Here is a 57,671-nt window from a genome sequence, read left to right as displayed (position 1 = left end):
ATCATTATTTTCGGGAAACACCGCCCGGAGAACATACGATACGTATTTGTCGAGCCGAATCATGTCAAGCCATGAACGGAAAATCCCTAGAAAGCCATGCCAAACAACAACTTGGCATCGATTTTCACGAAACAACAGCCGACGGAATTTTTTCACTAGAACCGGTTTATTGCTTGGGTAACTGCGCTTGTTCACCGTCGATTACCGTAGACAACGAGGTAATTGGCCGCGTCACAAACGAAAAATTTGATCGATTGCTAGCCACTTATAAAGGTGCCAAACAATGACCCGCGTATTTATCTCCCGCGATTCCACCGCGCTTTCCTTAGGTGCAGAGCAAGTTGCCAAGACCTTAGAACAGCAAGCCTCCAGCAAAGGCCTATCAGCAGAAATCGTCCGAAATGGCTCTCGCGGATTGTTCTGGCTAGAACCCCTCGTGGAAGTGGAAACCAGCCAAGGCAGAATAGCCTATGGCCCCGTTCAAGTAGAAGATGTGGCGTCTTTACTCGATGCAAACCTGTTGGAAGGTAAGCAACACCCACTTTATTTAGGCAACATTGAAGAAATAGCTTATTTCAAAAATCAAAACCGTCTTACCTTTGCTCGCGTTGGCTTAACCGACCCAGTCAACATCGACGATTATTTAGCTAACGATGGATATCGGGGGTTGAAAAATGCGTTGGCATTGCAAGCAACCGAGATCGTCAAGCAAGTTACTGATTCAGGCCTGCGCGGCCGTGGCGGCGCTGCGTTTCCGACCGGTATCAAATGGAATACGGTGTTAAACGCCCCAGCTGATCAAAAATACATAGTCTGCAACGCCGACGAAGGTGACTCCGGCACATTTTCTGATCGCATGATCATGGAAGGCGACCCCTTCGTATTGATCGAAGGTATGACTATCGCCGGCTTGGCCGTAGGCGCAACGCAAGGCTATATCTATCTGCGTGTCGAATACCCGCATGCTAAGATTGCCCTGAACCAAGCCATAGAAGCCGCTTACCAAAACGGTTATTTAGGCGAAAACATCCAGAACAGCGGTAAAACCTTTCACCTTGAAGTACGTAGCGGCGCTGGCGCCTATATCTGCGGCGAAGAAACCTCGCTATTGGAAAGCCTGGAAGGTAAACGCGGCTTGGTTCGTTTCAAACCACCACTCCCAGCAATTGTCGGCTTATTCGGCAAGCCCACTATAGTCAACAACGTGATTTCGCTGGCATCGATTCCAGTAATTCTGGATAAGGGCGGCGAATACTACAAAAATTATGGCATGGGCCGTTCTCGCGGTACGCTACCTCTGCAATTGGCTGGAAATATCAAGCACCCCGGTCTGTTCGAGGTAGCTTTTGGCATGACCTTGCGCGAGTTACTTTATGATTACGGCGGCGGTTCCGCCAGTGGCCGGCCAATACGCGCGGTACAGGTTGGCGGACCACTCGGCGCTTATTTGCACGACGGCCAATTCGATACACCGTTGGATTACGAAGCCTTCGCAGCCATTTCAGCAGTATTAGGACATGGCGGCATTGTGGTTCATGACGACACCGTCAACATGGCCGACATGGCGCGATACGCAATGGAGTTTTGTGTGGAAGAATCCTGCGGTAAATGCACACCTTGCCGAATTGGATCGACGCGTGGCGTCGAAGTGATCGACCGCATCGTCGATGGCGTGCAAAAGGATAAAAACACCGTGTTGTTGCGCGATTTGTGTGACACCATGACTTATGGATCTTTGTGTGCAATGGGCGGCATGACACCTTTCCCGGTGTTAAGTGCGCTGAATCATTTCCCTGAAGACTTTGGCCTACCATCCGCCAAAGCCTGATCGCGATTACCAGGAGATAATTATGTCTGCCAATAACGAAATAGATTACGGAACTCCCGAAAGTTCGTCTGCAAATCAAGTCACTCTGGAAATCGACGGTCATACCGTCACGGTCAATGCCGGCAGCTCCGTGATGCGCGCCGCCGCCGAAGCGGGGATCAGCATCCCCAAGCTCTGCGCGACCGATAGCCTCGATCCGTTCGGCTCTTGTCGGATGTGCCTGGTACAAGTCGAAGGCGCGCGCGGCTATCCTGCTTCCTGCACCACCCCGGTCGCCGAAGGCATGAAGGTCTGTACCCAGAACGATAAGTTGGCCAGCATCAGACGCGGCATCGCCGAACTGTATATCTCCGATCATCCCTTGGATTGTCTGACTTGCGCCGCCAACGGCGACTGCGAATTGCAGGACACCGTCGGCCAAGTGGGCTTGCGCGAAGTCCGTTACGGCTTCGACGGCGAGAATCATCTGGATTCCGAAAAAGACACCAGCAATCCGTATTTCAGCTTCGACCCGGCAAAATGCATCGTTTGTTCACGCTGCGTCCGCGCCTGCGAAGAAGTACAAGGCACTTTTGCACTGACCATCGACGGCCGCGGTTTCGATTCTAAAGTCTCTCCTGGGCAAAATCAGCCGTTCATGGAATCAGAATGCGTATCCTGCGGTGCTTGCGTACAAGCCTGCCCGACCGCGACGCTGATGGAAAAGTCGGTAATCGACAATGGTGTGCCCGAACACAGCACCATCACCACCTGCGCCTATTGCGGGGTAGGTTGTTCCTTCAAAGCCGAAATGAAAGGCGAACAATTAGTTCGCATGGTGCCGGATAAAAACGGCCAAGCCAACCACGGCCACTCTTGCGTCAAAGGCCGTTTCGCATTTGGTTATGCTACGCACAAAGACCGCATCACCACACCGATGGTCCGGGAAAAAATTTCCGATCCTTGGCGCGAAGTCAGCTGGGAAGAAGCAATTGGCTTTGCAGCAAACAAATTGAAAGGTATCCAAGCCAAATACGGCAAAGACTCGATCGGCGGCATTACCTCGTCTCGTTGCACTAACGAAGAAACCTATCTGGTGCAAAAATTGATCCGTGCCGGCTTTGGAAATAACAATGTCGATACCTGCGCCCGCGTTTGCCATTCGCCTACCGGTTACGGTTTGAAAAGCACATTCGGTGAATCATCAGGTACGCAAACCTTCGATTCCGTGCAAAAATCTGACGTCATTATGGTAATAGGTGCCAATCCGACCGACGGCCACCCGGTATTCGGGTCAATGATGAAACGCCGCTTACGCCAAGGTGCGAAACTGATTGTTATAGATCCGCGCAGTATCGATTTGGTTAGCAATAGCCCACACGTGAAAGCCGACTATCATCTGAAACTGCGCCCCGGCACTAACGTGGCCGTAGTAACAGCTTTAGCGCATGTCATCGTCACCGAAGGCCTGGCCGATGAGAAGTTCGCATTGGAACGTTGCGACGTCGAGTCGTTTGGCAAATGGAAAACCTTCGTTGCCCTACCCCAAAATTCACCCGAAGCAGTCGCCGAATTGACCGGTGTGCCCGCCGAAACCATGCGCGCAGCGGCTCGCTTATTCGCAACGGGCGGCAATGGTGCAATCTATTACGGCTTGGGCGTGACCGAACATAGCCAAGGCTCCACAACCGTCATCGGTATCGCAAATCTAGCAATGGCAACCGGCAATATCGGCCGCGACGGTGTTGGTGTTAATCCGCTACGTGGACAAAACAACGTACAGGGCTCTTGCGACATGGGTTCGTTCCCGCACGAGTTCGTCGGCTATCGTCATGTTTCCGACACGCAAACTCGCATTCAGTTCGAGACTGCCTGGGGCGTAGCACTGTCATCGGAACCTGGCCTGCGTATTCCCAATATGTTTGCAGCGGCAGTAGACGGCAGCTTCAAAGGCTTATACGTACAAGGCGAGGACATTGCGCAATCAGACCCGGACATCACACACGTACATCACGCACTGCGCGAACTGGAATGCTTGGTAGTACAAGACATTTTCTTGAACGAGACGGCTAAATTTGCCCACGTATTTTTACCTGGCTCCTCGTTCCTGGAAAAGAACGGCACATTTACCAATGCCGAACGGCGGATATCGCCGGTTCGTAAAGTAATGACTGCACTGGGTGGCAAGGAAGACTGGGAAGTAACCCAGGACTTGTCGAACGCGCTAGGTTATCCGATGAATTACAGCCATCCTTCGGAAATCATGGCTGAAATCGCAGCACTGACCCCACAATTCGCCGGTGTCAGTTACGAAAAAATCGACGAAATGGGCAGTATTCAATGGCCTTGCAACGACGAAACACCGGACGGCACACCGATCATGCATGCCGATCACTTCGTCCGCGGCAAAGGTCGTTTCATGCTTACCGAATACGTTGCAACCGAAGAGCGTACCAGCAGCAAATATCCGCTGATTCTGACCACCGGCAGAATTTTGTCGCAATACAACGTTGGCGCCCAAACCCGCCGCACGGAAAACGTTGCCTGGCATGAAGAAGACCGTCTGGAATTACACCCACACGACGCCGAAGTCTTGGGCATCAGCGATGGCGATTGGTGCGGTGTGAAAAGCCGCTCCGGCGAAACGGTATTGCGCGCTAAGGTCACGGACCGCATGCAGCCTGGCGTGGTTTATACCACTTTCCATTTCCCGCATTCCGGCGCCAACGTCATCACCACCGATAACTCGGACTGGGCAACCAACTGTCCGGAATACAAAGTTACAGCGGTGCATGTCGCCAAAGTCGCACAACCGTCGGCATGGCAACAGCAATACCAAGACTTTTCCGACAATCAGTTGTCTTTGCTGGAAAATCGCATCGCGGTTAACGAATAAGCCGCAAGCCTACTTATGGATGCAGTCTCAAGCGAATTGGGCTGGACCAGCTATCGAACCGGCACGTTCGATAGCTGGCGCGGGCCTGTTCATACCGCAAAGGAAGATTATGTCGCCGAAGAAGTGCCGGTGGTGTTGGTCTACAACACCAATCCGCATGTTGTGATGCTAACAACCCCCCTAAATCTGGAAGATTTCGCGCTAGGTTTCAGTCTGACCGAGGAAATCATCGGTCATTCGACCGAATTGCAATCAGTACGCGTCGTACAACGTTCCAAAGGCGTGGAAGTTAGAATGACTATTCCGGAAGCACGCTTCGAGAAACTACATGGCAAAGGAAAAAACATGACCGGCAGAACCGGTTGCGGTTTGTGCGGCGCCAGTACTTTGGAACAAGCCATCCGCCATCCGCGTGGCGTCGGTCAAGGCTTAGCGCTTAGCGCGGGACTATTGAGCAGCGGCTTCGCTGATATGGCGCAAAAACAATCCTTGAATTTACTGACCGGCGCGGTTCATGCGGCTGCGTGGCTACATCCGGAGCGCGGTATCGTTGCGGTTCGAGAGGATGTCGGCCGCCATAATGCACTGGACAAACTGATAGGCTCATTAGCCAAGGCTAACTGTGATTTTGAAAATGGTTGGCTACTGGTAACCAGTCGCGCCAGTTATGAAATGGTACAAAAAGCCGCGAGCGTAGGCATTACCTTGCTGGCAGCAATATCGGCGCCTACGGCCCTAGCGATTCAATTAGCGGAAGAGTGCGGACTGACCCTGGTCGGTTTCGCCCGCCACGAAAATCACATGATCTACACTCACCCTCATCGTTTACAACATTACCAAGAATCAGCCGCATAAATCATGGATACCCATAATCTCATTAAAATGGCCAACAACATTGGCGCTTTTTTTAAATCAGAGCCCGACCGGGAACTTGCCGTTAAAGGCGTTGAACAACATATCAGAAACTTTTGGGAACCACGCATGCGCAAAGCCATTGTTGAATATGTGCAACAAGGCGGTACGGAATTAATGGATATCGTGTCGGAAGCCGTATTGCATATTGCCAAATAATCCTGAGCTTAGTGTGCTTGATTACTCACCTTACTTGAATCAACGGCATTAACTCACCGCGCTAAACAAAGCGATCAAGCTAACCAGAGCCTTCCCCAAATAGGGCTTATTTGGGGAAGTCTACTCAAAAGTCTTAACTGTTAACGAGTGTACGCCTTAATCGGCGGAGCTGAGAGGTTGAACTTCAGTTGGCAAAGTCGTACCCAAATGTTTATTCAGTTGGCCTTTGCTCGCCAAAATCCGAAATTGCGAAAATAGCTCGTCGTATTTGGCATTGATATACGAGCTTTTGGCGATATACGCCTCGTTAAACGTATCCAATAAGTCCAACAAAGTACGCTGACCGATATTGAATTGCTGCTGATAAGCACTGATGGTCTTCTCGCTGGAATCCACATGTTGCTTAAAGAACTCCAACTGGCTCTTCACGGTTTGATGAGCGACCCAGGACAAACGCATGCTCTCAATCACCTGCCTATGCGTATTATCGCGAATATCCTTGGCCTGGTTGATTAACTGAGCGGTTTGCTCACGGCGAGCAATATCCTTGCCACCGTTAAAAATGTTGTACCGCATGCGCAGCATCGCCGTCATATCCGAGTTGGTACCCTGAATCCCATCCAGATTGTAGTTATGACTAACGCCGGTTTCGATATCGAAACGCGGAAAATATGGCGCTTTCGCGGTAGCGTGCTGGGAAAAAGCCGAATCGATATCGGAATTGGCGGATTTCAAAATCGGATGGTCGGCCAAAGCTTCTTCGATCGCTTGATCCAAGGACTGCGGTAACGCAGAACCGGGCTCGTTGATAGGTTGAATAGCCTCCGGTAAGGTACCGATGACACGCAGGAAGCTAGTCTCGGCATCTTTCAAATTACCTACTTCGGACAGCACGTTTTTTTCCGCCAACGCTACCCGCCCCATTGACTGGTCAACATCCGCCCGTTTACCCACACCACGTTCGCTACGCAGTTTGATTTGATCGTTGGTACCTTGATGCCGTTGCAGATTTTCCTTGGCTAAACTCAACAGTTCCTGGCGGCGTAACACCTTGATATAGGCTTCAACGCCATCAAGCGCGGTAATTTCCGATTGTCCAAATACTGTGTACGCCCTCGAGTCGGTGCGAGCTTCCTGTCTATCGACTTCATTCGGAGTGGCTAGGCCATCAAATAACATTTGCCTGGCCAGAATTGCCCCTTCCTCTCGATGATAAAAAACCGATCCGTCCCCACGACCACGGGTAGTAGGATTATTGGATTCCTCCCAGCCGATGCCGGCGGTCACATCCACTGTCGGGAAATAGCCTGCTTTGGCTTGGCCTATTTCCTCTTCAACGGCACGACGTTCTGATTTGGCAGCTTGGATTTTGGGATTTTCATCTAGCACTTTCTGAATAGACTCTTGCAAACTCAGCGCCTGACTCGTTGATACACAGGCCAAATGCATGGCTATTCCTATACTCAATCTCCTGCTGATTCTCATGACATTCCTCTCTGATATTGATCGATTTCTTTTAACAATATGGCTAGTCTTAATCGGTCATCGACGTTCAACTTCCTAAAAATCGACGATAAATGCGCTTTTACAGTGCGCTCGGATATACTCATGGCGAAGGCGATACGCTTATTACTTTCGCCCTGCCGTATCATGTCGGCCACCTCCACTTCCCGAGCAGATAAACTGGCAAGCTGCTTTAGCTTTAGCTCGGTATCGACAGTGCTGGGCGTAAGTTGTATTCGCCTGGTACTGGTCAATACACCAATTACTTTGGGCACCAAGGCCCGACGGATCCAAATATCGCCAGACAAAATACAGGCCACCGCTCGGGTTAAAAACTCCGACGCTTCGGATTGTTCGCAATAGCCGGCAGCGCCGTTAATTAACACATCGATTTGCTTATTCTCCGGCCAATCGGCGCCCATGACCAGGAAACGGGTTTTTTTGTTGGCAAAAACCGATAATAAACTGGCATCGTCGTCCAGTTTCTTTGCATCGAAAATCACCGCATCGGCCGTATATTCACTGCGAATACTATGCAGCATACTCACGCTATATTCCGCGATCAGCGCATGGGTCCACTGCGCGGTCAGCTGGGGATTATTGGAATAAATCAGTATGTTAGCCACAAATATAAAATATTGTCCGGGGTTATCGTTCTCTTAAAGCCCGATCCCTGGCTTTCAATATCGGCTTCAAGAGGTAATCGAGCACTGTTTTTTTTCCGGTTAAAATATCAACTTCCGCTGTCATCCCGGCAATAATCTCCAAGCGTTCGCCACCTTTTTCCAGATAATTTTTAGCGGTGCGCAAACGAATCAAATAGTAATTATCCTCGTCTTTCTTCTCGCCGGGTATACTGTCGGCGCTGATATGTTCCAAAGAGGCGTCAAGGCCTCCGTATATCGAAAAATCGTAAGCGCTTAGTTTTACCACAGCTTTCTGTCCAGGGCGAAGAAAAGCAATGTCTGCCGGCCGAATTTTAGCTTCAATCAATAGCTGATCTTCCAGTGGCACAATTTCCAACAAATCCATGCCGGGTTGAATTACGCCGCCAACCGTAGCCACTTTGATGCGTTTTACCGTTCCCTTTACCGGCGACAACACTCTGGTACAGCTAACCCTATCTTCCAAAGCTACCGCAGTCTCGGAAGTACGATCCAATTCGGCTTTAACTTCATTCAACTCTTTCAAGGCTTCGGTTTTAAAACGAATTTTGACCTCCGCCAGTTTGTTGCGCGCTTCGTCCAGCGAAGAACGCAGGCGCGGCATCGCCAGGTTCGCGGAATTCAAGTCGCCTTTCAAATCGTTAGCAGCCCGTTGCAAGCGCAGTAATTCAACCTGTGACATCGCACCGTCAGCCACCAACGGTTCGGACATTTTCACTTCGTCCTGCAATAATTTGTAACTACGCGCCAACTGATCGCTCTTAGACTGAATTTCAATTATTTCCTGCTCTTTCTGCCGCACTTGCTCAGCAAAAATATCGCTATTCGACCTTATTTCGTTCTGCTTGGAAACCAGTAATTGTCTAACATTCTCGGCGATTTGCGGGGCGTTTTTCAAAACCTCTTCCGGAATCGTCAAGGGCGTACCGTTGACTTCGGCATTCAAGCGCGCGGTATTTGCCAATAACTCGAAATACTTTAACTTGGCTTCCTTAAACGACGAAGCAAAACGAACTTGATCCAGTTGCAGCAACATCTGATCCTTGTCCACCAACTGGCCTTCCTGAACCAATATTTCCGAAACGATGCCACCCTCCAGGTTCTGTACCACCTGTACTTGACTGGACGGGATGATCTTGCCTTCGCCGCGCGTGACTTCGTCAAGGCTAGCAAAACCGGCCCAAATCAGGGACACCGCAACAAATGCCGCAGAAAACCACAGGATCAAATGGCTTTGCAAGGGTAACTCGTAAAGATTCGCAGCGTTTACGTCGCTTAAAAAGCGCTGATCCTCGGCTCGATAGCGGTGCTCGGCTCGCCACTGCGCTATTTTTTTCAACATCATTAAATAGCCACCTTGATCTGGCCTTGGCGCAAGGCTTCCAGAACATGCTCCTTAGGACCATCGGCGACCATATGTCCGCCGTCCATCACGATTAGCCTGTCCACCAAACTGAGCAGCGACATCCGGTGCGTGACCAGTATCAGCGTCTGTTCGTGCAATTGCGCAGCAAAACGCTGTTTAAATGCCTCTTCGCTGCTGTTGTCCATTGCATTGGTCGGCTCGTCCATAATAAAAATCGGCGGCGACAACAGCAAGGCCCTGGCCAGCGCGATACTTTGCCGCTGTCCGCCCGACAACGACGCGCCACGCTCGCCGACCTGCAAATCAAAACCTGCAGGATGCTTGCTGACAAATTGATCAACCCCGGCAATCTGAGCCGCCTTTAACACCGCACTGTCATCGGCGTAGCGCGAACCCAATAAAATATTATCCTTCACGCTACCGAACATCAACGAAATGTCTTGCGGTACATAGCCGATTTGCCGACGTAAATCGGCGGGATCGATTTGGCGAATATCGGTACCGTCTATCAATATCGAACCTTCTTGAGCCTGATATAAACCAAGCATCAATTTTTCCAGCGTACTCTTACCGGAACCGATTCGACCGATAAAACCCACGCGTTCACCGGCCTTGATTTTAAACGATATGCCATCCAAGGCCTTAACCGGCTGTTGCGGATAGCTGAAGCGAACATGCTTGAACTCAATCTCGCCATTGAAACCCGGCCGATGCAAATATTCTTTGCCGCTCTCGCGCTCCACCGGTAACGCCATCATCCGGCTAAACGATCCCAAGGCTGTTACAGCCTGGTGGTAACGGGTCAATAGCGCCGCCACCTGCCCAACCGGGGCTAGCGCCCGCGAGGTCAACATGGTGCAAGCCACCAAACCGCCGGTCGTCAGTTCGCCATCGGTAATCCGATAGACGCCGGCAAGCACCACGAGTACTGCGGCCAATTGCTGCAGGAATGCGGTCAAGTTTACAGTCAAGCCGGCATAAAATCGCGACTTTAAGCCCAGCCGGGCAATTTCGCCAATATTCTGTTCCCACCGCCGCTGCAATTGGCCTTCCGCTCCAGCCGTTTTAATGCTTTCCAGATTGGACAGTGCTTCCACCAGTGTCGCATTTTTCTCGCCGCCGAATTTGAACATGGCGTTGATCGTGTTTTTCAATGGTGCCTGCAAGGCAATGCCAATTAACAATGCCAACGGTAAAATCGCCAAAGGAATTAAGGCCAAATTGCCGCCGACACTATAAATAATCAGTAAAAACAAAAACAAAAACGGCAAATCGATCAATGTCACCAGTGTTGCCGAAGTTAAGAACTCCCGAAAGGACTCAAATTCGCTTAGGTTATTTGCGAAAGCCCCCACCGATGGCGGCCGGGCTTCCATGCGGATATTCATCAGTTTTTCAAAAATATTCGCCGACAAAATAATATCGGCACGCTTGCCGGCCGCATCGATAAAATAGCTCCGCAGCAGTTTCATCGCCAATTCGAAGCCAAACACGATTAATACGCCTAGCGTCAATATCCACAAAGTTTCCAACGCGTGATTCGGCACCACACGGTCGTAAACATTCATGAAAAACAATGGCGCCGCCAACGCGAACAGATTGATTAATACCGAGGCTGCCAGCACTTCCGCATAAATCGGCCAGGACTTATAAATCACATCCCAAAACCAATGTTTGACCTTCGGCACTGCGGATTCCGCAGTTCGCCCGTCAAAGCTATGTTGCAGTTGCACGAAAAAAGCCGAACCGCTGTAACTGGCTTCCAGTTCCGCTACGCTGACAATCTTTTCGCCGTTCTCGGTTTCCGGTAACACCAAGGTATAGCGTTCGCCTTGCTTGGCGACTAATACACAAGCATTGCCATCTTTGAGCAGCAACACGGCCGGCAACACTAAATTGGAAATTTTTTGTAAGGGCCTGCGTAGTAAGCGGCTGGTCAAACCAGCACGTTCAGCGGCGCGCACGAACAATGCAGGCGTCAATTTATTATCGACTAAGGGCAGCCCAGCCACTAGGGCTGTTGCGGTTTGCGAGATATGCAACAATTTGCAGACCGACAACAAAGCCAACAATAAAGGATCGTCAAACGTGGGATCTGCTGGTCCGGATATCTGGCCGCTATCAGGCATGTAGGATGTGAGTGGAAGTTATAGTTCTTATAATGCTAACGCGCGCTACTGTACTTTAGTATTATAAATCGCGGCCATTACAACTTAAAAAGCATTTTTATCAAAGCAAATTCAATCACCAGCGCCAGGTGCATCGCCAATAATTTCCCGTAGCAAAGCGGTGGCATAGCTACCGGCGGGCAAATTGAAGCTCAACTGTAGTTGATTATCCAGCCACTGCCACTCCATATCTTGCGGCAAAGCGCGCAAGGCGCGGCGATCCGCTTCCAGATCAAACGCCGTCAAGCCGTCGGCCAAAGATGCGTTAGCGGCAACCACAGCGTTTTCTATAGCACCAGCCTCAGCCTTGGCAATAGTGCCGCCACGGCCCCACATGATCCCCGTGGGATGAATATCGCCCTGCTCGACACGAGCCGACAGACTGGTATCGTTGCTGTCGCCAGTAAAACAACTATTGTTGCCGGCCAGCTTGAACACATCGCCATTTAACGCGCGATGCCAATTGGCTTGCTCGACACGCTGCGCCAAAATCATATTGAACAAATACGAGCGCGCCGCGGATAAATACATGGAACGTTGTTCGCGCTTGACCTTGGTGCCGGCAAACATGGCCAGCGCACGCTGGATATTTTGGCCGTGATGCCCGAAACGCTGTGGACCGAAGTAATTGGGAAAACCTTGGACTTTAATCTGTTGCAGCTGCTTTTCGGCGAGTTCTTGGTCGCCTGTCCAATTGCGGATCAGCAGGGTAAAGCGATTGCCGGCCAGTACCCCGCGTTTCAGTTTCCGGGCGTGACGAACTGCTAGCAAAATCTTCAACTGCTCGGTTTCGAAGCCGGACCAGTCAGGATCGTCCTTACCCGGTAGCCACACGCTAAACCATTGCCGGGTACGGCCGTGTCTATCCTTCAGACCGGCGTAGCTGACATCCCGTTGACGGACGCCGGCATGGCGGGCCAACTGCCGCGCGACAAATTCGGTGTTTTCGCCGATTTTTTCGATATGCAGGAATATATGCTCACCGCTGCCTTCCGGCTGGAAAGACAGGATTTCTTCGACGACGAAATCCTCAGGCTCGGTTTTGATATATCCTGTACCACTGGGACCACCAAAAGCATACGGCCAGTCAGGCAAAGCGACGTCCATGATAGGCGCATTCATTTAAGTTCCCACCCTAGCTCACTCCCGCTCGGAAATTTAATCGTCAATTATTTCTCAATCAACACCACCGCCTGCACCGCGATACCTTCCTTGCGACCTTCGAAGCCCAGCTTCTCGGTGGTGGTAGCTTTGACGTTGATGAAATCAATATCGACAACCAAGTCGGCGGCGATGTTGGCGCGCATGGCCGGCACGTAAGGCAGCATTTTCGGGGCTTGGGCGATAATGGTGACGTCGGCGTTGACTAATTTATAGCCTTTTTCTTGGACGATTTTGTAGACTTGGTGCAGCAACACGCGGCTGTCGGCGCCCTTGAATTCGGGATCGGTGTCCGGAAAATGCTTGCCGATGTCGCCTAAAGCCGCCGCGCCAAGGATGGCGTCAGCCAATGCATGCAGCACTACATCGCCGTCGGAATGCGCTTCCAGACCTTTTTCGTAAGGAATTTTCACGCCACCCAAAATGATGTGGTCGCCGTCGTTGAAACGGTGGACGTCGTAGCCTTGGCCAACTCGAATCATGTTTGTTGCTCCATATAAAATTGCGCCAGCGCCAGATCTTCCGGCCGGGTGATTTTGATGTTATCGGGACGGCCTTCGACGATCTTCGGTTGAAAACCCAACAATTCCAGCGCGCTGGCTTCGTCGGTAATAGCCGGATTGCCTTCGGTTTGCTGCAAGGCGTCGCGCAACATGCCGTATTTGAACATTTGCGGGGTCAGCGCGCGCCAGATGTGCTTTCGGTCAACCGTGGCGGTGATAGTGTCGCCATCTACATGCTTTAGCGTATCGTGCGACGACAGCGCCAGAATACCGCCGACGGCATCGTCTTTTAGCGTGTCAATTTGCAGATGAATGTCAGAAGCCGTCAGACAAGGCCGAGCGGCGTCATGCACCAGCACCCAGTCGTCTTCGGCAGCCTGACCTCGCAAGGATTTCAACGCGGACAACACCGAGTCGGCGCGTTCCTTGCCACCCGCCGCGGTAATCAAGTGCCGATGTTTGGACACCGCCAATTCAGGCCAATACGGATCTTCAATCGAAATGGCGACAGCCACCGCTTGAAACGCACCGGATTGTAATAGACGGTTTAAGGTATGTTCGATGACGGTTTTGCCGGCCAGCGGCAGATATTGTTTGGGGCGGTCGGCTTGCATGCGTTTGCCGACGCCGGCTGCCGGGACAACAGCCCAGCACTTAGGAATTTGATTCATGCCCTACTCAAGCACTTGAAAGAAAGTTTCGTTTTCCTTGATCATGCCCAACTCGTAGCGGGCGCGTTCTTCGATGGTTTCCAAACCGCGGCGCAAATCCAGCACCTCCGCATACAAAGAATCGTTGCGTTCCTTTTTTTCCTGGGCTTCCTTGGTCAAGGTTTCCAGGCGTTCCCGATAATCGCTAATCTGCGAGACGCTGGCATCACCCAGCCACAACCGATATTGGAAGTGAACAATCAACAGAATGATGATGGCGATCAGGGTTTTAATGGCTACTCTCGATCTGTGGGATGGGTTGCGCGGAGCGCGCAACCCAACTTTAGGCCAACGTGTTGGGTTGCGCTCTATCGAGCTAACCCAAGCTACGCTTTTTATTTCAGCATTTTAAAGGCGCTACGACCGGCGTATTTAGCTTTGTCGCCCAACTCGTCTTCGATTTTCATCAAACGGTTGTATTTGGCAACACGGTCGGAACGGCTCAGTGAACCGGTTTTGATTTGGCCGGTGCCGGTAGCAACCACCAAATCGGCAATAGTGGTATCTTCGGTTTCGCCGGAACGATGAGAAACCACGGCGCTGTAACCCGCAGCAGCAGCCATATCGATAGCCGCCAGGGTTTCGGTCAAGGTACCGATTTGGTTAACTTTGATCAGGATGGAGTTGGCGATGCCTTTGTCGATACCTTCTTTCAGGATGGCAGGGTTGGTCACGAACAAGTCGTCGCCAACCAATTGAATTTTGCCGCCCAATTTTTCGGTTTCATATTTCCAGCCGTCCCAGTCGTTTTCGTCCAGACCGTCTTCGATGGAGATAATGGGGTATTTATCCACCCAAGCTGCTAGGAAATCGACCATTTCGGTGGAGTTAAAGCTACGATTTTCCGCAGACAACACATATTTGCCGTCTTCGAAGTACTCGGAAGCCGCTGCATCCATACCCAGGTAGATGTCTTCACCCGCTTTGTAGCCGGCTTTTTCGATCGCTTCCAGGATGACTTCAATGGCTTCTTCATTAGAAGACAAGTTAGGCGCAAAGCCGCCTTCATCGCCGACAGTAGTCGCCAAACCGCGGCTTTTTAATACTTTAGCCAGGTTATGGAATACTTCAGCGCCGTAACGGATCGCTTCGCGGAAGGTTGGAGCGCCGACAGGCAGAATCATGAATTCTTGCAAATCCACGCTATTGTCAGCGTGCGAACCGCCATTGATGATGTTCATCATTGGTACAGGCAGGATGAATTCGCCGGATTTGTTCAGAAATTTGTACAAGGGTACGCCGGCTTCTTGCGCAGCAGCGCGGGCAGCAGCCATGGAAACACCCAAAATGGCATTCGCACCGATGCGGCTTTTGCTTGGGGTGCCGTCCAGGGCAATCATTTTTTCGTCCAGTGCCGCTTGATTGTTGGCGTCCATACCTACAACGGCTTCACGAATTTCGGTGTTGACGAAATTAACCGCTTTCAACACACCTTTGCCCAGATAACGGGCTTTATCGCCATCGCGCAACTCAATCGCTTCGCGTTCGCCGGTTGATGCGCCGGAGGGCACCATCGCGGTACCGACAATGCCGGATGCCAAATATACTTCCGCTTCCACAGTCGGGTTACCACGTGAATCCAGAACTTCTCTTGCCTTTACGTCTACTATTCTTGCCATTATTTTGCCCTATAGTGTGGTTTCAATCAGGCTGGTGGATTTAACAGCCCGGTCTATCGTTACTAACATTTCCAATAATTCTTTCATGCGGTGCAAGGGCCAGGAATTAGGACCATCGCTCAACGCTTCTTCGGGTTTGGGGTGCGATTCCATGAACAGCCCCGCGATACCCACAGCGACTGCGGCGCGCGCCAATACGGGTACATGCTCGCGCTGACCGCCGGACACATTGCCTTGCCCGCCCGGTAACTGCACGGAATGGGTGGCGTCGAATACTACCGGACAACCGGTGTCGCGCATCACAGCCAGGGAGCGCATGTCCGAAACCAAATTATTATAGCCAAACGACACGCCACGCTCGCAAACCATGATTTGCCGATTGCCGGTGGCTTTGGCTTTGGCGGCGACGTTAGCCATATCCCAAGGCGCTAAAAACTGGCCTTTTTTGATATTCACAGGCTTGCCCAACTCCGCGACGCTTTGGATGAAATTGGTCTGGCGGCACAGAAATGCCGGCGTTTGCAGCACATCGACCACCGCCGCGACTTCCGCCAGCGGCGTGTCTTCATGCACGTCGGTCAAAACCGGTACGTTTAATTGTTGTTTCACTTTTTCCAGAATCTGCAAACCTTTTTCAAGACCCGGACCGCGAAAACTGCCCAATGACGAACGGTTAGCCTTGTCGAACGAGGATTTGTAGATAAACGGAATATTCAACTCGTCGGCTATTTCTTTCAATTTACCGGCGGTGTCCATGGTCATTTGTTCGCTTTCGATCACACAAGTACCGGCGATCAGGAAAAACGGCTGATCCAGGCCGACTTCGAAATTACATAATTGCATGTTTAACCTTGTTTATGCCCCTAAAGGGTATTTCTTGTGTTTGGCGGCCGCTTCGACAAAGCCTGAGAACAACGGATGACCGTTGCGCGGTGTCGAGGTGAATTCGGGATGGAATTGGCAGGCCAAAAACCAGGGATGATCGGGGAGTTCGATAATTTCTACCAAGCGGCCATCCAGCGATTTACCGGAGAAGCGCATGCCGGCCGCTTCCAACTGCTTCAAATACTGATTATTAAATTCGTAACGGTGCCGATGGCGCTCAGTGATGACATCTTTTTGATACAACTCGAACGCCAATGAATCGGATTTTAAGCGGCACTTTTGCGCACCTAAACGCATGGTACCGCCTATGTCGCAATCTTCGTCCCGCACATTCAATTGACCGGCTTCATCCATCCACTCGGTGATCAAACCGATGATGGGGTGCGGACTCGTCGGCAGAAATTCGGTGCTATGCGCGCCTTCCAAACCAACCACATCGCGGGCAAACTCGATCACCGCCGACTGCATACCCAAGCAAATACCCAGATAGGGAATCTTGTTTTCGCGGGCGAACCGGACTGTAGAAATTTTGCCTTCCACGCCGCGCTCGCCAAAGCCACCCGGCACCAGAATCGCGTCGACATCTTTCAGTTTTGCCGTACCTTCCGCTTCGATGGTTTCCGAATCGATATAGGTAATTTGTACTTTGTGGCGGGTATGGATGCCGGCGTGAATCAGAGCCTCATTCAGCGACTTGTAAGCATCGGTGTGGTCGACATATTTGCCGACGATGGCAATATTGACCTCATCGGTTGGATGCGTCAGGCCATCGACCACTTTCTCCCATGCCGACAAATCAGCCGGCGGCACATCCAGACGCAACTGAGCCACGACGATGTCATCCAGGCCTTGTTCGCGCAACAATAGCGGTATCCGATAAATGGTGTCGGCGTCGATAGCGGAGATGACTGCTTTCTCGTTGACGTTGGTAAACAAAGCAATTTTTTTGCGCTCGCTGGCCGGAATCGGCTGCTCGGAACGACAAATTAGAATATCCGGCTGGATGCCGATGGTGCGCAGCTCTTTTACGGAATGCTGCGTCGGCTTGGTTTTAATCTCGCCGGCGGACTTGATATAAGGCACCAAAGTCAGGTGAATGAACACCGCCCGGTCCCGGCCCAATTCCACACCCATTTGCCGAATGGATTCCAAAAACGGCAAAGACTCGATGTCGCCGACCGTGCCGCCGACCTCAATCAGCGCCACATCTTTACCCTCAGCACTGGCGTAGACGCGGCGTTTGATTTCGTCGGTGATATGCGGAATAACCTGCACCGTCGCGCCCAGATACTCGCCTTTGCGCTCGTTGCGCAACACTTGCTCGTAGACTTGGCCGGTAGTGAAGTTGTTTTTCTTGGCCATCGTGGTTTTTAAAAACCGCTCGTAATGGCCTAAATCCAGATCGGTTTCCGCACCGTCCTCGGTCACGAACACCTCGCCGTGTTGAAACGGACTCATGGTGCCGGGGTCGACGTTGATATAGGGATCTAGCTTGGTGAGAGTAACTTTCAGGCCGCGATCTTCCAAGATGGCTGCCAACGATGAAGCGGCTATCCCTTTTCCTAAGGATGAAACCACTCCGCCGGTGATGAATATGAATTTTGTCATGAAGGTTTGGCGCCCTGTTTAGCGAATAGCAAGGGGTCGAAAAGGCGCAAATTCTAACAGTTTTATACCGAAATTGCCTTATTAATTGACGAAGCGACCATAGCCTAGCGCTGGATAACTGAAAAATATCAATGACATTCGCTCGTGAATACCAATTGATTTTTGCCACGCTGCTTAGCCAGATACATCGCATCATCAGCACATTTAATCAATAATTCGACTTCAAAATGATCGGTGGGATACATGGCGATACCAATACTGGCGCCGATTTTGACGGTCTCGCTATGAATTAAAAATGTTTGATTGATGGCTTTTAATACATTTTGTGCCACTTGCTTGGCCGCCAAAACCGAGTGCAATGACGTCAAAACAAATACGAACTCATCGCCACCCAAGCGCGCGACCGTATCGACTTCACGACAACATTGCTCGAACCGCCTGGCAACCGCTTGTAGTAACTCGTCGCCGGCATCGTGCCCCATTTCATCGTTAACATCCTTGAAACCGTCCAAATCCAAAAACAGTACCGCCAAAAATGTAGAATCGCGCTTGGCGCGCAGCAAGTCTTGCCGTAATCGCTCTACCAATAAGCCGCGATTGGGCAAACCGGTGAGCTGATCATGAAAGGCCAAGTACATTAACTGTTTTTCCTTACGCTCTTGTTCGCTGACATCGGTAATGGTGCATAAACTGATCTGATCGTTAAATTCAAATAAGGTTTGAATGTTGATTTTGGCGACAAACGTGGAATTATCGCGCCGCAGACCCAGCATTCGGTTATTGTCCGCGAAAATCAATTGCTTTAAAGGCTTGCCGACTAAAGCCTGGTCGCTGTATCCGAACAACTGAATGGCAGTCTTGTTGGCGGAACGAACGCATTCGTCACGGCCATACAAAACGATACCGGTCTCAATGGTATCGATGATATTGCGCAAGGCCTGAACATTACCCTGCGATTGCTTGATTTGCGCCAGCAAACGCTTGCAAACCACGGCAAAATTCAGCAGTGCCAGTAACAGCAAGCTTGCTTGCAAGGTTCGCAGGTAGAATACTTCCTCGGTCGCGTTTCGCTCCAGCGCGGTGGTCAGATCGTTCATCAAACCCAACAATTGCGTGTTGTGCGCTAACAAAGTATCCAATGCCGGCCGCAAAACATCCAAACCCACCCCGGCACCGCCCTTCTCAACCGGCAATAACCGTTGGTGGATCAGTGTCCAAAGCTGGAACGCCGAGCTGGTAATAACTTGGGTATTGGCTGCCTGTGCAGCGGATAGATAAACCGGCTTGCCATCACCGCTACTTGTCATCCCACCCTGTAAAAAGCCACTTAAAGTTTTATCGAATAGGCTGACAGCACTGGAAAACTCGGTAAAAGCACTAAGCTTTTGCTCATCGGTTTGCGCGACTCGAAGCATCAGCAAGGATTTGGTCATGCTTTGAGACAACATGCGTTGGCGCCCGGACAAATTAATGGCCTCCGCACTCTTTTCCAGTTTTGCGGAAATCCAGAAATTCAGCCCCAGCGCTACAACATCGAATAGGATAAACAACAGCACCGGAATCAAAATCGCCGGAAATTTACCGTGCGTTTTTTCTGTCATATGCAAAGCATTGCTTATAAATCCTGATCCACACCAGGCCGTAGATTGGGCCAAGTGCTAAAGGCGAACACCCAAATCATGATAATGTTCAGCACCGGCACCAATAAAACCAGGGTCCAACGCCCGTCGAATCCGGCTTTTTCTAGAATCCGATAACCTAACCATAAGCAAAACAGCACGAATGCCGGCAACAACACAAAAAATAGCTCCATGACTAGCGCTCCTTTTTAACATTCGGCCAATCTTGGAAGGCCAGTTGTAGAAACACCATCAACAATCCAAAAATCGGCAAAAACACTAGCGCCGCCCACGCCGGATTTAGACCGGCTTTTTTATAGATCAAGAGCGCCGGAATCGCGATCATCATGCCCACAATCATGGCCTGAAGCATCTCGGGAAACATCAACATGACACCTCCTAACGGATTTGGTTACCTATCATTACATGGTTTCGGGTAGTCGCCAATCCAATTGGTAACAAGCGTCCATCGCGTCAAGCCAAGCCCATTCCGCCACCCATAAACCGGCGACTGTTGCCAAACGATCATCCAGATAAATCAACGGGCGAATATCTCTTTCCCAAGGCGGAACCCCCGCTTCCTGGTAAAGTTTTTTTAGACAATGATGACCGACTCGGCCCGGTAATTTTAGCTTTTCGCCACCGCGCCGAGGCTCTATAGTGACTTTGGCCGTATTCCACAAGTTTTTCGATAGTCCGGCCGATGCAGAGTTTCTAGTCAGCACATAGCTGTTGTTTAAAACTATCCGCTCCTGTTCTTGCATCCACTGTTTTGACCGAGTTTCCTTTTGCAAACGTTTCTCAGAAATACAATACAGTTTTTGCCGATATTTTCTGACGACACTGCCCTGGATATAAATTTGCGCAGCCGTATCCACTCGCCCGCCAACCAATTGATCGACCAGCGTTTGCAGTACCGCTTGACTCGGCGGCTTCAAACCCATGCGGCCCAACCATTGCCGTAACAGACAGTTCAGTTGCGTCGACGTGATGACGGGTAAACCGGCAACATTGAAACTGCCATCGGTCGGATCAAACACGGTCGGCAAGGTGTGTTCGGCCCAAGACTCAATCATCTGGGCCGCATCGCCGCAAAGCTTGGCCGAACGCGCCACTGTTTTATCCAGCGACGGCCAACGCTGTTTTAATAGAGGCAGAATTTCGTTACGCAGATAGTTGCGGTCGAAATCACTGCTCTGATTACTAGGATCTTCCACCCACTGCAAACCGCGCGTTTGCGCATACCGCTGTATCTCGACCTTGGCCACATCCAATAGCGGCCGCACCATTTGTCCTTTGCCAAAAACGCTGATCATAGGCATGCCGGCCAAGCCTGACACCCCGGCACCTCTGAACAACTGCAACAACAATGTTTCCATCTGATCCTCGCGGTGCTGAGCCAGCAGAACAATGTCGTCGGTATCCAATAATTGCCGCAGCACCCGATAACGCGCGTCGCGTGCCGCTGCTTCCGGGCTTTCACCGCCACTTGCATGCGCATCGACTTGCAACAATTGAAAATCCACGCCCAAGCATTCTGCTCGCCGACGGCAATGCTCACCCCATTCCGCTGACGCCGTTTGCAAACCATGATCGACATAAACGGCAACAATTTTGCCTGTAAGCGCCGGCAGCGCCACGCACAAATCCAACAGCACACATGAGTCCAAGCCGCCGCTATAAGCAATGAAAACTTTGCGGCATGAGCCAGGCAACAGAGAAGCAATGATCTGAGAATTGAGATCGGGCATGGTTTACTCACAAAAAAGGCCGATTCGACTCGGCCTTTTATTGAACAACTAAATTAACCGACGGTTTTATTTGACCGGCTCTTCGATGTACGAACCAAAACGCATAATGCGCTGATAGCGTCTTTCGAGCAGCAAATCCAAATTTTCCGCTTGTTGATTTAGATCGTTAAGATGTCTGGACAACGCGTCTTGCAGATTTGCGGCAATTTTTTCGAAATTGCGATGACCGCCACCGACAGGTTCGCGAATTACTTCGTCCAGAAAACCTTGTTCACGCACGCGGTCCGAGGTAATGCCCATCGCTTCAGCCGCCAATTGGGCTTTGTCGGCACTTTTCCATAAAATCGAAGCGCAACCCTCCGGAGAAATAACGGCATACGTGCTGTATTCCAGCATCAATAACCTATCGCCCACACCGATAGCCAAGGCCCCGCCGGAGCCGCCCTCGCCAATCACGGTGCAGATAATAGGCGTACGTAGTTTAGACATTTCGAACAGATTGCGGGCGATCGCCTCGCTTTGACCGCGTTCTTCCGCACCGATACCCGGATACGCGCCCGGTGTGTCGATCAAACAGATGATAGGCAGCTTGAAACGCTCAGCCAATTTCATCACCCGCAAAGCCTTACGATAACCTTCCGGACGCGGCATACCGAAATTGCGATAAATTTTTTCCTTGGTATCCCGGCCTTTTTGATGACCAATGACCACTACAGGCTGGCCTTCCAGGCGCGCCATACCACAGACTATTGCCGGATCATCGGCATAGGAGCGGTCGCCGTGCAACTCGTGAAATTCGGTAAAAATCAGATCGATATAATCTAATGTGTACGGGCGACCGGGATGCCGGGATAATTGCGATATTTGCCAATCCGACAAATCCGCGAAAATGCTTTCGGTCAAACTCTCGCATTTCTGCTCGAGTAGCTTCAATGTTTCGGAAATATCAAAATTATTGTCCAGCTCTACCTTGCGCAGCTCTTCTATCTTCGCTTGCAGTTCGGCAATAGGCTGTTCGAAATCTAAGAATTTTAAATCCATGTCAATCCGGCATTAGAATCAATAAAATGGCCGGCAATTCTAATGAAAAATGCCGCCATTGCCTATTTGTTTTACCGAGCCTCAGCAAATGAATAACAACACAGCCTTTGAAACCACCGCCTATGCGCCACTTGCTGCCAGGATGCGACCGACCACCCTGGACGATTTCATCGGCCAACAACACTTGTTGGGCAAGGGCAAATCACTACGTGTGGCTATCGAACAAGGCATGCCACATTCTTTGGTATTTTGGGGGCCGCCCGGCGTCGGCAAAACCACCTTGGCCAAAATCATTGCCGCCAGCGCGCATTGCCATTTCATAGAGTTGTCGGCGGTGATGGCAGGCGTGAAGGAAATCAGGGCGGCAGTGGCCGAGGCGGAAGGCATCAAACACAGCCGCAATCTAAATACAGTGGTGTTTATCGACGAGATTCACCGCTTTTCGAAAAGCCAGCAGGATTCATTGCTGGCACCTATCGAAAGCGGTGCGATTATTCTATTCGGCGCCACCACGGAAAATCCCTCCTTTGAATTGAATAACGCCTTACTGTCCAGACTGCGCGTCTACGTGATGCGCAGTATCGAAACCGAGGACTTGCAAGCTTTGCTGCACAATGCCCTGACCGACAAAGTGCGCGGACTGGGTAACCGCAATTTGCTGATTGAAGCGGATGTGTTGACCATGATCGCCAAAGCCGCCGACGGCGATGCCCGCCGCTGTCTAAACATTCTGCAAATCGCCGCCGATCTGGCGGAAAACATTGACGACCAGGAAACCGTCAGTCGCGAAGTGCTTGACGAAGTGCTGTTGGGCCATGCCAATCGCTTCGATAAGGGCGGCGATATTTTCTACGACCAGATTTCGGCCTTGCATAAATCGGTACGCGGCACTGACCCAGACGCCGCGCTGTATTGGTTTGCCAGAATGCTGGATGGGGGCTGCGATCCTTTGTATATCGCCCGTCGGGTTATTCGAATGGCCTCCGAAGACATAGGCAACGCCGACCCAAGAGGCCTGGAATTAGCGTTGAACGCCACAAACGCTTACGAACGACTAGGCAGCCCCGAAGGCGAACTATCGCTGGCGCAAGCCATCGTTTACTTGGCTTGCGCGCCGAAAAGTAATGCGGTCTACGTAGCCTACAAAGCGGCAATGGCGGACGCCCGCAACAGCGGTTCCCTGGAAGTGCCTGTCCACTTGCGCAATGCGCCAACCAAACTGATGAAAGAACTGGGGCATGGCGCGGAGTATCGCTACGCCCATGACGAGAAAAATGCCTATGCCGCCGGCGAAAACTACTTCCCAGAATCGTTAAAAACCCGGCAGTACTATTTTCCAGTGGAACGCGGTTTGGAAAAAAAAATAAAAGATAAACTCGATTTTTTGCGGAAATTATAAGAGGTTATATCAAGCAATTGCTGCCGACTGCTACCACGGCAAAAACTGTTAACAACCCGATTACAACTTGAATATATCGATAGCGAAATTAGCTGACGCTTATCCTTAGTGCGGTAGCGGGCAAAAAAAACTCCCGTAACCAAAAAAGCTACGGGAGCATGGAAACAAACGAATGATGGAAATTTCGTTTGCAAATCTCCGCCAATAGGAGAAAGCCTTTAACTCTTAACCGTTTGCGTACGATTACTTAACAAAATAGTACTCCACACCGCAGCGACGCCAAACATCATTGTCGACAATATAAATTGCCCTGATACGAAAGCAACTATACCTAAAAAAGATACTGAACCGATAAACATGTCTTTTTTTAATTCGTTCATTTGCGCCACCTAAAAATAATAGTTTAATTATTGATAATTTTTTTAAATCTAAATTAAAAATCATCCTGAAAACTTTTAAAACCCTGTTCAAAAACACGGCTTAAGTAAAACCCAAAATCAAACTGCCCGCCACCAGCAATAGATAAATTTTGAATAGAGAGCACATTATTTGACTTTAAAAATCGGCGACATCCGCTGCAACTCTTATTAAACCTGGATTTAGCTTATCCGTGTTTATTGCGTTTTGAAACTCAAAGTCGAATATGTGAAGTTATTCACACTCGAATATTCACAGTCTGCCTGCTAAACGCTCAGCAAGCCACTCAAGTTGATCCGCCCCCACTCCAGCTTATAATGCACAGACCAACCCAAGGAGCTTTTATGAAATTTAGTTCGCGTTTTATGTTGTTTTTGTTGACGTTTGGCTTAGCCGCCTGTTCCAGCGCGTATTACAGCGGCCTGGAGAAAATCGGCATACCCAAACGTGAAGTGATGGTGCATCGCGTTGAAAAAGCCCGCGACACTCAAGAGGAAACCAAGCAACAATTTAAATCGGCGCTTGAACAATTCACCGTGATGACCAATTTCAAAGGTGGCGATTTGGAAGCCACCTATAACAAACTCAATGGTGAGTATGAAGCCAGCGTGAAAAAGGCCGAGGAAGTCGACAAACGTATTGCCGATATAGAAGACGTTTCAAGTGCCCTGTTCAACGAATGGGAAACCGAACTAGGCCAGTACAGCAACGCCGCGCTAAAACGAAATAGCCAGCAAAAACTGACTGCCACTAAAGCGCACTACCAACAACTGATCGCGGCAATGCGCAAAGCCGAAACCAAAATCGAACCTGTGCTCAGCGTCTTTCGCGATCAGGTGCTGTACCTGAAACACAACCTAAACGCCCAAGCTATCGCATCGCTAAAAGGCCAGCTGGACTCGGTCAAATCGGATGTATCGGCTTTGGTAATAGAAATGGAAAAATCGATTAACGAGGCCGATGCATTTATCAAGACCATGGAAAAGCAATAGCTTTTTAGTCAGAACGACCAACAAGGATGGCCGAAAAATAGAACCTTTTTGAAGTGGAGCAGGGTTTTACTTCCTCGCTCAAGGGAGTAAAACCCAAAAGTGCCAGATATTATTCCTGATGACTAAAGCGTTTCCGCTCCTCGGCACTTTTACCGAGGGCTTTCGCCATCCAAGGCGGGGCGGCATCAAACACCTGCTGAAACTCGGTAAGTTTTTCCACCGCATCAACCACGTCGGCTTCCTTGATTGGATAAATATCGGCACGGATCACCTTGGCTGCCGCCGGCCCACCAATGGATTGCACGAACAATACGTGGCAATCCTTGATCATATTGGCCCGGAACAGATTTCTGTCGTCGGCGCTGTCAGCTTCTACAGTCGAGCGAATATCGATCAGGCGCATGTCCGATCTGGACAATTGATAGACCAGAAAGCGAATGCAGGAACCGAAATGCCCGTTCAATAGCCGACCACTATTGGAGGCAATCGCCACCCGGATCGATTCCGGAATATCGCCATCCTTGTAAGGCATGATTTCCGGCAGTCCTTCATCGCCATCTTCCTCGCCCCAAAGATACCGTACAGCCAGCTTGATGTTTTCCAGGCCAATACCAATATCTTCGCCGTCTTCCTCGCCATCCAGACTACCTATGCCGGTCTTCAGATTAGTGACGGTAATCGATTTCAGTTTGTCGTCGTCCAACGGCGAGCCGACTTTTTCATGCAGCACCCCGATCAACTTCGGTACATCTACTCCCGGCAAAATCCGCGAAGCCAATGCGATACGCAAAGCCAGATCTCGTGATAATTGTTCCATAGCGTCACCCTTAAAGTTTGTGCTGTTCTTTCCAGTCGGCATAGCCGCCGGCCAAGCTGTAGACCTGTTGAAAACCAAAGTCGCCAAACATTTCAGCCAAATGCTCGCTAGCATGGCCGTAATAACAATAAATCAGCAAAGGCTTGGCTTTATCGGCTTTTTTTAACAGCGAATCGCGCAATTGCTCATGAACATGCATGGCATTTTCGATATGCCCAGCCCGATAATCCTTAAGATCGCGACAATCCAAAATCATCGGTTGCTGTTCGCTCATCAGTTGTTCGGATTCGGCGACGGAGATGGCTTTAAAATTCTTCATGCGATTTCAACCTCGTAAGGTGCACAAGTTCCAATCTAAACCGGACCAACAGCAGCGTCTTTTTTGACTTCGACTGTTTTCGTCAATCCCTCTTCAAAACTGAAAGTTTCGCCTTTGAACTTATAAGTTTTAGCCTCGTTATAGACGGTAACCACCTTGTCTTCGCCCGATTGACCTTTCAAATCGGCTTTTTCAATGTAAAGCAGTTCCAGCATTTCATTCCAGACCATACCTTCTTTGTAAGGGAACAACTTGAAAGTAATACCTTCAAGCACAATCAACATCGGTATCGAGATGTCTTCCACATAAAACATGGCAATGGTATCGACAGTCAGCGCTTCTTTGTATTTCTCGATGAAGATCGGCAGATGCTCCAATCTATACATCAAGCCATTAATAAACAGCATCTTCTCGCTATCCGCCAGTACCGCTACCTCATGAATAACCAGCTCCGGCGTTTTTCTATCACGGATATTATTGGAACCTTCCCGCAACTCTCCCTCTATTAAAATCAGATCACCCCGAAACGCCGAAAGACCAGCCGTGCTGGTTTTGCCAACTAAAGTGGTAATCCATAAAAGCGCTTGGCTGTCGTATTTTTCAAGTAGCATCTGCAAAATCCCCTGTAAAGGTAATGAATAAAAGTCTTTAATAGCGACTAAGCAAAACACTTGCCAGTACATTTAAAACCTTATCCAGACCATGGTTGATAAGGATTTTGAACAAATTTTACGCTGAAAGTGATGCGTGGAAATGCCCGGTTTGGCGGCGACGCGATCCGACAATGTCGCAAACACGACAATTGCCGACCGGCTATTATTTGAGTTTTGTAAGATTTAGTACGAAAGACCGACAGCGCCCTGTTTAAGGCACACCGGTGGCGGTGAGTGCCGCCAGAATCACCGCACTACTTTTAAACACTGCACTGGCTTTACAGCCTGGTTTCAAGCCCAGGGCCTCAGCGCTGGTTTGAGTAAGCGTGGCGGCTATGCTTTCGCCACTCAGCAATTGGATAATCACTTCCGAATCAACACCATCGTATTGCACTCGAATAACATGACCATCCAGACGATTACGCGCCGACAACAAGACATTATCACCGCCGGTGTCCACGAGAATATCAGAAGGATTTATCAGCAATACCGCATCGCCTCCAACTTTAACGCCAAGATAATCGAGTGAAGGCAGCGTAATGCTGATCACCACCCGCTCGTCCCCCTTCAGCGTCACATAAACTTCAGCATTCACCGCACCAAGCTCTATGGCAGTAATATTGCCGAACAGCTGGTTTCTGGCGCTATTTTTAATCACCTGCCGCCTCAGTAATAACACGACATCGGGATCGTCCAGCAAACTTTGATTGAGCTCCCGTAAAAACCGGCGATGCTGCTCTTCCAGACGCGTAAACAATTCCAGCAAACCGCGACCAGCCGCTGTCAAACAGCTACCACCGCCCTTGCTGCCGCCAATGGCGGTGGAAATCAACGCTCTAGGCGCCAGGTTATTCGCCCGCTCTATCATCTGCCAGGCTCCCTTGTAACTCAAACCTACTTGTTTGGCAGCCCGATTGATAGAACCCGTTTCGTCTATAGCCCGTAATAAACCGATCATCCGGGTATCCAAGGAGCCTATCAAACGCAATTCGCCCTCGAGCCAATCCCTGGAAAACACGCTATTCATCCATGGGGCTCTCATCCACCTGCTTGGACATCAGCCCGGAAAACAAGGGCAGATAGGCCTGAGCAGTATGATTCACCGCTTCCGCCATCTTCAGATATTGATCCAATACGTGCAGTCCCAACGGCGTCAACGTAGTCCCGCCGCCATGCCGCCCACCTTTGGCCGCATGCACCACGGGGCCGGCAAAACTGCGATTCATCACGTCCACCAGCAACCAGGCACGCCGGTAACTCATATTCATGCTTTTCCCCGCTGCCGCAATCGAGCCGGTGGACTGAATAGCCGCCAACAGCTCCGCCTTACCCGGCCCCATGGCAATTTCATCGTTATGCAGTAAACGAACCGTAAGCTTAAGGCGTGGAAGCCGGGTATCTGTTTCTTTGTCTGTCACTTTCATACCAATTTGACGAATGAACATAATTACCAAGGAGAGTCGTAATAGCTGGCTGACGAAAATTGCGCAACCGCCGCCTAACTCTAATTACCCTTTATAACAACTTAAGTTCATTCGATCAAAACTGTATTATCTGAACACGATGGCTCCAGCCAATTGCTTTCAGGCTTGGATTTACAGTGGGTAGACCGGCACTCAGCAACTGTTTCCGGTCCACACCACGGCTTAGCGTTGGATTTTTAGTTACGGTAAGGTTGCGGAAAACGCCGAAACCGGCGTATCCACACCGCCGGCACCGACAGCTGGAATCACCAAATGCTGATCGTTCGCCAAATTGGCATTCAGCGGATTACCCGTTGTAACCTGCAATTCGTCGCCGACTTGCCCATCGGTTATCGTCAACTGCGGATGATCGAATGGTGCGCGCTGATACCTGACCCGCTGGTCGGTCAACGAAAGCAGAAAATTGGTCATATCGGTAATGTTTTGCTCCGAATTCAGCAAGGTAGAAAAACTAGCCAGGTGGAAATGCTGAGTATCGCTGCTGAAATTACCGTGCCGCCCGTAAAACTCAATAACCTGCCGTAAAGTCGCCATGCCGCCGTTATGCATATACGGACCGGTCAGCTCGACATTCCGTAGGGTCGGCACCTTAAAAGCACCTTTGGTCGCTATCGCCATTTTTGAGCCGGCCAAATTGGCCTGCGCCACGGCCTCTGTCGGCATATAAGCCGTCACCGCATTAAGACAATTTTGATTGCGCAACACACCCTCGCGGCTGCCGTCGGCGATCAAGCCATCGCTAGGTAAAAAATAATTGGCGAGATTGAGCGGCAAGTTATAGGCCAAGGGGCTAATGAAATCGCAGGCCCGGATCCTGTCCACACCAGGATCGACAATACCGGCGGCGTTGCCCAACAAATAATCGACATACTGCTCGGTAAACGATAACGGATTGCCGAAATCGTCAACACCACCAACACCCGGATCATCATCGACCTGTACCGCGCCAACATTGGTAAAACCTAAATCCATCAATTTTGGCAATTGTTTAATATTGGTATCACGGGTGACCGTGTTGCCATATTGATTCAAACCAGCTTTGGAAGCTGCATTGAATGGACCGAAGGCATTCGGCCCAAAGCTGATGGGCGTGGCCGGCGGACCAAAGCTGGCTCCGGGCGTTGGTGTCAGTAAAGCTGCGTTGGTCGAAACTGCCGCCAAACTTAGCGAGGGTCCCGCGTGGCAAAGATTACAATGGTTATTGATAAATAATTCCACGCCGTTTTTAAGCGAAACGGCCAAGTCTGCCGTATTGGCCGGGGTATCAGCCACAACATTGCTCCAGGTCGGTTTCATATTGGCATCTATCGGGCTCAAATCGAACGGTGCCTGATCGGATATCAAAGTCGACTCGTAAAGCTGGATGGCAATCCCGAAAAACAAGGCAAAATTCGCTTCCATCTGATTGTAAGGCACCCCGCCAACCGGCGCTCCAAACGGGCCAATGCCAGTGTAAGCCCAATATTGCGGGTTAAACGCCTGCGTAATCAGGTTTTTGTAAGTGGTCTTCAAGCCCGATTTCAGGCTGCTTCCGCTGCTCAAACTGAGCGCTCCCAACACACTGTCTTCTGGATGGACTTGCTGATTCCGCAAGGCTTGCCGCAACAACAACTTGCGGCCTATATCCGCCCAACCGCGCCCCTGGCATCCCATTTCGGTATCGCTGAAAACCGGCGGCGCCACTGCTTGAGAGGCTAGCGACGAATTGATCAGATGCAATTTCTGTTTTGCCACGGTTTGGGCATCGATTTTCACCCAAACTCCGGCGTTCGGATCGCGCTCGCCCCACGGGCTGCTGCCGTTAAAAATATTATTAGCGCGACCATCCCAAAAATTGCGGTGATTGAACACCGCATTGATGACAGTTGGCGTGTTTCTGGGCGTCACCTTGCGCACACCGATTTGACCGACCCGAAACAGTGGATCGGCGCTACGCAGACACTGATCGTTCTCGCCCGCAAACGGTGAAGTGGTTTTATATTGGCCGCCGAAACTGCCGGCGGAACCCACCACGTCGTCAGAACTGAAAACCACCTGACTGGTATTGTCGGCCGGATTGCTGAACTGATGTAACGGAAAATCGTCCAGGCTCAAGGTGTGGTTCGGGCCACCACCTCCGGCAGGCAAGCGGTCAAAAGTCTGGCCGTTATTGTGGCCTGGATGAATCTGGTTCTTGATGCGACCGTCGGCACCAGCCTTGAAATGACAAGAGGCACAGGCTTGGCCATCGCTGCCGACACTCTGATCCCAAAACAAGGCCTTGCCCAGGGCAATGGCGACATTTTTATTCACGACAATAGGATTGGCACCTTCCCAAAGCCCCGGCACCGGCGGAATAGGCACATTGCGCAACGACACGGGAACCGGGCCGATTGCTAGCGCCACTTGCGCCAACAATAAGCTCCCAACCAACATAATTTTATAGATAACTCGCATGACAACCTCGTTAACAAAACTTGTTTGTGGTCGACGTGAGCGAACCGTAAGCGGCAGACTGTTTTCTCAATCCAGCTAACATCGGCAAGCAGCCGCTTAAGAATAACCAAATACCGCCCGGAGTCGGCACGGCCGCAACCCCGGCCGCCGCGCTCACAAAAATCTGCGGATGCCCGCCCGGCTTGGTCAGTTGATTGACCAGATAAGTAACGTTGGCATCCGCCGCCGTACCGAATAGCGACACCACTCCACCATCCGCAACGCGCGCCAGTAAATCGGCGTTATCACCCAAATCCCAGAACCGCGGCGCACAGACATCGTTGCTGCAATTGTTGGTACCGTTGAAATCGCCGCCGGTATAGCTATCGCTGGTCAGGTTTTGGATACCGTTCAGCAACGTGCCGTACTTACCGCCAGCGCCGAATACCGAATTCCAGTTCAGATCGTTATTGGCCAGACCCAGCGGGCCGGCCGTCGCGGCATTGAACCAGTTGTTATCGTTCAACAACGAGATATTGAAATCACCGGCGGCCGGCACATTGAATTGCGGGTTATGCGCCGGCACGCCCAGAATGTCGAAATTGGTATACCACTTGACTTGCACATCGGTCACATGCCAATTCCCCGCCCCATATTGGCTGTCGAATCCGGCCTTAATCGTCGCCGTGTCGTAAGCCACCAGTAAATCCAGGGTACGCGGAGACATGATGCCCTGGATGTAATCCGGCAAATCGGCGGAAATTTGCATCGCCCCGAACGCCGACATATCCCGATTGGCGTAGTCCGGGTCGCTGGAAATAAAGGTGTCGGCGACCGCATCGATATTCAAAGTAGTATCGGCCAAGGCCATACCGGTTTGGCCAAACCCGGCCAAGGCGATCAGCGCGGTCAGGCGGAAATGTTTGTTTTGCCATGTATTCATAAAAAATCCCACTAAACGATTAAAAGTCGAGTTTGCCGGCTCGGAACCCGCTATTCCGAGCAGATTGGTAAATGCCTGCGGCCGGAGACTCCCAATAGAGTTAGCCAGCCACTAAAAAACAGCCAGACACCAGCCGGCAGCGGTACGGCGGCAACACCCACTGCCGCGCTGACGAATAACTGCGGATGAGCGCCGTTGGCGCTGCGTTGGCTGACGATGTAGCTCACGCTGCTATCCGCCGCCGAGCCGAACAACGACAGCACTCCGCCATTGCCGATAATGTTGAATAGACTGGCGTTATCGCCCAAATCCCAGAAGCGCGGTGCACACACCTCGTTGACGCAATTATTGCCGCCGTTGTATTCACCGCCGGTGTAGCTGTAGGTGCCCAGAACTTGCACGCCGTCCAACAAATGGCTGTAAGCCCCGTCAGTGCCGAATACCGAATTCCAATTCAAATCGGTATTGGCAAACCCCTTGTCGCCAGCCGTTGCGGCATCGAACCAATTGCTATGAGCCAACAGGGAAATATTGAATAATCCGGCGGCCGGTACGTTCAGCTGCGGATTCTGAGCCGGAATACCGAGGATGTCGTAATTGGAATACCATTTCACCTGTACATCGGTGACATGCCAGTTGCCGGCGCCGAATTCCGCATCGAAGCCGGACTTGACCGCCGCAGTGTCATAAGCCATCAACGCGTCCATGGTTCTGGGCGTGTTCATGCCTTTTTCCGGATTGGCTAGATTCGCCGAAATCTGCATCGAGCCGAAGTTAGACCAATCGCGATTGGACAGCAGCGGATCACTGTTCAGATAAGTATCGGCAATCGAGTCGACACTCAGTAGCGTATCAGCGAGGACCGATTGGTTCGGACCAAACAGTAGCAGCGCAACGGCAGTGGCGTGGAAAGAACGATTGGGTAATCTGTAATTCATATAGGCTTTATCCTTAATCAAAAAGCTGTTTCTGCGCTAAGGCGATCTGTAAACATCAAAAAATCACCTTCTCCCTTCCCCGGTCTTCAATGTAAATTGCGTGGTCCTAAAGTCGCATCCGGAGCACTGTTAAATTTGATGCGATCAAAGACCCGACCCATTTCCTGCAAACTGATCTCCTTTATCCGGGCTTCGGCAAAAGGCTCGGCGCCAGTCGCCCAAAGCTGCTGGCAACGAGTGTCGGCGAGCGCCAGACTCAAGGCTTGATTGAGTTCGTACAGACCCCATGCATAGCCGGCATCGCGTAAAGCCGACTGCATGGCGTTCTGGATCAGACTGCGGAAGGTTTGATGAAGCTTGGAAATAGGGATTTGCGCAACCCGGCCGGCGGCCGCATCCACACAAGCTTGCTTGTCGTAACAGGCATGTCCTCGGCAGGCCAAGGGCCGTACCGGATAAATCAAACACGCACCTTGATGAATGAAAGGACAACGCCGCTTCAATTTCACCCGCTGCGCTTCGTTCAGGCTACAAGTTTGCTGATTGGCTTTCGCCACCCGCTTAGCCAGATTCATTTCGCCATCGGGAAACTTGGCCCAAGCCATATACCGGGCAATTAACAGTACTTCCGGCGCTGTCGCCGTTACCCGCAAAGTACAGCAGGTAGCGCAGCCCTTGTGGCAGGCAATGGCGGGATAATCCCGGGCCTGTATCGCCACATTGCCTTCAAAGCTGCTGAAAGCCTGCGACAACAAGCCGTCGATCAAGTCTTCCCGGCCCCGGCGGCCCGCCAAGGTCTCAGTGAAAGCCTGAGCCTGCGCGGCAAAAAAACCTAAGGTATCGGTTTCATTCATAATCGAATCCTGCCGATCTACGTCGACTCACTGCTCCCAAACCCGCCAACGCACTGCCGAACAGCCAGGCGGCAGCGGGTACAGGTACAGCGGTAATATTACCGGGGCTGATTGCCCATATATGAGCCACGTATGACTTAAAGTCGCTGACCTGATAGCCACCAGAAATATTGAAATCCCATGCATAGATACCACTCGACACATACTCCGTATCCGTCCAGTACACAGAGTTTTGTCTTATTTCGTTGGTGAAATAGTTCGTGTCCGGAATATTGAAGCCGGCTCCGCCACCCAGTTCGCTATAAAACAGATCGCCGAATGGTGTACCAATTTGGATGTGGCCAGAATGCGGTTCACCCCCTGCCGATGGTAACGCCCACTGATTGGATCCAGCGTAATTGATGCTATTCAAATAGGAGACGAAGGCCTGGGCGCCGTACCAAGTTGCGTTGCCATCTGAGGAGAAAAAATCCGCGCTGGATACATGATGTTGACCATCACTACTACCGAACGGCGTGTCGTATGGTGTGCTGTAGATGGTAGGGCTGGCGCCGATAATGGCGTTCACCACAGCGTTGTAACCTTGACTAGCCATCAGCGTGCCCAACAGGTTGGCATCGCCGGTCCAAGTAAGGTTGCTGACACTGCTATACACCACGCTTTTGCCGTCGGCAATACCGGCAGTTAATGACGCTTCGGCTTGCAGAGCGGTTAGGCTCAGCATCAGGCCAATGGCCAATATCAGTTTGTTAAATCCATTGTTAGATTGAAATAAAAATTTCATAAAATCCCTTCGTCCACAGGTGTACCTTTCAAAAATAATCAGCCCGCGTAGCTCCGATTAGCGCAGCGCAATCGGGCGCTAATCGCACTTAAAGCCCTAAGCCAAGCTACGCGTTCTAAACCGTCATTCCGCCAAAGCCGCCTTACGCCGGCCAATCAATCCGAATCCCGCTAAGGCACTGCCAAACAGCCATATCGCCGCCGGCACCGGCACGGGCGCTACCGCCGTGGTATTGATGGAATAACCGCTTTGGCCCGCATCGGCCAAATTGCTGGACACCCGGTTGGTCCAATCGATGGAGTTGGCGCCGGTGTTTGAGGTATAGGCAAAGGCGTAAGCGTTAAACGCCAGCGTGGAGCTGTACAGGCCGGAGACGCTGAATTCCACCTTCGCGCTACCGGCATCGGTTTGCGTCCGGGTTGAGGTATTTCCCACCCAAAGATCGATGAACATCAGGTATTCCGCAGTGGTCGGATCGTTGACATTCTGGCCGGAATAAAACGGTAAAATCCCGGTACCCGGTCCTGGCTTAGTGGTTTGCGGACCATACAGGAAATCGCTTTTACCGAAAGTTTCATTGACAGCGCCCGACACATAATGAATATCGCTGCCAATAACGTTGGCCGCCGCGGTCCATTGGTAACCGCTGGATTTGATGTTTAAACTAAAGTCGTTGGAAATAGGCCCTTTGACTGAGGCCAGCAAAATGATGCTGTCGTTGTAGCCGCGACCACCGGTGGTGCTGACCCAGAAGGTTCCGGACGTCGACGAGGCATTGATGTCTTGCGTGGTCACCTGGCCGCTAAGACCGGCCGTGCTGCTATCCGTCGTGATATGCAGTTGATTAAGTCCGCCCCCATCCGCTTTGATATAGTAAGAGTCGGTAGGCCCCGAACCATTCTGCGCGCCATTGTCATTGGACACGTTGATATTAATGTGATGAAAATCCGGCAAGGGCGCGATATCCGCGAACGCCGGAATTGCGGCACCGAATAATAACGAGCCGATACACACTGTCAGAACTGTTTGCTTTTTCATGGTCTTTCCTTTTTATCAAGTTACACGGTTAAAAATTAAATGCCTATGGCTTGCCAGCCCTATCGGCTTTACACCGAGTTAAAACCGGCAACCGGTGATACTGGCGCCGACTGAAGGATGAGCAGGTACAGCCGTCGGCGCCGGTAGAGTGCCGACCTGCAGTTGGGGATGCAGCACTGGACACGGGACCTGGTTTCTTGCTAATCAACCCAGACGGCATATTTTTCGGCACCTGTTTTGCATGGCCCCAAGCCCAAACAAACCGCTAGCCAACAACAAAATAGAAGGCGGGACCGGTACCGGAGCGGGCGCGACTCCGGCGCCGGTCACGGTATAGCCGGTTGAGGATGTTGGCGTTGTCCAACCGATTGCATCGGCTACCGTGTTGCCGCTGATTAGGTCATAGGCATACGTGCTGAACCCCAACACATTTCCGGCATAGAGGCCGGTCACGCTGAAAACGACTTGATCCGACAAACTAGTGGATCGGTTGGCAACGCCAAGATCGACGAACATCAGCGAGCCCGTGGTAGCGGGATCTTGGCCGTTGTAGAGCGGCTGATATACCGACGCGGGCCTGCTGGTCATCGGGCCATAGATAAAGTCCGATCCATAGAAGGTTTCATTGACGACGTCGGTTTGCCAGTAGCTAGCCGTTACCGTCGGTCTAGTGGTTAGGTTTGGCGCGACGACGTATCCGTTGGAATGAATGGTCAGCGCAAAATCACTCGAAATAGGACCGGTTAGCGCCACGGCTAAAATCATGTCGTCGTTGCCACCTTTGCCGCCGTTGGTGGTAGCCCAAAAATTACCGTTATAGACGCCCGACGTTGCAGTACCCGCGAGTTGTCCAGCAATGCCCGAAGTGGCGGACGAGTTGATCTTGAGTTGATTCAGACCGCCGCCGCCCAAGGTAAAGTTGTATGTGAAATCCCGGTAACCAGGATTGGCATTCAAAAGAGCATTGCCGTTGCTGTCGACGCTGGAGCTGTAGAACCTGCCCGCGTCATTGGCAACTGCTAGCGTGCCTGTGCCACCTGACAATGTCGCCGCCCAAGCGCCTTGGCCCCACACCAGCATTGCCGCTGCAAAGGTTAAAACTGTCTGCTTTTTCATGATTTCTTTCCTTTTTCGAGTTGAACGATTAAAAAATAAAAGCCAATGGTTTGCCGGCCCCATGGGCCTTACGCCGAGTCAGGCCCAACACACCGGTTATGCCGGCACCGAACAACCAGACGGCGGCGGGTACAGGAACCGGCGCCGGTTGATAGGTGACCTGCAATTGCGGACGCAGCGCCGGATCGGTCCATTCGCTGGTATAAAAGGCACGATGGGTTTGCTTGAGCTCTTCGTCGCGGTTGATCAATATCCAACCGAAATTGCTCGATGGATCGTCCAGCCAGGCTTGTACGTCCTGGACAAAGGCCGGTGTAGTCGTCCAGGTTTGCGCCGACCCGAAGACGCTGCCGACCGCCAGCGTGGCGCTGGCTTGGCTGACGTAATCGCCGCCGGGCGTGGTCCACGGCGTTTGCTGGTATGCCGCGTCGTTCCAGGTGGCGTCGCCGGGATTGGCCGGAAAGCCTTGGCCGGTGCCGCCGATCTGCGTGGCGTTGCCGCCGGTAATGCCTTCGCCCCAGTCGCGGGTCAGGCGAAACAAATCCATGGTTCGCGGCGTTTGGTCGCCGAGTCCGGCCGCGCCTCCCGATCCGGCCACGATGCCAATGTACATCGTCAATTGCACGCCGGTAATCACCGAACCCTCCGGTATTTGCGAAGCGATATCGAAGGCAATCAGCCCGCGATGCGCCGCGAATTGGCCGTTACCGCCGGCAAACATGCCGGGCCCCGCGCCATTGCTGTGATTGAACAAATCCTGGCCGGAGGAATTAGGCAAGCCTTGATTGATGCTGGAGCCAAAAATCGTCGCATCCTTGCTGGGCGTCAGGGTAACGACCGCCGCCGATACCGCCGCCGAATCGGCCAGCATTAGGCACACCAGCGCTGTTCGGGAAAATTGTGCTAGTCGGTTCATGGATTTATCTCCGGATTGGTTCTCCTAGAAACATCGGGCCTGCGGCGAATGGTGCCGGCCAAGCCCAGCAAGCCGCCGCCGAATAGCCAGACAGCCGCCGGCAGCGGCACGGCGGCCAGTTCGTAGCTGATTTGCAATCGCGGGCGCAGCGCGGTGTCGTCCCAGGCCTGGGTATAAAACACCCGGTAGGTGTCGGGGATCCACTCATCGGTATTCAGCAATACCCAGCCGTTGTTGGTGGACGGCGCGATCAACATGGCCTGCACATCGGCGACCAGATCGGGCGTGGAGGTCCAGGTATACGCCGAGCCGATGGCCTGGCCGACCACGGTAGTGGCGCTGGCCAGCGGTTTGAAATCTCCACCCGGCGTAGCCCACGGCTGATTCTGCAAGTAGCGCCGGTCGAGCCAGGTGGGGCTAGGGGGAATGGCCGGAAAACCTTGGTCGGTGCCCTCGATTTGGGTGACTCCCAAAGCGGTGGGGCCGTGAGCCCAATTACCGGTCAGCCGATGCAGTTCGATACTGCGAGGCGTGACATCTTCACTGCCGCTGGCGCCCGCCACATCGGCCAGATACAGGGTCAACTCCACGCCGGTGATGATCGCCGTTGCCGGCAGGTTGGCGGCGATATTGAAGTCGATCAAACCGCGCCGCGGCGAGCCGTCGGCATCGCCGCCGACAAACACGGCCGGGCCTTTCCCGATACTGTGGGTCGGCTGGTTTTCGAAAATCGTCGAAACCTTGCTCGCCCCCAGGGTGATGGTGGCGGCCCCGGCGCCGGCCACCGGTAAGCCGGCCAGCGTGAAACCCAAAACCGCAAACGCCAAACCGGGCGGCGCCTGCCTTCGTGTTGAATGAAATTGCATGTTGTCTCCTCTAATCGTGTAATTGCCAAAAATTGCCCAAGCCGTAGGTTGGGTTAGGCGCTAGCCGTAACCCAACACATTGGCCTTCGACTGTTGGGTTACGCTCTATCGAGCTAACCCAACCTACTCAATAACTGCCCAGCCGCGTAGTTTCATAGGGTGCACCGACGACACCAGGAAGCGCACCGTTCGCGAACGGTGCGCCGTGCACCTAGGCGGCATCCCGTGCCGGCGATGCCCTCAGGCCGCGTTTTCCTTCTCATCACCTCCACACCCAAACTCCGAAAAGCCCTACCCTTATCTGGGTTCGATACACCATCTCCAATGCATCACGGTGCAGGCGCCAAAAACGGCGCGATTGGCGTTGCCGCGCCGTCGGCACCGACCGCCGGAATCGTCAAGGTTTCGTCCTGACCCAGGCTGGCCGCCAGCGGATTGCCGGCCTGTACTTGCAAATCGTTACCAACATGGCCATGCATGACAGTCAGTTGCGGATGATCGAACGGTGCTTTTTGGTAACGCACCCGCTCGTCGGTCAACGCTTTCAGAAAATTGCTCAAGTCGGTGGTGTTTTGCGTGGAGGTTAAAATGCCGGAACCGGCCGCGACGTTGAAGTTTTGCGCGTCGTTGACGAAGTTGCCGTGGCGGGCGTAGAACTCGATGACTTGTGCCAGCGTGGCCATGCTACCGTTGTGCATGTAAGGGCCGGTGAGTTCAACGTTGCGCAGGGTCGGCACTTTGAACGCGCCGTGGGTAGCCACCGCCAGTTTCGCGCCGTTGGCATTGGCCTGGGCGGCAGCGGATGTCGGGACATAGGCCGCATCGGGATTGGCGCAGTTCAAGTTGCGCAATACGCCCTCACGGCTGCCGTCCGCTTGCAGGCCGTCGTCGGCCGCAAAATAAGCGGTATCGGCCAACAAATTGTGTAGGGCCAGCGGCGTCAGGAAGTCGCAGGCGCGGATATTTTCCACCGGTAAATCGATGACCCCGGCATTATTGGCCAGCAAATAACTGACATATTGGGCGGTATGCGACAAGGGATTGCCGAACGGATCGCTGGCGTCGATGCCGGGATCGGCCTCGATCGTGGTAACGCCGATGTTAACAAAGCCGACATCCATCAACTTGGGCTGGATAAAGATATTGAAATCCCGAGTTACCGTGCTGGCGGAAGCGGTGGCGCCGGAGAAAGCCGCGGCGCCTAAACCGAAGGCATCCGGGCCGTAAGCGATCGGCGTGGCCGGCGGGCCGAAGCTGAAACCGGGCGTCGACGTTAACAACGCGGCATTGGTGGCAACCGCCGCTAAACTCGCGGCCGGGCCGACGTGGCAGCGGCCGCAGTGGTTACTGATAAACAGATCGTAACCGTGCTTGAGCGAGGCGATTTTGTTAGCGGTTTCGGTTGGCGTGGCGCCGGTTACGTTAGTCCAGGTCGGCGCCATATCGGCATCGAGCGGACTTGAGTCGAACGGCGATTGGTCGGAAACCAGGGTTGATTCGTACAACTGAATCGCCAAGCCGAAAAACATGGCGAAGTTGGCTTCCATTTGGTTATAGGCGCTGCCGCCATTGGCCGGCATGCCGAATTTGCCGACACCGCTGTAAGCCCAATATTGGGCATTGAAGGCTTGGGTAACCAGGTTTTTGTAGGTGGTTTTCAGACCCGGCTTCAGATCGCCGGCGCTCAAAACGCCCAATACGCTGTCTTGCGGATGCACTTGCTGACTTTGCAGCGCTTGGCGATTGAGCAGTTTTCGGCCGACGTCGAGCCAGGTGCGGGCGTGGCAGCCCATCTCGACATCATTGAAAATCGGTGGAGTGACGGCCTGCGAGGCCAAAGAGGAGTTGATCAGGTTTAATCGTTGTTTGACCACGGTCTTGGCGTTGAGCTTGACCCACACCCCGGCATCCGGATCGCGCGGCCCCCATGGACTGCTGCCGTTGAAACTGTTGTTGGCGCGGCCGTCCCAGAAGTTGCGGTGGTTGAACACCGCGTTGATCACGGTCGGCGCGTTGCGCGGTGTGATCTTGCGGGTGCCGACGTGGCCGACGTTGAATACCTCGCTGGCACTGCGCTGGCATTGGTCGTTGGCGCCGCTGAACGGCGAGGTGCCTATAAACTCGCCGCCGAAGCTGCCGGCGGAGCCGACCACGTCGTCGGTGGTGTAAATGACTTGGCTGCTGTTAAGGCGCGGATTGGCCAAACGGTGCAACGGAAAGTCGGCGGCGGTCAGCGTGTGATTGGACCCGCCCATACCGGACGGCAGGCTGTCGAAGGTTTGCCCGCTCGGTAGCGCCGAATTTTGCCCAGGATTGATCTGATTTTTGACTCGTCCATCGGCGCCGGCGCTGAAATGGCAAGAGGCGCAGGCCTGGCCGTCTGAGCCGAGACTTTGATCCCAGAACAAAGCCTTGCCCAAAGCGATGGCCGCGGTTTTATCGACGACAATCGGGTTGGCGCCGTCCAGTAAGCCGGGTACCGGCGGTAACGGGACATTGCGCAAGGAAACCGGCGACGGGTCGTCCGCCAGTGAAGAAAACGCGGCGGCGGCCAAGACGCCGGCCAACAGGATTTGGTGAAACGTGCTCATCGGCAATTTACTCATGTCGGGTGGGTGTTTAACTTTATGCAAACGCAACTGCCATGACCGGTAAACCGGGTCACGACAGTGCGTTGCTTATGCATCAAGACTGTTTAGCTCGCCTTGCGCCGGCTAAACCAAGTACCGCCCACCAGTGCGGAGCCGAACAGCCAAACCGCCGCGGGCAAAGGGACCGGTGCGGTTGACGCAAAGGTCACGCTGTAGTCGCCGTGGCCGCCACCGGCGTTGCCGCCCAGAATCAAGGTGTAGTCGCCAGCGGCAAGGTTGGTAAACAGAAAGCTGACCGAGCTGCCGGTGCCGCCGATACCGTTCAGATAGGTCAATCCCGCCGAGCCGAACGGGTTATTGGCGTTGGTCGCATACGCGCTCTTTTGCGCGGCCGTGGTGACGGTGCTGCTGGTATCCCAGCCTTGGAACAGCGAAAATCCGGGTTTGATCACCGTGGTGAGATTGCTAGGCGTCAGTGAATCGGCTGAAACGGTAATGGTCAAATCCGCCGCGCTTTCCAGCTTGATCAAGCCGACATCGGCGCCGTGGCCCATGCCGCTATTGGCGACATTTCGATTCCAACCCATCGGGCCTACCGCTAATTCGTACAGCGGATCGGCGCCCGCCGCGTGGGCACCGGCATTGGAAACCACGTCGGTGATGCCGGTTGTTATATCCGCATACCAAGGCGTGCTTACCGAGCCGGTATAAACCGGTGCGGCGCCGCCGATCCAGGTGCCGGGCGTCCGTCCGTCGGAGGCACCAAAAAATACGCCGCCGTCCCAGCCTTGAATGTTGTAGGCCACGCTGGCCTGAGCCGCGCCGTTGCCGAAAGCTACTGCCGCCAGCAGGGCGGCGCCGTTTAACGATGATAAAAATTTCATAGCGTACTCGTGTCTAAAAAGCGTTTAGAAAATGGCTAAGCCATGGCAAATTGAGTACCGATGAAACCTGCTTGTCTCATCTCCCCCCATCCTTGTTCAAGCACCCTTCCGATGCCTCCTTTTCAATCGCCGTCCCGGCAATCGAAGGTAGCGACTTCCTTCACCACCTTTTTTCTGGTTTTGTTACCTTGAACTGTCCGTTTGCCAGACCACGATCTGGGAAAGCAGTCCGGCCAAATCTTTTGAGTCCCGCGAAGGCGGGAGCCCAATGGAATCGATGGATTCCCGCTTTCGCGGGAATGACGAATGCAGGGTATTTAAGGGCCGGGTTACTAGGTCCCTAGCCCTCCTTATTTATGCAGTCTTGCGTGTTCTAACAAAGCCAAACCCGGCCAAGGCGCTGCAAAATAGCCAAATTGCTGCTGGTACAGGTACGGGGGCAGCAGAAACATAGCCTTCGGTTGCCAGGTTATAGCTCTTATCAAGAAAGCGGTAAGTGCCCAAACTGCTGGTTTTTTCTGCGCCAAAGGCGACGAAACCAAAGTAGCTGCTGCTAACGTTGTAGGGCATTTCACCTACCGAGGCGCTGGTTAGACCGTATTCAGCGATTAGATAGGCTTGCGGTGCGGTGAGAAATCGGTAGAACAATTCGCCGTAGGTTCCGGCAATCGGATCGTAGCTGTGATAAGTCGTAGCTAGAGCACTATCTAAAACACTGCCGGTGACACCAGAAAAATTCCAATTCAGAGAAGTCATGATTTCAGTGTCGGTGTTCCATATGAAGGAGCCTGAGCCCGTTGCGTGGGTGTGGGAGTCGGTGAAGTTAAGTGCATAATTGACAATGGCTGCTTGCCCGGTTGCAGGCATGAAACCGGCAAGCATCAGGGCACAAGCTAATGCAGGTGTACGCAGAGTTTTAGGTAGTTGCGACAGCGGTTGCCTTAGGAAGGTATCCATGTGTTTATTCCTTAATACAATTAAAAATCGGCTAGTTGAAAAATAAAGCAGTGCTAACCACTAATCCTCGCTGTAGCACTGCATCTTCCCTGTTTGCACCGAGCACTGGTGCGTCCTGTTGCCATCAACATGCTTGTCGATGAGTTGTGGGTCATGCTTGCTGATCGAGAGATGCAGCTGATAACACGTCCCGGTTAGGCGGTAAAAATTGGGTTAAAGGCGCGCGTCCTTGCGCTAGGTTAACGATCGGTTTTCTCTCGTGCCTTTACAGCCACGGAGGAATGTCATTTCATGCTGCGGCCTGTTTTCTCCGGTCCAATAAGGCCAGGCCGGTCATCATGCTGGTCAAAAACAGCCAGGCAGCGCCGGGTAGCGGCACCGGCGAGGCATCCGCCGATTCCAGATGCGACTGGATACCGACTTGGGCATAAAGTTGCTCCGTGGCGCCCGCTGCCAGCGTGAAGTACCAGGTCACGGTATTGCTTGCGGATTGTTGATCGTCGAGATAGCCGGTAAACGCAGCAGCCGAGGCATAATCGAAACCGGAAATCGAACCGGCCTCATCCCAGTAGTCGAAAGAGATGCTGCTATCGGCAAACTCGCCGTAAGCGGAGGCTTGTAAGGCATAATCCAAGTTGACGGCCAGGTTGTAGCTATAAGGGCCGCTATTGCTGAATTCGAGCCCGAATAGCCCGGTGTGCAGGCTGTCGACGCTGCCGAGTGCGGCGCTGCCGTTGGCGGTGAAGGTGCCGTTGAAAATACTGGTGACCGCAACCGCCGCCGGACTGGGGCTGTGAGCTTGGTACTGGCCATCGCCGCTGACGGCGGCATAAAAGCTCCCATCATCGCTGGGTTGCAGATACGTTCCCAGGATAGCCAAGCCGGTGTTATCGCCTGCCGTCGGATTGGTACTATTCAATACGGTGATCGAATAGCCTACGGCGGCACTGCTGCTGTAACTAGCGGCAGCCATGGCTTGGTCGGCAAGACAAAAGCTCAGCGCCAGTGCGATGCCGGCGTGTCTAGGTCGAAAGATCGGTGTTTTCATAATAATTTCCGAATGTTGCGGTCAATAAATACGTTGCCAAACCGGTTACGGTGCTGGCGCTAAAAATGGCGTTATCGGTGTGTCCGCGCCGGCTGCGCCAACAGCCGGCAACACCAACAGTTCGTCCCTGGCTAAATCGGCGTCCAATACATTGCCGGATTCGGCTTGTAAGTCGTTGCCGACGTGGCCGTGGGCGACGGTCAATTGCGGATGGTCGAACGGCGATTTTTGATAACGCACCCGCTCGTCGGTCAGCGCATTCAGGAATGCAGTCAGATCGACAATGTTTTGCGGGTTGGCTATGCCAGGCGAAATCGGCCCCATCAAGGAATGCAGTGCATCGCTGACGAAGTTGCCGTGTCTGGCGTAAAACTCGATGACTTGCGCCAACGTCGCCATGCCGCCGTCATGCATATAGGGGCCGGTCAACTCGACATTGCGTAGCGTCGGCACTTTGAAGGCAGCCGTGGTGGCAATGGACATCTTCACGCCGTTGCGGTTGGCTTGCGCCGCCGCCACCGTGGGGATGTAAGCCTTGTTTGGATTGGTGCAGTTTGCCGTACGCGGCACGCCCTCCCGGCTACCGTCGGCCTGTAAGCCGTCGCTAGGTAAAAAGACGTTGGCTATCGGCACGTTCAGATTTACCGCTAACGGTGTCGGAAAGTCGCAAGCCCGCACTTTGTCTATCGGTAAGTCGAGCACACCGGCGCCGTTGCCGAGCAGGTACTCGACGTATTGGTCGGCATAAGATAAAGGCTGACCAAAGGCATCAGCACCGCTCACGCCGGGATCGGCGTCCGGCGAGCTTGCGCCGATATTGCTAAAGCCCAAATCCATTAGCCTGGGTAAACCCGCATTGGCGACATCGCGGGTCACAGGGCTGCCAAAGCGGGTGGCGCCGGTCGCCGCCGCAATGTTTGCAGGGCCAAACGCATTGGGGCCGTAGGCAATCGGGGTGGCCGGCGGACCAAAAACAGCGCCCGGCGTAGGGTTCAACAGCGCGGCATTGGCTGCTACCGCCGCCAGGCTCAGGGCCGGCCCGGTATGGCATGAACTGCAATTGTTGTTGACGAACAGATTGAAGCCACGTTTCAGAGAAGCGACCCTGTCGGCGTCGGCCACGTTGCTCCAGGTCGGCACCATATTGGCATCGAGCGGACTCAGGTCGAATGGCGACTGGTCGGATACCAGCGTGGCTTCGTACAACTGCACGGCCAAGCCAAAGAACATGGAAAAATTGGCTTCCATCTGGTTGTAGGCCGCGCCGCCGATTGCCGGCGCACCGAATTTTCCGGTGCCGCTATACGCCCAATATTGAGAATTAAAGGCCTGGGTGATCAAGCTTTTGTAGGTGGCTTTCAGACCCTGTTTGAAATCACTGCCCGCGCTGAAGCTCAAACCACCCAGCACGCTGTCTTGTGGATGTACCAGCTGGTGTTGCAAAGCCTGCCGGGACAATAATTTGCGACCGATGTCCGGCCAGCCGCGGCCTTTACAGCCCATTTCCACATCATTGAACACCGGTGGCGTGACGGCTTGCGAGGCCAGCGCGGAGTTGATCAAATTCAGGCGCCGTTTAACCACGGCCTTGGCATTGAGCTTAACCCAAACGCCGGCATCGGGGTCGCGTGGCCCCCAAGGGCTGCTGCCGTTAAACACATTGTTGGCCCGACCATCCCAGAAATTGCGATGGTTGAACACCGCGTTGATTACGGTGGGCGTATTGCGCGGCTCGACGCGCCGGGTGCCGACGTGGCCGACATTGAATACCTCGTCAGGCCTGCGGGCGCACTGGTCGTTAGCTCCACTGAATTGTGAAGTACCGTTAAATTGACCGCCGAAAGTGCCGGCCGAACTGACCACATCGTCGCTGTTATAGATGACTTGGCTGGCATTGTTGAACGGATCGCTGAAACGATGTAGCGGAAAATCCTCGGCCCTCAGCGTATGGTTAGGGCCGCCGGTACCCGACGGCAAGGTATCGAAAGTTTGCCCGGTCGGTTGCCGCGAATTTTGGCCAGGATTGATCTGGTTTTTGATACGGCCGTCAGCACCGGCGCTGAAATGGCAGGACGCGCAGGCCTGGCCGTCTGAGCCAACGTTCTGATCCCAAAACAAAGCTTTGCCCAAGGCAATCGCCGCCGCTTTATCAACGACGATGGGGGAATCGCCGTCCAGCAGACCGGGTACCGGCGGCGTCGGTACGTTGCGCAGGGAAACCGGCACCGGACCGGCGGCCCTGGCTGACAGCGCGGCGACGATCAGGCCACCGGTTAAAACAATTCGAAAAATAGCGCGCATGTTATGTTCTCGTGAAGAAAGCCAAGCAGATAATTGCGGTTACACACAGTCCGGAACTACCCGCGTTAGGATTCGCCGTCCCTGGCAAAGTTGGCTATTTAGGCCGCCCAGCGTTTGCGCCTGCTGCTGCAAGCAATGCCGAACAATCCGGACAGCATCAGTATCGCTGCAGGTGGGACCGGTACGGCGGCGGGAAGCGTGACGACTGTCAAGCCGTTCAGGTTGGACATGAAGCGGCCGCCTTTAAGATCGCCGGGAACCACCGTACGAGCAAAACCGCTGCCACCCAGGGCACCACCGATACCGTCGGCATAAGCCAGCAAATCACCCTGGTTGCCGAATTGCGGCATGATTTCTTCGAGCGCGTAGACTGCGGTGTAGTTATCGGTGCCGGTGGCGATGACGTAGGAGCGCAGCAAAGCAGCCGGGTCATTGGAGATACCGGCGCTTACCAATAATTCATACAAGGAAACGCCGGTAAAGCCCGTCGCTCCGCCGGTTGCCAGCGCGCTGCCATTCGGCTTGTTAAATACCGTTGTAGGGCTTAGCGAGCCCGGCAGATCGGCCGCGGTATAGTTGGCAGGGCTGGAAACCGCGCCGCCGATGCTGAATGAAGTTGAGGCTCCACCCGGCGCCGAGCCTTGATAAGCGACATGGCCAATATTCAGGCTAGTCAGCGCGGAAACACTGGCACCGTCTGCGGCGATCAAGCTGGGTGCGGACAACAGACCCTGGCTGTCGCTGAAGGCTATGATGTCGTTTTGGGTGCCGAAGCCGCTACCCAGCAGGTTGCCCATGGTGTAAACGGTACTGCCGCTAGTACCGGTCGCAACCACGTAATCGCGCAGAATGTCGTTTTTTGCCGCCGGATCTTTGTCGACATAGCTATTCAAATAGCTGTAAAGGGAGACGCCGGTATAAGTATTGCCGCCGACCGTAACCGTGCTGGTGCTGCCGAAACCTTGCAGATCGGCGATGCTGAAGCTGGCGGGGCTGGTGCTTTTCACGAAACCGCTCAGCGCGACGCTGGCCTCGGCCGTTGCCGATAGCGACAATAAAAATACCGACGCAATCGCCGCCGTACGCAGATTGGGTTTGCTGTTTTGCATAATTTTCTTCCTCTATGGGGTTGGTTGATCGCCCTTACGGGCTATTAAATCGCGGCCTTGGGCCGCTTTACGCGTCGGGCCTGTAGAACTATCTTTCCGCTGTACGGTGGATGCTGAAGCAGGCCAAAAACTAAATTCGCATAGCCGCCTGCCTCGTGTCGGCAAGGACATCCGAGTTTGTCCATCGGGGCCGCAAGCGGGATTCGCTGGTCATGGAATGGGAAAAACCGTGCACGAAAAACTCCTCGCCCGAAGGCAGTCAAAATTAGCGATAGGCTGTTTAAACACTTTGCCCCGTTGGGCACTCCGTGTTCAGAGGCAATCCGGCTAACTCTGGCGAGTTCCGTGATTTTCCGGCCCGGCCTTGCGACCGGTGTGGCGTGAACTTTTATTGCGCGCTATCCGCCCAAACCCAAATGGGAAACGCGGCCTTGATTGAAACGGCGCAAAAAAAGTGGTGTCGATATAACCCGCTTGGCGGCATCGACATCGGCATTCCTTGCCAGCGCCATCCCGGCTACTTGTCACAGCGCTTGCCTGCACTACGAATTTCCTGGCTTTGTTACCTTGGCGCTTCCGTTTACCAAGCCACATTCCTTGTTGATTTGCGATTCGATGCCGCAAGTTGTGGGATTAGCGGACATCGATTGGTAAAAACATTCGTTAAGTTGATCCGTGAATTTCGAGGCCTACTCCCTCCCCGGCTTTTGCAGTACCAGCCCATACATGGCGGCGAAAGCGTTTGGATGTTGTTCTTCGAATCGCGCCCAGTTGGCGAGACTGGCACCGTGGGAATCTTGCGGAAAACCGGCTTGATACATAGCTTGCAAGGGCATGGGTAAGCCGCGCATGCTCACGAAGCACAATCCCAGTTCGGCCAGCTGTTGTTCGATTTTCGGCAGGCTGTAACGGTGTTCATTGACGTGAAACACCAAGTCGCGAAACATGCTGAGATTGTAGAAATCCCGCCATTGCAACAGCGGTTTTAAAGCTTCGTATTCGCCGGCCAGAATGGCTTGCCGGAATTGCCGCATCCTTTCCGGCGTCGCTTCCCAGCCATGTTCGGCAATCAATGTTCTGGCGCGAACCACGGTTTGCCGCGCCGCCTCGCTGTACAGGCTGACCAGCATGATGCCGCCGGGCTTCAACAAGCCGGTCAAGATTCGCCAGCCTTCCAACGGGTTTTGCAGATGGTGCAAAACGCCGCTGGCGGTGATCAGATCGAATTGTTCGGAAAAATCAGCCAGTTGGGTAATGTCGGCTTGTTTAAAGTCGATGGCATCGGCCAGCCCCAACTGCGTAGCCATCCGCTTGGCATATGCCAGGCTGGCTCGGCTTAAATCCAGCGCCAGATAGCGGCCGGTTTGGATTTGCCGGACCAGGGAAATGGGCTCCAATCCGGTGCCGCAGCCAGCAGTGAGTACATCGACCTGGCCATCGAACTCAATCGGCAGCTGCAGGTCGTGGGCAAAACTTGCCAACCATCGCCGGGCGGTCAAACGCTGATGGGCGACAGGGTCCTGTTGCCAACGCGGAAAAGGGTTTTCCTCGTATTGCCGGCGTACTAGTTCGGAAATGTTGCCACCGATGGCCGTGAGACTGTCTATTTCTGCCGCCAGCACCCGTTCCGCCAGACAAGCGCGCCAATCTCGAATCAGCGGCTGTAAATAGGGTTTCCAAATGACGGAAGCTTGCGTAAACACGGCGCGGCAATCGGACAATTCCAAGCCGGATCGATACATCGCGTAATAGGCTAGCGCCGGTTGCCATGACGGTTCCGACGGCAAACTCAGGCCGGCCTCCAACTGCTGCCGCAATAAGCCAACAACGGTGCGTTCCTGTTCGTCCTCGGCACTGGCGTATTCGGTCAACCAGCTGTAATGGGCCAGTGCGCCGATAAACTCCCACTCCAGCTTGCCCGGACGGGTGCTTTCAGCCGCCGGGCCAGGTGCGGCGTAGGTCAACAGCAGCGCTTTGCGCAAACGGCGTAGCGCGGTTTCGAATGTCGGCAGCGGGATCAGGCTGCCGCGTAATAGCTGCAAAAACAACGGCGCCTGCATCAACGCCCGCAGCCGACCTTGGCGTAAGGCGCGCATGATTTGCGTATCAGCAGCGGATAATAAAAGCTCGACCGCCTGGCTAAACACCGCATCCTGCAATAGCGACCTGGCAATTTCCACCGCGTATTCGCCAACATCGCTCCTTGCGAACACACTGTGCAAAACCCGCCGAAACTCGGCGGAATCAGGTAAACGTCCGACGCCGGCTTTCAGCAACAGCAAAAAGTTGCCGCGCGCTTCCGGATCGTTGGGCAGCAACAGCAATAGCTGGGTCTGATACACCAACGCTTGGCCAATATCGCCGTTTCGGTACAAGGCGAAAGCATAGGCCGCCAGCGCTTGTCTGTAGTGCGGCCATAGTCTGGCTTTACGAGAACCGTTGCCGACGATCATGTGCAACAGCGCCGCAGTGTGGCTATAGCGCTGTTGACGCATCGCCTGCACGCTTTCATCGAGCAGTCGATTCCAAACAGGAAATTGCGGATTCGGACTCATCTCTAAAGTACTGTTTTAATCGCCGGGTTTAGCGCAAGAAGTCGTCGTCGCCGGCTTGTAATCGAAGAACATGCCGACCTTAAAGCTTTCCGCCATATGTTCGGCGCGGGCGATGGCGCGATCCGCCGCTTCCACCGGCAGCACTTCTCTGGCCGTTTGCCTAAAATACGTCAGCCAAATGTCGAAATGTTCGATCTGTAAAGGCAGACGCGTGTGGACGGGGTACGGACTGCCTTGATAGCGGTCGGTGCCTAACAGCGTCCGCGACCAGAAGTTTTCGACCACACGGTGATGGTCATCCCAATCATGGATAGCGCCAGCGAAAATGGCTTTTAGCCTGTCGTCGGCCGCCGCATTGTCATAGAAACGGCGCACGAGTTCGGCGATTTGCTGCTCGGTAACCTCAGTGTTTTCGGTATTCATCGTTACCTCTTTGTGGCCAATGGCTTGAGTGATCGGCGGCAACCGATACCAGACAATGCCGCGCCACAGTCGACAATGTTGGGATTGCAGCGCGGTGGAGAATATAGTGGGCCGCCGATGGCAAGACACTTGCCTGTTGACTGTTGAAAAATCGGTTGATAGCAATTTCCCGACTATCGAATAGCAGTGCTGTATCCGGAACGGAGCGCATGACGGCAACCCCGACATTTATATTGCCAAGACTTAGACTGCGAGACGACCCGGCGCGCCAGGCCGTTTCGAAAAGCCTAAGACAGACAGGAAGGCGCTCAGGAACAGCCAGACCGCACCCGGTAGCGGCACGGCGGCTGGATTTGCTTCCGCGCTGATAAAGATTTGCGGATGCGCACCAGGCTTGGTCATCTGGTTGATCAGATAGACGACTTGATTGTCGGCCGCGTAGCCGTGGAAGGACAAGTAGTCGCCGGCCAGAATGTCACCGATTAAACCGGGAGTCAGGCTAAGATCCCAGTACCGGGGCGCGCACGAATCAGCGACGGTAAAACAGTCGGTGGTGCCGTTAGCGGTGCCGGTTGGATAAAAGAATGTTCCTGACGACTCCTGCCCGGCAAACAAGTTGTTATAAGCACCGCCGGAGCCGTAAACCGAATTCCAGCTGAGGTTGGATTTAGCAAGCCCGGTTACGCCGGCGGTAACAGGGTTGAACCAAGTATCGTTACTAAAGTAAGAAATACCGAAGTTACCCGAATGAGGGATGTTGAACTGATTGTTGTTAGCTGGTACACCTTCAATATCGAAATTGGTATACCACTTCAGTTGTACGTCGGTGACATGCCAATTGCCGGCGCCATACTGCGTATCGAACCCAGATTTGATGGATGAAGTGCTGTACGCCACCAAATTTTCCATGGTGCGTACTTGGGTAATACCTTGCGGAATATCGGATTGGGGCGAGGAAATCATCATTGCCCCGAAACTGGACATATCCGAGTTGGCTTGCGCTGTTGCATTGGTTAGGAAAGTATCGGAGGTAGCTTCTACGCTGAGAGTGCTTGCGGCGGCCATACCTGCTTGGCCCATCACTACCGCACCTATGGCTAAAACCAATACAGGTTGCTTGAATCGAAGTGTGTTCATAAAGTCCTTTAAAGTTGGAAACGTGGCTGAAAATGCAAAAACGCGATCTTTTGGATTAATTGCGATCTCTCCTGCTGTTAGTCGTACATCACCTAATTTGCCGGTGACGAGTGGGTTTGGGGCCGACTCATCCGGCCTGGACTTATCGGCGCCAAAGCATCCATGCCAATCACCTTGCCGGTGTATTCCCTGCAATGGCCACATCCCGGCGATTGCTTGCAGCACTTACCTGTACTGCATAAGCCAACCTTGGATTTGTTACCCGGCAAAGCCATTTGCGAGGCCTTCGTCCTTGAGGGGAGCTTTCGGCTTCCTGTCCGAGGGGTGAGCCGGGAAAGGAGCCGAAAGGAAAAACGGTGTTTCATATTAAGCATCTTGTGGTTGAGCGCAGAACCGGTAATCCATGGCGAAACGACCTTGATGTCGGCGCCCTTAGCAACGACATAGCGCTCCAGCTGTAAAGACAGAAAAATGGGTTGGAGCAGATGGCCTTAAACTTCAAGACTCTCTATTGCTCCCGAGAGGCAATCCGGCTGGCTCTATCGAGCCCCGTGACTTTCCGGCCCGGCCTTACGGCCGGTGTGGCGGTTTAAATGTCTGTTACTCATTCCTGGCGATTAACGTGGTAGCAATCCATCCCGATGTCGGCAAAACACTCAATTCAACAATTGCTTCGGTTGGATTCCGAGTGCGGAAACTGGATTGATTTAATTTACTCCCCACAACAACTCGATATAGACAATAAAATATAACGATAGACGCGGTCAACCTGCCAATTCCGACCTTAGCGAGTAATTACGGCAGGCATACTTTGTTCGCGCAACTTTCAGTTGAATGGCCAAAATATCATGCTAAGAACATATTTTTACATATCAATTGGCTACATCCCTTCTGTTCTGCAAAAGATGCCATTTTCCATCCCATTAGTAATGTTTTAGGAAACAGTTATTTTTTAATTACCAAACGGTATATTTAAATATATATATCGAAACACCCATTTTTTGACTTAAAAAATGAGCTAATAACTGCTCGTTTACAGCCTTAATAAAAAATGCGGGAACAATCAGACGAATACGCTTTTACGAATGAAGGGCTAAATTTACGAGAATCCATTGAATAGTTACAACAAGCGGTTCTGGGAAGTTTAGAGCTGTGCATCCACGTGATTATCCGCGTGTTAACGCCCAATTTTCGATGGATAGCAAGCTTGATTTCCGTTGTTTTACCGAACAATACCGTATGGATCAGCTCGAATAAATTGTCTACCCGGCGATATAAACAACGATGAAACTTAACACTTAGATTGGATACAGGGTTATCACCGGGCTTATGCTGGCCTTAGAACTCATAAATAACCCTAAAATCGACGCGCTGCTGACCGGGATCGATAGTGCCCTGCCTGTAAAACGGATAACTCCAGTCCAATTCACCGAGTAAATGCTTGAACCACTGCGTGCGCAGACCGATGCCGGTTGAAGCCAGATGCGCCGTAGCCGGGGTTGGGGAGATGGGATTATCGGTCCAGATATTGGCCCAGTCGAAGAAGGTCAGCAGGCGCAAATTTTGGCTATCGTCCCAGGCAGCCGGCGCCAAGTGCGGGGTTTGCAATTCCAGCGACAGATTCACGCCGTGATCGCCCAGCAACTGGGTTTGATGATAGCCACGCACGCTGAGCGGACCGCCTGCCGAGAACTGCTCGTTACTAATCAAGGCCGACATACTAGCCTGCCCCCCTGCCCTGGCTAGCAAGCGAAAATCCAGCGGCAAGCGCTGCTGATGCTTCAAGTCTCCGGTCAAATAGAGAAAATTCGGTTCTGCATCCAGGCGCTTGTTGGCAAACTGTTTGGCATCGTTGCCCAGGCCGCGTATCGAGAAATGCGCGGCCAGATTCAGGGCAGTGACGCGGCTCTCACCGCGCAGACTGCCATCATAGCCGGTCATGAACGAGGCATAGCTGATCGGAGCATTTTCGGTAAGACTGGCGATCTGCTGGTCAAAGCTTTTGTAGTCGAAGCCAAAACTCAGGCTATGCAGGATGTTTTCGGACGAACCCGACAAAGGCTTAACCAATCTGGCGCCATAGATGGAGCCGGCGCCGACCACGGACAGCCCGCCCACGCTGACACCCAACTGAGTATTGGAGCTTATGCCGATGCCGTAGAGCGCCAGCCGCGTATCGGCCCAGCCGGTCGGCAGCACGTAGGTGCCGGACCAAACCTGAACTTCATCGCTGATTTCCGGCGACACCTGATATTGCATGGATACGCTGTGAAACTTCTGCCACAGGTTGTCGTAACGCAGCGAGCCTAACAAGCGCGTGTAGCTGGTATGTTCCGAGTTGCGGGTGTTCAATTCCAGGTTGCCGTGCAGGGGCAACGCATCCTTGACCTTTAATTCCACTTCCATCTTGCCCGGCGTCGAACCGGCTCGGAACACCGGCGTGACATTGCGATCGACCGATTGCTGAGCCAGCGCATTCATCTGTTCCTGCACCTTGGGCATGTGCGGCACCAGCCCCTCCGCCAGTGCCGGCACGCCGTCGCGAATTTTGCCCAGCGCGTAATAACGCGAACCGCTGATGTACAAAGTCTCGACCGAGCCTTCCACCACACTCAAGCGCACTGCGCCACTCTCCACATCCTGTTCCGGTATCGTCACCACCACGGTTGGATAACCGGCGTTACGGTAGGATTCTTCCAAGGCAGCCCGGGCTTTTTCGACATCCTCGACAGTCTTGTCCGGGCCCAGATGCGGATACACCGCTCGCTCCAGCGCTTCGTCATCAAGCACGGAGTTACCTTCGACCTGGTAATCCAGCACGTCGAAATGCGGTTGCTGCTCACCGGATGCTGGCGGCGCTATTTCCGGCAAACCAGTAGAATTTTCTGAGTTTTGCGACGACGCTACAGGGTTTTTCAGCTCTGCGGCTTGGCCGACAGTGATGCCGTGCAGGATCAGGCTTATCGCAGGCAGCAATAACTGACGCATCATTGCACGGCCTCCGCCGTGTCATTCGCTGGCTCCGCCCCATCCTTAACCGGGATGATGGTCTGCACAACAGGCGCAGTTGCTTCGAACGGGGTAATCTTCAATTGCTGCAATTTATAGCGATACTCTTCCGCTACCGTCTCGGTTCGTACCTGGCCTATGCCGGTCAAAGGATCTAGTTCCGCTAACTGTTGCAGCAGGCCCTTATCTTTATATTGATTCAATATATCCAGATTGACCTTACGCAACTGCTGAGCAAGGTCCGTGCATTGGGCTATCCATTGTTCACGCTCTTTTACCGCCTGCACCAGCAGATTATTATCATCGCGGATGTCACGAGCCTTAATCACCACCTCATTGTGCTTTTGCACCAGAGCCTGCTCGCGCTGCCGTTGTTGGCTTAGCTGCGCTTCCAAATTACCCCGCACCGCTTCCAGCCCCGCCTTGTAGCGCTCCAGCTCGGCTGGCAAAGTTTGCAATCTGCCGACTGTCGTTTCCAGGCTTTTCAGCTTGGCCTCCAGCGTGGCTTTTTCGTTTAGCCACGCCACCTTCTCGGCTTCCAGCGCATATTTTTCCTGGCTGAGTTGGCGTATCATGCCTTGCGCTTTTTTGATGGCTTCACCGCCCGGCGCGGCGACCTTGGGCTCGGCAAACGCAGCCGGACCGGCCAGCACACCGAGCAAGATTGCCGATACCGGCAGCAACGCTTTGGCTGATTGTAGCGAGAATAGTCGGCTCATAGCGCCGTCCTAAAATCTGGCATTCAGATCGACATTTAATGTGTCGATACTGTATTTCGGTCCATCAATGGCGTCCGAACTTAACCAGCGTAGATTCAGCCAAGTATTCCGCGCCAAACCGTATTGCATACCGGCCACCCAGCCCTCGGCATTGGTGCCGCCCAAGTGAAATATAGAATCGGTAAATGCATCCAATACCGCATCGCGCTGTACATAACGGTAGGCCAGATTGACGCTCCAATCGCCCCAGCGCCTGACTTCCGGCCGGCCGATATCGACGCGGAGTTGATACGCTGCCGTACGCGGTTTGTTATCCGTGTAGTTGACGATACCGTTCAGAAACTCGGCAGCAATCTGCTGTTTGTCAAAACCCAGGTTTTTGGCGTAGTCGGCGGTCAACAACACATGTACCGGATCGAAGCCGGCATAATCAAACATCGCCGTGGCGTTGAATACCTTGAATTCAGAAGCCAAACCAAACAAGCAGCCGACCGTGTCGTCGCACACGCCGTTTAAGGTATTGAAATCGGTGATGGCCACCATGGAATTACCTTTTTGTACAAACTGCGGCGCGGTCCAATCGTAAGTGTGGCTGCCGATGGGATTGCGGCGGGCGTTGACGTTCTGGAATTCGTAATACGAGGCCGCGAGATTGACGCGCGTATCGTTGAATACCAACCAGTCTGCACCGAGTTGGCCGGCATACAGCCATTTATCGTTTACCGAGACATCGATATCCTGCAACGGAAATACGCCCAGCGTTAAGAACAGGCTATCCGGGGTTTGCTGGCCCTGATTGATGCCGAACCTAGCCGTCGGATTTGGCGCTTTGTAGCCGGCCAGTTTGTTGCTGCCCCGGTTAAACGGTAAACGGAAACTCCCGGCCACCCCTTCGAAACTCAAGTCCGGATCGAACACGATATCGGTGGATACAAAGGGATTGATGATGCGGCCGGCATACAGGCTAAACCAGTTGGTTTTGCGTTCGTCCAGAAAATCGTATTGCAGATAGGCGCGGTCGATAGCAAACTGATAAGACTGTCCGGTGTTACCCAAGGTTTGGTCATTCGATACCGGATTGTTTAGGTTACTGGTGGCAAAGCGGATACCGGCTTTCAAGCCCTCGGCAATATTGGCTTCAAATCCCAATCTAAAGCGCTCGCGCAAACGCAGGCGATCCTTTTGATTGTTGACAATCGCCTCGTTGGGATTTAACGCCACCTGCCGGTTTAAGCCGCCTTGCGGAGAATTGCCGGCCCGGTTAATGGACAACCAGTTATAAGGCCCGAAGAAGTTGCCTGCGGTATCGATACCGACGTTATCGACACCGCCCTCGTTGGTCTTGCCGTAAAAATCGTCGGCAAAACGGATGCGCATGTCAAAGCTGGGATGAATCGCCGCCACCCATTCCGGCAACGCACCGGGAATACCCCAGCCTTCGGTTTTGGCGTCCTGCTTCACATCTTGCAACACTTCGGCTTTAAGTTCGGCCCGGACCTGATCGCGAATTTCTTTTTTCACAAACTCCGGCACATAGCCGACGTGTTTGATTTTGCCGGATTTTCCCTTGGCCATTTCAACATCCGCCGCCGGCATGCTTTCCGCCGGCTGCTCGCCATCAATTAGCGTTTTACCACTTTTTGCTTGAGCCGCGTTGGCCTTGGCCGCTTCACCGGCTTCCCGTTCAGCCGCACTGACCAGACCTTTCCCCTCATCTTGGTTAATGACGCCGCGCTGTACCAGCAGATCAACCAAATTGACCAAAGTGGATTTCTTGACCGGGATCATCTCTTCGGCGCCTTGTACGCTGCCTGTCATCGCGGCCAGACTGCCGGCCAACAGCAGGATCAAGGTTTTCGTTGCGGTATTCATGGCTTGTCGCTTAATCAATAGTCTTAAAAATCGGTAGTATTTTCGGGGCGAATGGATTCGCCATCGGCACCTTCCAGGTTGCCGTTTGCTGAGCGGACTTGTGCTGAACGAAGCCGAAGAACGGGAAGCCCGCTAGACCCTGGAGTTGAGCCGTATCCGAATCGGCTGCGGCATATTTTCCGGCGGCGACCTAGCGATGCTGGCGCGCAAGCGCGGCAAAGCGGCGCGAATTGCCTGGTCGACATCGGTCTTGCCACTACCACCGGACAGTTCGCTGCGGCTAATCCCGCCATCGGCACCGACCCACACCTCCAAAGTCACGCTGTAACCGGCTCGACTCGCGACAGTGTCAGCCAACAAGCTCTGCAAGCCATTTTCGACCTGGCGTTGAATTTGTCCGCCGTACCAGAGGATGGCATTGCCACCTCCCCCGCCGCCGCCCAGAATCGAGCGGCCGCCTTTGTGCGCGGCCAATCCAAAGCCATCGCTACCGGCAGCACCGTCGGCATCCAACCCTAATTCTTCCGCAGGCGGCGCCTCGTCTGGCTCCGGCGAAGGTTCCGGCTCAGGGGCGGGCTCCGAAACTTCGACCACTTCTTCCTTCACCTCTTCCGGCGGGGTAGGCTGTTGCTCGGGCGGCTGAGGTGCCGGCGGTTGAATCATGGTGATTTGCTGCACCAGCTTTTTGGATTGCGGCGGCTTCTCGACCTTGCTCGCTAACCACCAAACACCCAGCACTATC

At 53.0% G+C, this 57,671-nt stretch carries 52 protein-coding genes and 2 riboswitches (2 of these 54 running past the window's edge); of the genes, 8 read left to right on the top strand and 44 right to left on the bottom strand.

All coding sequences use genetic code 11. From position 1 onward, the window contains the following. The 5 genes in view from EBA_RS05435 to EBA_RS05415 are tightly spaced (at most 22 nt apart) and all read left to right on the top strand, a layout consistent with a single transcriptional unit that may run on beyond the window. Positions 1-287, top strand: partial view of a formate dehydrogenase subunit gamma gene (locus EBA_RS05435; protein WP_192373707.1) — the 3' portion only. Its footprint begins 193 nt before the window's first position; the window shows 287 of its 480 coding nt (coding positions 194-480); its start codon lies beyond the left edge, outside the window; the stop codon is at positions 285-287. Further along, on the top strand, positions 284-1,828 hold the full coding sequence (locus EBA_RS05430) for a formate dehydrogenase beta subunit (RefSeq protein WP_192373706.1): 1,545 nt from the start codon (positions 284-286) through the stop codon (positions 1,826-1,828). The genes EBA_RS05435 and EBA_RS05430 overlap by 4 nt, the downstream gene beginning before the upstream one ends. A gap of 22 nt (positions 1,829-1,850) precedes the next feature. Continuing rightward, positions 1,851-4,703, top strand: coding sequence for a formate dehydrogenase subunit alpha (gene fdhF, locus EBA_RS05425; protein ID WP_192373705.1), 2,853 nt, complete (start codon positions 1,851-1,853; stop codon positions 4,701-4,703). Positions 4,704-4,718: 15 nt separating this feature from the next. Further along, entirely contained in the window at positions 4,719-5,558 is an 840-nt protein-coding gene (gene fdhD, locus EBA_RS05420; protein ID WP_192373704.1) for a formate dehydrogenase accessory sulfurtransferase FdhD, read from the top strand. 3 nt (positions 5,559-5,561) lie between these two features. Next, positions 5,562-5,774 (top strand): formate dehydrogenase subunit delta, encoded by a 213-nt coding sequence (locus EBA_RS05415; protein ID WP_192373703.1) that lies wholly within the window; start codon positions 5,562-5,564, stop codon positions 5,772-5,774. Positions 5,775-5,930: 156 nt separating this feature from the next. Here the strand turns inward: EBA_RS05415 and EBA_RS05410 are convergent, their stop codons facing one another. The 16 genes from EBA_RS05410 to accA all read right to left on the bottom strand — a co-directional run bounded on the left by EBA_RS05410 (position 5,931) and on the right by accA (position 22,373). Continuing rightward, positions 5,931-7,259: a TolC family outer membrane protein gene (locus EBA_RS05410; RefSeq protein WP_225615932.1), complete on the bottom strand. Its 1,329-nt coding sequence runs from the start codon at positions 7,257-7,259 to the stop codon at positions 5,931-5,933. Then, on the bottom strand, positions 7,256-7,903 hold the full coding sequence (locus tag EBA_RS05405) for a response regulator transcription factor (protein ID WP_229427827.1): 648 nt from the start codon (positions 7,901-7,903) through the stop codon (positions 7,256-7,258). Before EBA_RS05405 ends, EBA_RS05410 begins: the two co-directional genes overlap by 4 nt. A 22-nt stretch (positions 7,904-7,925) precedes the next feature. Beyond that, entirely contained in the window at positions 7,926-9,287 is a 1,362-nt protein-coding gene (locus EBA_RS05400) for an HlyD family type I secretion periplasmic adaptor subunit (RefSeq protein WP_225615930.1), read from the bottom strand. Continuing rightward, positions 9,287-11,437: a type I secretion system permease/ATPase gene (locus tag EBA_RS05395; RefSeq protein ID WP_192373702.1), complete on the bottom strand. Its 2,151-nt coding sequence runs from the start codon at positions 11,435-11,437 to the stop codon at positions 9,287-9,289. The genes EBA_RS05400 and EBA_RS05395 overlap by 1 nt, the downstream gene beginning before the upstream one ends. A 111-nt stretch (positions 11,438-11,548) precedes the next feature. Continuing rightward, the gene (gene truD, locus EBA_RS05390; RefSeq protein ID WP_225615928.1) at positions 11,549-12,598 is read right to left on the bottom strand and encodes a tRNA pseudouridine(13) synthase TruD; all 1,050 of its coding nucleotides are present in this window, start codon (positions 12,596-12,598) and stop codon (positions 11,549-11,551) included. A 47-nt stretch (positions 12,599-12,645) separates the two neighbouring features. Next, a complete protein-coding gene (ispF, locus tag EBA_RS05385; RefSeq protein ID WP_192373701.1) occupies positions 12,646-13,119 on the bottom strand; it encodes a 2-C-methyl-D-erythritol 2,4-cyclodiphosphate synthase in 474 nt (157 codons plus the stop codon). Continuing rightward, positions 13,116-13,811, bottom strand: a complete 696-nt coding sequence (gene ispD, locus EBA_RS05380) for a 2-C-methyl-D-erythritol 4-phosphate cytidylyltransferase (protein WP_192373700.1) — start codon at positions 13,809-13,811, stop codon at positions 13,116-13,118. The genes ispF and ispD overlap by 4 nt, the downstream gene beginning before the upstream one ends. A gap of 3 nt (positions 13,812-13,814) precedes the next feature. Then, positions 13,815-14,084 (bottom strand): septum formation initiator family protein, encoded by a 270-nt coding sequence (locus EBA_RS05375; protein ID WP_101051831.1) that lies wholly within the window; start codon positions 14,082-14,084, stop codon positions 13,815-13,817. 101 nt (positions 14,085-14,185) lie between these two features. Continuing rightward, positions 14,186-15,469 (bottom strand): phosphopyruvate hydratase, encoded by a 1,284-nt coding sequence (eno, locus tag EBA_RS05370; RefSeq protein ID WP_192373699.1) that lies wholly within the window; start codon positions 15,467-15,469, stop codon positions 14,186-14,188. A 9-nt stretch (positions 15,470-15,478) separates the two neighbouring features. After that, positions 15,479-16,312, bottom strand: a complete 834-nt coding sequence (gene kdsA, locus EBA_RS05365; protein WP_192373698.1) for a 3-deoxy-8-phosphooctulonate synthase — start codon at positions 16,310-16,312, stop codon at positions 15,479-15,481. A 12-nt stretch (positions 16,313-16,324) separates the two neighbouring features. Next, positions 16,325-17,962, bottom strand: a complete 1,638-nt coding sequence (locus EBA_RS05360) for a CTP synthase (protein ID WP_192373697.1) — start codon at positions 17,960-17,962, stop codon at positions 16,325-16,327. Between the two features lie 128 nt (positions 17,963-18,090). Next, positions 18,091-19,563 carry a diguanylate cyclase domain-containing protein gene (locus EBA_RS05355; RefSeq protein WP_192373696.1) on the bottom strand — a complete coding sequence of 491 codons (1,473 nt, stop codon included), beginning with the start codon at positions 19,561-19,563 and terminating at the stop codon, positions 18,091-18,093. 14 nt (positions 19,564-19,577) lie between these two features. Then, positions 19,578-19,775 carry a hypothetical protein gene (locus EBA_RS05350; protein WP_192373695.1) on the bottom strand — a complete coding sequence of 66 codons (198 nt, stop codon included), beginning with the start codon at positions 19,773-19,775 and terminating at the stop codon, positions 19,578-19,580. 2 nt (positions 19,776-19,777) lie between these two features. Then, positions 19,778-19,972, bottom strand: coding sequence for a hypothetical protein (locus EBA_RS05345; protein ID WP_192373694.1), 195 nt, complete (start codon positions 19,970-19,972; stop codon positions 19,778-19,780). 31 nt (positions 19,973-20,003) lie between these two features. Further along, the gene (gene tilS, locus EBA_RS05340) at positions 20,004-21,332 is read right to left on the bottom strand and encodes a tRNA lysidine(34) synthetase TilS (protein ID WP_192373693.1); all 1,329 of its coding nucleotides are present in this window, start codon (positions 21,330-21,332) and stop codon (positions 20,004-20,006) included. A gap of 66 nt (positions 21,333-21,398) precedes the next feature. Continuing rightward, positions 21,399-22,373, bottom strand: coding sequence for an acetyl-CoA carboxylase carboxyl transferase subunit alpha (gene accA / locus EBA_RS05335; RefSeq protein ID WP_192373692.1), 975 nt, complete (start codon positions 22,371-22,373; stop codon positions 21,399-21,401). An 88-nt stretch (positions 22,374-22,461) separates the two neighbouring features. Between accA and EBA_RS05330 the strand changes: the two genes are divergently transcribed. Beyond that, positions 22,462-23,772 (top strand): replication-associated recombination protein A, encoded by a 1,311-nt coding sequence (locus tag EBA_RS05330; RefSeq protein WP_192373691.1) that lies wholly within the window; start codon positions 22,462-22,464, stop codon positions 23,770-23,772. Between the two features lie 218 nt (positions 23,773-23,990). On the opposite strand, the gene EBA_RS05325 is transcribed toward EBA_RS05330, so the two are convergent. After that, positions 23,991-24,152 (bottom strand): hypothetical protein, encoded by a 162-nt coding sequence (locus tag EBA_RS05325; RefSeq protein WP_192373690.1) that lies wholly within the window; start codon positions 24,150-24,152, stop codon positions 23,991-23,993. Positions 24,153-24,533: 381 nt separating this feature from the next. Here EBA_RS05325 and EBA_RS05320 point away from each other — a divergent pair, with 381 nt between their 5' ends. Continuing rightward, positions 24,534-25,181 (top strand): DUF2959 domain-containing protein, encoded by a 648-nt coding sequence (locus EBA_RS05320; protein WP_192373689.1) that lies wholly within the window; start codon positions 24,534-24,536, stop codon positions 25,179-25,181. Positions 25,182-25,290: 109 nt separating this feature from the next. Here EBA_RS05320 and EBA_RS05315 read toward each other — a convergent pair whose 3' ends face one another. The 20 genes from EBA_RS05315 to EBA_RS05220 all read right to left on the bottom strand — a co-directional run bounded on the left by EBA_RS05315 (position 25,291) and on the right by EBA_RS05220 (position 47,214). Next, positions 25,291-25,998, bottom strand: a complete 708-nt coding sequence (locus EBA_RS05315; protein ID WP_192373688.1) for a dinitrogenase iron-molybdenum cofactor biosynthesis protein — start codon at positions 25,996-25,998, stop codon at positions 25,291-25,293. Between the two features lie 10 nt (positions 25,999-26,008). Next, entirely contained in the window at positions 26,009-26,317 is a 309-nt protein-coding gene (locus EBA_RS05310; RefSeq protein ID WP_192373687.1) for a rhodanese-like domain-containing protein, read from the bottom strand. 35 nt (positions 26,318-26,352) lie between these two features. Further along, positions 26,353-27,000 carry a hypothetical protein gene (locus EBA_RS05305; protein WP_324615333.1) on the bottom strand — a complete coding sequence of 216 codons (648 nt, stop codon included), beginning with the start codon at positions 26,998-27,000 and terminating at the stop codon, positions 26,353-26,355. Between the two features lie 181 nt (positions 27,001-27,181). Then, entirely contained in the window at positions 27,182-27,997 is an 816-nt protein-coding gene (locus EBA_RS05300) for a TOBE domain-containing protein (RefSeq protein ID WP_192373686.1), read from the bottom strand. Beyond that, the gene (locus tag EBA_RS05295; RefSeq protein WP_225615926.1) at positions 27,990-28,415 is read right to left on the bottom strand and encodes a winged helix-turn-helix domain-containing protein; all 426 of its coding nucleotides are present in this window, start codon (positions 28,413-28,415) and stop codon (positions 27,990-27,992) included. Before EBA_RS05295 ends, EBA_RS05300 begins: the two co-directional genes overlap by 8 nt. Positions 28,416-28,634: 219 nt before the next feature. After that, positions 28,635-30,890, bottom strand: coding sequence for a cytochrome c peroxidase (locus EBA_RS05290; RefSeq protein ID WP_225615923.1), 2,256 nt, complete (start codon positions 30,888-30,890; stop codon positions 28,635-28,637). A gap of 10 nt (positions 30,891-30,900) precedes the next feature. Further along, positions 30,901-31,812, bottom strand: a complete 912-nt coding sequence (locus EBA_RS05285; protein ID WP_192373685.1) for a hypothetical protein — start codon at positions 31,810-31,812, stop codon at positions 30,901-30,903. Between the two features lie 50 nt (positions 31,813-31,862). After that, the gene (locus EBA_RS05280; protein WP_192373684.1) at positions 31,863-32,750 is read right to left on the bottom strand and encodes a hypothetical protein; all 888 of its coding nucleotides are present in this window, start codon (positions 32,748-32,750) and stop codon (positions 31,863-31,865) included. A gap of 86 nt (positions 32,751-32,836) precedes the next feature. Beyond that, positions 32,837-33,604 (bottom strand): YkgJ family cysteine cluster protein, encoded by a 768-nt coding sequence (locus EBA_RS05275; protein WP_223146649.1) that lies wholly within the window; start codon positions 33,602-33,604, stop codon positions 32,837-32,839. Further along, positions 33,597-34,388, bottom strand: a complete 792-nt coding sequence (locus EBA_RS05270; protein ID WP_192377168.1) for a VPLPA-CTERM sorting domain-containing protein — start codon at positions 34,386-34,388, stop codon at positions 33,597-33,599. Before EBA_RS05270 ends, EBA_RS05275 begins: the two co-directional genes overlap by 8 nt. A 123-nt stretch (positions 34,389-34,511) precedes the next feature. Beyond that, the gene (locus EBA_RS05265; RefSeq protein ID WP_192373683.1) at positions 34,512-35,426 is read right to left on the bottom strand and encodes a VPLPA-CTERM sorting domain-containing protein; all 915 of its coding nucleotides are present in this window, start codon (positions 35,424-35,426) and stop codon (positions 34,512-34,514) included. A 204-nt stretch (positions 35,427-35,630) separates the two neighbouring features. Next, positions 35,631-36,542 (bottom strand): hypothetical protein, encoded by a 912-nt coding sequence (locus EBA_RS05260; protein ID WP_192373682.1) that lies wholly within the window; start codon positions 36,540-36,542, stop codon positions 35,631-35,633. A gap of 28 nt (positions 36,543-36,570) precedes the next feature. Next, positions 36,571-37,458, bottom strand: coding sequence for a DNRLRE domain-containing protein (locus tag EBA_RS05255; RefSeq protein WP_192373681.1), 888 nt, complete (start codon positions 37,456-37,458; stop codon positions 36,571-36,573). Beyond that, complete coding sequence (locus EBA_RS05250) at positions 37,455-38,324, bottom strand: DNRLRE domain-containing protein (protein WP_192373680.1); 870 nt, start codon at positions 38,322-38,324, stop codon at positions 37,455-37,457. The genes EBA_RS05255 and EBA_RS05250 overlap by 4 nt, the downstream gene beginning before the upstream one ends. A 329-nt stretch (positions 38,325-38,653) precedes the next feature. After that, a complete protein-coding gene (locus EBA_RS05245; RefSeq protein WP_192373679.1) occupies positions 38,654-40,915 on the bottom strand; it encodes a cytochrome c peroxidase in 2,262 nt (753 codons plus the stop codon). Positions 40,916-41,019: 104 nt separating this feature from the next. Next, on the bottom strand, positions 41,020-41,799 hold the full coding sequence (locus EBA_RS05240) for a hypothetical protein (protein ID WP_192373678.1): 780 nt from the start codon (positions 41,797-41,799) through the stop codon (positions 41,020-41,022). Between the two features lie 354 nt (positions 41,800-42,153). Beyond that, positions 42,154-42,756: a VPLPA-CTERM sorting domain-containing protein gene (locus tag EBA_RS05235; protein WP_192373677.1), complete on the bottom strand. Its 603-nt coding sequence runs from the start codon at positions 42,754-42,756 to the stop codon at positions 42,154-42,156. A gap of 289 nt (positions 42,757-43,045) precedes the next feature. Then, positions 43,046-43,804: a hypothetical protein gene (locus EBA_RS05230; RefSeq protein ID WP_192373676.1), complete on the bottom strand. Its 759-nt coding sequence runs from the start codon at positions 43,802-43,804 to the stop codon at positions 43,046-43,048. Positions 43,805-43,849: 45 nt separating this feature from the next. Continuing rightward, entirely contained in the window at positions 43,850-46,105 is a 2,256-nt protein-coding gene (locus EBA_RS05225; protein ID WP_192373675.1) for a cytochrome c peroxidase, read from the bottom strand. 98 nt (positions 46,106-46,203) lie between these two features. Then, positions 46,204-47,214: a hypothetical protein gene (locus tag EBA_RS05220; RefSeq protein WP_192373674.1), complete on the bottom strand. Its 1,011-nt coding sequence runs from the start codon at positions 47,212-47,214 to the stop codon at positions 46,204-46,206. A 314-nt stretch (positions 47,215-47,528) separates the two neighbouring features. Continuing rightward, positions 47,529-47,604, bottom strand: a riboswitch (cyclic di-GMP riboswitch). A gap of 45 nt (positions 47,605-47,649) precedes the next feature. On the opposite strand from EBA_RS05220, the gene EBA_RS05215 reads away from it, so the two are divergent. Beyond that, positions 47,650-47,868: a hypothetical protein gene (locus EBA_RS05215; protein WP_192373673.1), complete on the top strand. Its 219-nt coding sequence runs from the start codon at positions 47,650-47,652 to the stop codon at positions 47,866-47,868. Between the two features lie 35 nt (positions 47,869-47,903). On the opposite strand, the gene EBA_RS05210 is transcribed toward EBA_RS05215, so the two are convergent. The 7 genes from EBA_RS05210 to EBA_RS05180 all read right to left on the bottom strand — a co-directional run. After that, a complete protein-coding gene (locus EBA_RS05210; protein WP_192373672.1) occupies positions 47,904-49,769 on the bottom strand; it encodes a class I SAM-dependent methyltransferase in 1,866 nt (621 codons plus the stop codon). Positions 49,770-49,784: 15 nt separating this feature from the next. Beyond that, positions 49,785-50,192 carry a group III truncated hemoglobin gene (locus tag EBA_RS05205; RefSeq protein ID WP_192373671.1) on the bottom strand — a complete coding sequence of 136 codons (408 nt, stop codon included), beginning with the start codon at positions 50,190-50,192 and terminating at the stop codon, positions 49,785-49,787. Between the two features lie 243 nt (positions 50,193-50,435). Continuing rightward, positions 50,436-51,329 (bottom strand): hypothetical protein, encoded by an 894-nt coding sequence (locus EBA_RS05200; RefSeq protein ID WP_192373670.1) that lies wholly within the window; start codon positions 51,327-51,329, stop codon positions 50,436-50,438. A gap of 520 nt (positions 51,330-51,849) precedes the next feature. Beyond that, a riboswitch (cyclic di-GMP riboswitch) is annotated at positions 51,850-51,925 on the bottom strand. Between the two features lie 742 nt (positions 51,926-52,667). Then, positions 52,668-54,320, bottom strand: a complete 1,653-nt coding sequence (locus EBA_RS05195) for a ShlB/FhaC/HecB family hemolysin secretion/activation protein (protein WP_192373669.1) — start codon at positions 54,318-54,320, stop codon at positions 52,668-52,670. Beyond that, the gene (locus tag EBA_RS05190) at positions 54,317-55,057 is read right to left on the bottom strand and encodes a coiled-coil domain-containing protein (protein ID WP_192373668.1); all 741 of its coding nucleotides are present in this window, start codon (positions 55,055-55,057) and stop codon (positions 54,317-54,319) included. The genes EBA_RS05195 and EBA_RS05190 overlap by 4 nt, the downstream gene beginning before the upstream one ends. 9 nt (positions 55,058-55,066) lie before the next feature. Beyond that, entirely contained in the window at positions 55,067-56,929 is a 1,863-nt protein-coding gene (locus tag EBA_RS05185; protein WP_192373667.1) for a putative porin, read from the bottom strand. A 132-nt stretch (positions 56,930-57,061) separates the two neighbouring features. Further along, on the bottom strand, positions 57,062-57,671 hold the 3' portion of the coding sequence (locus EBA_RS05180) for a TonB C-terminal domain-containing protein (RefSeq protein WP_192373666.1). Its footprint extends 65 nt past the window's final position; only the last 610 of its 675 coding nucleotides appear in the window; its start codon lies off the right edge, out of view; it ends in the stop codon at positions 57,062-57,064.

It is taken from the genome of Methylomonas albis (assembly GCF_014850955.1).
In the GTDB taxonomy this organism is placed as follows: Bacteria; Pseudomonadota; Gammaproteobacteria; order Methylococcales; family Methylomonadaceae; genus Methylomonas; species Methylomonas albis.
Note: the sequence above shows the minus strand (reverse complement) of the source record. Positions and strands in the feature narration are given on the sequence as shown.

What these genes read in the sequence shown, in the direction of transcription:
- EBA_RS05430 (WP_192373706.1), top strand. Translation starts at nt 284, where the DNA reads ATGACCCGCGTATTTATCTCCCGCGATTCCACCGCGCTTTCCTTAGGT.
- fdhF (WP_192373705.1), top strand. Translation starts at nt 1,851, where the DNA reads ATGTCTGCCAATAACGAAATAGATTACGGAACTCCCGAAAGTTCGTCT.
- fdhD (WP_192373704.1), top strand. Translation starts at nt 4,719, where the DNA reads ATGGATGCAGTCTCAAGCGAATTGGGCTGGACCAGCTATCGAACCGGC.
- EBA_RS05415 (WP_192373703.1), top strand. Translation starts at nt 5,562, where the DNA reads ATGGATACCCATAATCTCATTAAAATGGCCAACAACATTGGCGCTTTT.
- EBA_RS05410 (WP_225615932.1), bottom strand. Translation starts at nt 7,259, where the DNA reads ATGAGAATCAGCAGGAGATTGAGTATAGGAATAGCCATGCATTTGGCC.
- EBA_RS05400 (WP_225615930.1), bottom strand. Translation starts at nt 9,287, where the DNA reads ATGATGTTGAAAAAAATAGCGCAGTGGCGAGCCGAGCACCGCTATCGA.
- EBA_RS05395 (WP_192373702.1), bottom strand. Translation starts at nt 11,437, where the DNA reads ATGCCTGATAGCGGCCAGATATCCGGACCAGCAGATCCCACGTTTGAC.
- truD (WP_225615928.1), bottom strand. Translation starts at nt 12,598, where the DNA reads ATGAATGCGCCTATCATGGACGTCGCTTTGCCTGACTGGCCGTATGCT.
- ispF (WP_192373701.1), bottom strand. Translation starts at nt 13,119, where the DNA reads ATGATTCGAGTTGGCCAAGGCTACGACGTCCACCGTTTCAACGACGGC.
- ispD (WP_192373700.1), bottom strand. Translation starts at nt 13,811, where the DNA reads ATGAATCAAATTCCTAAGTGCTGGGCTGTTGTCCCGGCAGCCGGCGTC.
- eno (WP_192373699.1), bottom strand. Translation starts at nt 15,469, where the DNA reads ATGGCAAGAATAGTAGACGTAAAGGCAAGAGAAGTTCTGGATTCACGT.
- kdsA (WP_192373698.1), bottom strand. Translation starts at nt 16,312, where the DNA reads ATGCAATTATGTAATTTCGAAGTCGGCCTGGATCAGCCGTTTTTCCTG.
- EBA_RS05360 (WP_192373697.1), bottom strand. Translation starts at nt 17,962, where the DNA reads ATGACAAAATTCATATTCATCACCGGCGGAGTGGTTTCATCCTTAGGA.
- EBA_RS05355 (WP_192373696.1), bottom strand. Translation starts at nt 19,563, where the DNA reads ATGACAGAAAAAACGCACGGTAAATTTCCGGCGATTTTGATTCCGGTG.
- EBA_RS05350 (WP_192373695.1), bottom strand. Translation starts at nt 19,775, where the DNA reads ATGGAGCTATTTTTTGTGTTGTTGCCGGCATTCGTGCTGTTTTGCTTA.
- EBA_RS05345 (WP_192373694.1), bottom strand. Translation starts at nt 19,972, where the DNA reads ATGTTGATGTTTCCCGAGATGCTTCAGGCCATGATTGTGGGCATGATG.
- tilS (WP_192373693.1), bottom strand. Translation starts at nt 21,332, where the DNA reads ATGCCCGATCTCAATTCTCAGATCATTGCTTCTCTGTTGCCTGGCTCA.
- accA (WP_192373692.1), bottom strand. Translation starts at nt 22,373, where the DNA reads ATGGATTTAAAATTCTTAGATTTCGAACAGCCTATTGCCGAACTGCAA.
- EBA_RS05330 (WP_192373691.1), top strand. Translation starts at nt 22,462, where the DNA reads ATGAATAACAACACAGCCTTTGAAACCACCGCCTATGCGCCACTTGCT.
- EBA_RS05325 (WP_192373690.1), bottom strand. Translation starts at nt 24,152, where the DNA reads ATGAACGAATTAAAAAAAGACATGTTTATCGGTTCAGTATCTTTTTTA.
- EBA_RS05320 (WP_192373689.1), top strand. Translation starts at nt 24,534, where the DNA reads ATGAAATTTAGTTCGCGTTTTATGTTGTTTTTGTTGACGTTTGGCTTA.
- EBA_RS05315 (WP_192373688.1), bottom strand. Translation starts at nt 25,998, where the DNA reads ATGGAACAATTATCACGAGATCTGGCTTTGCGTATCGCATTGGCTTCG.
- EBA_RS05310 (WP_192373687.1), bottom strand. Translation starts at nt 26,317, where the DNA reads ATGAAGAATTTTAAAGCCATCTCCGTCGCCGAATCCGAACAACTGATG.
- EBA_RS05305 (WP_324615333.1), bottom strand. Translation starts at nt 27,000, where the DNA reads ATGTACTGGCAAGTGTTTTGCTTAGTCGCTATTAAAGACTTTTATTCA.
- EBA_RS05300 (WP_192373686.1), bottom strand. Translation starts at nt 27,997, where the DNA reads ATGAATAGCGTGTTTTCCAGGGATTGGCTCGAGGGCGAATTGCGTTTG.
- EBA_RS05295 (WP_225615926.1), bottom strand. Translation starts at nt 28,415, where the DNA reads ATGTTCATTCGTCAAATTGGTATGAAAGTGACAGACAAAGAAACAGAT.
- EBA_RS05290 (WP_225615923.1), bottom strand. Translation starts at nt 30,890, where the DNA reads ATGCGAGTTATCTATAAAATTATGTTGGTTGGGAGCTTATTGTTGGCG.
- EBA_RS05285 (WP_192373685.1), bottom strand. Translation starts at nt 31,812, where the DNA reads ATGAATACATGGCAAAACAAACATTTCCGCCTGACCGCGCTGATCGCC.
- EBA_RS05280 (WP_192373684.1), bottom strand. Translation starts at nt 32,750, where the DNA reads ATGAATTACAGATTACCCAATCGTTCTTTCCACGCCACTGCCGTTGCG.
- EBA_RS05275 (WP_223146649.1), bottom strand. Translation starts at nt 33,604, where the DNA reads ATGAATGAAACCGATACCTTAGGTTTTTTTGCCGCGCAGGCTCAGGCT.
- EBA_RS05270 (WP_192377168.1), bottom strand. Translation starts at nt 34,388, where the DNA reads ATGAAATTTTTATTTCAATCTAACAATGGATTTAACAAACTGATATTG.
- EBA_RS05265 (WP_192373683.1), bottom strand. Translation starts at nt 35,426, where the DNA reads ATGAAAAAGCAAACAGTTCTGACAGTGTGTATCGGCTCGTTATTATTC.
- EBA_RS05260 (WP_192373682.1), bottom strand. Translation starts at nt 36,542, where the DNA reads ATGAAAAAGCAGACAGTTTTAACCTTTGCAGCGGCAATGCTGGTGTGG.
- EBA_RS05255 (WP_192373681.1), bottom strand. Translation starts at nt 37,458, where the DNA reads ATGAACCGACTAGCACAATTTTCCCGAACAGCGCTGGTGTGCCTAATG.
- EBA_RS05250 (WP_192373680.1), bottom strand. Translation starts at nt 38,324, where the DNA reads ATGCAATTTCATTCAACACGAAGGCAGGCGCCGCCCGGTTTGGCGTTT.
- EBA_RS05245 (WP_192373679.1), bottom strand. Translation starts at nt 40,915, where the DNA reads ATGAGCACGTTTCACCAAATCCTGTTGGCCGGCGTCTTGGCCGCCGCC.
- EBA_RS05240 (WP_192373678.1), bottom strand. Translation starts at nt 41,799, where the DNA reads ATGAAATTTTTATCATCGTTAAACGGCGCCGCCCTGCTGGCGGCAGTA.
- EBA_RS05235 (WP_192373677.1), bottom strand. Translation starts at nt 42,756, where the DNA reads ATGGATACCTTCCTAAGGCAACCGCTGTCGCAACTACCTAAAACTCTG.
- EBA_RS05230 (WP_192373676.1), bottom strand. Translation starts at nt 43,804, where the DNA reads ATGAAAACACCGATCTTTCGACCTAGACACGCCGGCATCGCACTGGCG.
- EBA_RS05225 (WP_192373675.1), bottom strand. Translation starts at nt 46,105, where the DNA reads ATGCGCGCTATTTTTCGAATTGTTTTAACCGGTGGCCTGATCGTCGCC.
- EBA_RS05220 (WP_192373674.1), bottom strand. Translation starts at nt 47,214, where the DNA reads ATGCAAAACAGCAAACCCAATCTGCGTACGGCGGCGATTGCGTCGGTA.
- EBA_RS05210 (WP_192373672.1), bottom strand. Translation starts at nt 49,769, where the DNA reads ATGAGTCCGAATCCGCAATTTCCTGTTTGGAATCGACTGCTCGATGAA.
- EBA_RS05205 (WP_192373671.1), bottom strand. Translation starts at nt 50,192, where the DNA reads ATGAATACCGAAAACACTGAGGTTACCGAGCAGCAAATCGCCGAACTC.
- EBA_RS05200 (WP_192373670.1), bottom strand. Translation starts at nt 51,329, where the DNA reads ATGAACACACTTCGATTCAAGCAACCTGTATTGGTTTTAGCCATAGGT.
- EBA_RS05195 (WP_192373669.1), bottom strand. Translation starts at nt 54,320, where the DNA reads ATGATGCGTCAGTTATTGCTGCCTGCGATAAGCCTGATCCTGCACGGC.
- EBA_RS05190 (WP_192373668.1), bottom strand. Translation starts at nt 55,057, where the DNA reads ATGAGCCGACTATTCTCGCTACAATCAGCCAAAGCGTTGCTGCCGGTA.
- EBA_RS05185 (WP_192373667.1), bottom strand. Translation starts at nt 56,929, where the DNA reads ATGAATACCGCAACGAAAACCTTGATCCTGCTGTTGGCCGGCAGTCTG.